Origin of the sequence: Micromonospora sp. NPDC004551 (assembly GCF_040609975.1) — a bacterium.
Classification (GTDB): Bacteria; Actinomycetota; Actinomycetes; order Mycobacteriales; family Micromonosporaceae; genus Micromonospora.
Genome location: NZ_JBEXLM010000014.1, coordinates 1 through 53,855 on the forward strand (window position 1 = coordinate 1; position 53,855 = coordinate 53,855).

Consider the following 53,855-nt stretch of genomic DNA (forward strand, 5'->3'; position numbering starts at 1 on the left):
TCGCGGTCGTCGCGGAGTTTGCCGACGAGTTCGGCGGTGAGGTGCTGGGCCTCGGCGGCGCTGCCGCCGTTGCCGGCCACCAGCAGCCGCCCGCCGGTGGCCAGCCGGTGCGCCACCTCCCCGCCCCAGCGGGCCAGCAGCTGCTCCGCGTCGCGCAGCGGCAGCAGCGCGGCGGCCAGCCGGGTCAGGTGGTCCTCCAGCACCGTCCCCCCGACGGCCGGCGTGGGCGCCGCCATCAGGCGACCACCCGGGTGGGCCGGCGCACGGTGGCCACCTCGGCGTACAGCTCGGCGAGCCGGTCGGCCGTGGTCGACCACGAGTAGCGCCTGCGGGCCCGTTCCAGGGCCGCGGTGGCGTAGGCGAACCGGCGGATCCGGTCGCCGAGCAGCCCGCGGATCGCCGCGCCGAGCGCCGCCGGGTCGCGGGCGGGCACCAGGTCGCCGGTCCGGCCGGGCACCACCGTGTCGATCAGTCCGCCGACGGCGGTGCCGATCACCGGTACGCCGCACGCCATCGCCTCCAGCGGGGTGAGCCCGAACGGCTCGTACCAGGGGGCGGCGACCAGCACGTCCGCCGACCGGTACCAGCGGCCCATCTCCTGCCGGGGCACCGCCCCGAGCAGCTTCACCCGGTCGGCGATCCCGCGGGACTCGGCGAGCGCGCGCAGCCGCAGCGCGTACGGGTCGGTCTCCAGCAGCCCGGCCGGCGGGCCGCCGACCACCACGCACTCGGCGTCCGGCACCAGCGCGGTGGCCCGGATGACGTCCTGGAAGCCCTTGCGCTCGACCAGCCGCCCGACGGTGAGGATCCGGGGCCGGGCACCGTCCCGCTCGGCGACCGGACCGAGCGGCGCGAAGGTGGACAGGTTCACCCCGGACGGCACGACGGTCATCCGGGACCGGGGCACCCCCATCCGGACCAGCTCGGCCACCTCGTCCTGGCACTGGGCGACCACCCGGTCGACGGCGCGGCCCAGCCGCCGCTCGTGCGCGACCCGGCCCGGTGGGCTGGTGTCCTGCGCGCCCTGGTGCCGCCGCTTGACCGTGCCGAGCGCGTGGTACGTCTGCACCACCGGCACCCCGGTACGCCGTGCGGCGGCCAGCCCGGCCAGGCCGCTCATCCAGAAGTGCGCGTGCACCACCTCGGGCTGCCAGTCGCCCGTGCGCCACCGCTCGGCCAGCCACTCCCCGAACGCCGGCATGTACGGCAGCAGGTCGTCCTTGGCCACCGGCTCGGCGGGCCCGGCGGGCACGTGCACCACGTCGTACCCGTCCGGGGCGCGGACCGTCACCGGCAGGTCCACCGCGTCCAGCCGGGTGTACACCCGCACGTCGTGACCGGCGGCCGCGAGCGCGGCGGAGAGCTCCGCGACATGCGTGTTCTGGCCGCCGGCGTCCTCCCCGCCGAGGACGGCGAGCGGGCTGGCGTGTTCCGAGATCATCGCGATGCGCATACTTCCTCCTCCAGCAGCCGGTCCCAGTCGGCGAGGAAACGCTCCAGGCCGTAGCGGTCGCGGGCGGCGGTCCGGGCCGCGGCGCCGGCCAGGCGCGCCGCCGCCGGGTCGTCCAGCAGGCCCCGGGCCGCCTCGACCAGCACGTCGACCCGGGTGGAGAGGGCACCGGCCGAGGGCGGCACCGCCTCCACGGCCTCGGTGGTGGCCAGCGCCACCACGGGCATGCCCATGGTCATCGCCTCGACGAGGCTCAGCCCGAGCGAGGTCCACCGGCACAGGTGCAGGTACGCCCGCCGCTTCGCCAGCTCGGCGTGCATGGCGTGCTGCGGCACGTCGTCGTGGCTGGTCAGCCGGTCCGGCGGCAGGCCCAGGTGCTCGGCGAGCCCGGCCACCCTCATGCCGTACACGTCGAGCGGGGCGAGGTCGGCGAACCGGGCCAGCAGGTCGGTGCCGGTGACCCGCCAGCGGCGGACCGGCTCGTTGATGACCACGGCGAGGCGGTCCAGCTCGCCGGTCCACTCGACGGCCGGGGCGACCACCCCGTGCTCGACCACGGCGGTGCGGGTGCCGCCGTTGTCCCAGAACAGCTCGTTGAAGTGGGTGACGTGGGTGAGCAGCAGGTCGTCGCGGTCGGCCATCGGGTGCCGGGTGTTCGGCACGTCGCCCTTCGGGGTGTTGTGCTCGACGTAGACGGCCGGCACGTCCCGGCCGACCCGCCGGCCCAGCCACTCGCAGGCCAGGTCGAACTCCTCGGGCCGCTGGAGCAGCACCACGTCCACGTCGGTGCGGCGCAGCTCCTCCGGGGTCACCTCGACGGCGCTGTCCGGCCACGGATAGGTCCGCGCGCGGCCCAGCCCGTACGCGCCCCGGTCCGGGGTGACCGGCACCAGGTAGCGGTGCTTGCCGTGCACGAACGACGTGGTCCAGGATCCGTGCACGTGCCACACGAGGACGTTCATCCGACCACCCCGCGGGGGACGGTGACCAGCGGCTCGGGCGCGTCGGCGGGCACCCCGAGCAGCCACAGCGCCTCCAGCACCCGGCCCGGCTCGACGGCGGAGAGACAGGGGTGGCCGGGGACCGGGCAGCGCACGGCCCGGGTGTCCCGGCAGGCCGCACCGGCGTCGCCGAGCCGCACGGTGGGCACCCGGTACGGGCCCCACTGCCCGAACGGGACGGTCGGGGCGAAGAGGCTGATCACCGGCACGCCGAGCGCCGCCGCCAGGTGCGCCGGCCCGGTGTTGCCGACCACCAGCGCGCCGGCCCGCGCGACCACGGCGGCCAGTTCGCCGAGGCCCGTACGCCCGCCCAGGTCGAGACCACCCGCGGCGGCGACCTGCGCGGTCAGCTCACGCTCGTCGGGCCCGCCGGTGACCACCACCCGGTAGCCGGCCGCGCTGAGCACCCGCACGATGCGGGTGGCCAGCTCGAACGGGCAGGCCCGGGTCTCCACCGAGGAGCCCGGGTGCAGCACCACGTAGCCCGGCTCACCGGCGGCCGGAGCGGGGGGCAGCCGGTCGGTGCGCAGCCGCAGCCCCGGCTCGTCCCCGGCGGGCAGGGCGAAGCCGGCCGCCGCGGCGAGCGACAGCGCCCGTTCCGGCTCGGGCACCCCGACCGGCACGCGGTGCCGCACGTCGAGCAGCGCGCCCGGGTAGTCGTCGCTGATCGCGCTGATCCGCGGCACCCCCGCCATCCGCAGCAGCAGGGCGAGGGGCAGCGCCGACTGGTGGAAGGAGGTGAAGACGACCGCCTCCTCGGCACGGACCGCGGCGAGCCGGTCGACCAGGGCACGCGTTCCGGCCGGGTCGACCGGCGGGGCCGGGGCGTCGATCCACGGCAGCGGCCACTCGATGATCTCGTCGACGCCGGGCAGCAGTTCGGCCGCCGCCCGGCCGCGTGGCCCGCAGAGCAGCACCACCCGTTCCGCCCCGGCCGCCACGGCGCGGATACCGGGGCCGGTGACCAGCACGTCGCCGGCCGCGTCGCTGCGCGCCACCAGCACGGTGCCCCGCCGGGGCGCCGGCTCGGGCGCGGCCACGAGCCGCATCCGGCCCAGGATGGTGCTCACGGCGTCCGGCAGGTCGGCGGCCACGGTGGGCGCGGCGGCCACCTCGCCGGCCCGGGTGGCCGGGGTGGGCACCATGATGCCGGCGGCGCCGGCCGCCGCGGCGGCGGCCATGTCGGCGCCGATGTCGCCGACCAGGACGCAGCGGGTCGGCGTGGTGCCGAGCGCCCGGGCGGCGGCGTGCACCAGGCCGGGGGCCGGTTTCCGGCAGGCGCAGCGGTCCGGCTCGCCGTGCGGGCAGATCTGCCAGGTGTCGAAGGGGCCGAGCAGCTCCTCCACCCGGGCGTTGACCCGGCGCAGGTCGTCGGCCGTGAAGCAGCCCCGGGCCAGGCCGGACTGGTTGCTGACCACCGCCAGGCGCAGCCCCGCCGCGCGCAGCCGGTCCAGCGCCTCCCGGGCGCCCGGCAGTGGGCGGACCTTCTCCGGGTCGCCGTTGTAGGGCACGTCCTCGACGAGCGTGCCGTCCCGGTCCAGCAGCACCGCGTCGTACAGGCCGGACGGGAACCGGTCAGCACCCGGGTCAACCCGGGCTGACCTGCACTGATCCCGCTCGTGGTCCCGTCGCACGGGCGGCGGGTTCCCGACCCCCCGAGGAGTAAACATCAACTTCGGCGGAGCCGCCTCCGCCGGTGCCGCACGGCCGGTCCGCACCGCGCTTCCCGCCGGCCCGGTCCGGCGTTACCCACCGCCCCCGAGAAGCTAACCCCACCGCCTGTTAGCGGCGGTCGGGGCGGGGGTATGGGGTTCCGGTGGCGATTGTGGAGAAAGTGATCGACGCGTCCCCGCAGCAGGTGTTCGACGTGCTCGCCGACGGGTGGACGTACAGCGACTGGGTGGTGGGCACGGCGCACGTCCGGGACGTGGACGACACCTGGCCCCGGGTGGGCAGCCGGCTGCACCACAAGGCCGGCCCGTGGCCGGTCTCGCTCCAGGACACCTCCACGGTGCTGGAGTGCGACGCTCCGCACCGGTTCGTGGTGCGGGCCGGGCTGTGGCCGGCCGGCGAGGCGGTCGTGGTGTTCCGGCTGGAACCGCTCGGCGACGGCCGGACCCGCGTCACCATCGGCGAGGACTTCGCGGCCGGACCGCTGCGCTGGGTCCGCAACAAGCTCAACGATCTGGTGCTGCACCAGCGGAACAAGGAGACGTTGCGCCGGCTCTCCGACATCGCCACCCGGCAGAAGGTGGACCGGTGACGCAGCGGGTCGTGATCACCGGGGCCAGCGCGGGCGTGGGGCGCGCGGTGGCCCGGGCGTACGCGGCGCGCGGCGCCCGGCTGGCCCTGCTGGCCCGGGGCGCGGCCGGGCTGGCCGCCGCCGAGCGGGACTGCCGCCGGCTCGGCGCCGCCGACGTGCGCACCTACCGGGTGGACGTCGCCGACGCGGGCGCGGTGCAGCAGGCCGCCGACGACGTGGTGCACCACTACGACGGGCTGGACGTCTGGGTGAACGACGCGATGGTCTCGGTCTTCGCGCCGGCCTGGGAGATCACCGCCGCCGAGTTCCGCCGGGTCACCGAGGTGAACTACCTGGGCACGGTGCACGGCACGCTCGCCGCGCTGCACCACATGCGCGCCCACGGCCGCGGCGCGATCGTGCAGGTCGGCTCGGCGCTGGCCTACCGGGGCATCCCGCTGCAGTCGGCGTACTGCGCCAGCAAGCACGCGGTGCAGGGCTTCAACGACTCGCTGCGGGCCGAGCTGCTGCACGACCGCCCCGGGGTGAAGCTGTCGATGGTGCAGCTCCCGGCGGTCAACACCCCCCAGTTCTCCTGGGTACGCACCCGGCTGCCCCGCCACCCACAGCCGGTGCCGCCGATCTTCGCGCCCGAGGTGGCCGCGCGGGCCGTCGTCTGGGCCGCCGACCACGGGCCGCGCGAGCTGAACGTGGGCGGCCCGACCTGGCGGGCCCGGCTGGGCAACGTCCTCTTCCCCGGTCTGCTGGACCGGAAGCTGGCCCGGGACGGCTACGACAGCCAGCAGACCGACACGCCGATCGACCGGGCGGCCTGGCGCGACAACCTGGACCGGCCGGGCGACGACGAGCGGGACCGGGGCGCCGAGGGCGTCTTCGCCGACCGCGCCCGCGGGCGTTCGGCGGCGCTGTGGGTGAGCACGCACAAGCGGACGGTGTCCGTGCTGGCGCTCGGCGGGCTGCTGACGGCGGCCGGCGGGCTGACCCGCAGGCTACGGTGACCACCCACGCCGGCGAACGCTCCGGAATCCTCCGGGCGGGCGTCTGTGCGGACCGCGCGGAGAGGACTGGCTACCCTCTCAGGTGAACCTGTCGGCCGACCGAGGATGTCCGTGATGATCGAACCCGTGCAGTTGCCCTCCCCGTGGCGCGACGCACGCCTGACCGTCGTCGTTCCGACCTACAACGAGGCGGGCAACCTCCCGGTGCTGGTCGAGCGCCTCCTCGCGCTGCCGCTGCCCGGGTTGAAGGTGCTCGTCGCGGACGACAACTCCCCGGACGGCACCGGGGAGGTCGCCGACAAGCTGGCCATCGAGCACCCGGACCGGGTGCTCGTGGTGCACCGCCCGGGCAAGGAGGGCCTCGGCCGGGCGTACGTGGACGGAATCGGGCGGGCGCTCGACGACGGCGCCGAGTACGTCGCGCAGATGGACGCGGACCTGTCGCACCCGCCGGAGGCGCTGCCCGGCATGCTCGGCGCGCTGCTCTCCACCCAGGCCGGTGTGGTCATCGGCTCGCGCTACGTGCCCGGCGGCGAGCTGGACGAGAACTGGCCGCTCTACCGGCGCGCGCTCAGCGGCTGGGCCAACCTCTACGTGCACACCCTGCTGCGGGTGCGGATCCGCGACCTGACCGCCGGCTTCAAGATCTGGCGGGCCGACGCGCTGCGCGACATCGGTCTGCAGCGGGTGCAGTCCAACGGCTACAGCTTCCAGGTGGAGATGCACTACCTGGCCACCAAACTGGGTCACACCATCCTGGAGGTGCCGATCCGCTTCGAGGAGCGCCGCGAGGGCGCCTCGAAGATGACGACCGCCACCAAGATCGAAAGCGCGCTGATGCCGTTCAAGCTGCGCACCCGCCACCGCAACCTGGACACCTGACCGCCGGACCCGACCGACCCCGGTGCCACGTGCGGGCCCGGGGTCGGTCGCGTCTCAGCGGTAGACGCTGCGGTGGGCCGCCCCGATGACGCCCGCGTACAGGTCGCCGGTGAGCGCCCGGTCGCGGGCCAGAGCCGCCCGGGCGGCGTTCGCGCCCGGCGCGCCGTGCACCCCGCCGCCGGGGTGCGCCGAGGCGCTGGCCAGGTAGAGCCGGTCCACCGGGGTATCCGCACGGCCCAGGCCGGGGATCGGCCGCAGGAAGAGCTGCTGGTACGCGGCCGCGGTGCCACCGCCCAGCGCGCCGCCGACCAGGCTCGGCTCCGCCGCCTCCAGGTCGGCCGGACCGGCCACGTGCCGCCCGACGATCAGCGAGCGGAAGCCCGGGGCGGCCTCCTCCAGCACCTCCTCCATCCGCTCCACGTGCCCGCCGACCTCCTCGGCCCGCCAGTGCCGGCGGAACGGCAGGTGGGTGTAGGACCAGAGCGACTCGGTGCCCGGCGGCGAGTGGCCGGGGTCGGCCACCGACATCTGTCCCACCAGCAGGAACGGGTCCCGGGGCACCTCGCCGCGGGCCAGTTCCCCCGCGTACGCGGTGAGCCCGTTCAGGTCGGCGCCGAGGTGCACCGTGCCGGAGCCGGCCACCGCCCGGTTCTTCCACGGCACCGGCGCGGAGAGCGCCCAGTCCACCTTGAGCGTGGAGCCGTCCCACCGGAAGTGCGCCAGGTCCTCGACCAGCCGGGGCGGCAGCGCCGCCGCGCCGACGAGGTCCAGGTAGAGCGCGGGGGCGGGCACGTCGGCGAGCACCGCCCGCCGGGCCCGCCAGTCGGTGCCGCCGGCGGTGCGCACCCCCATGGCCCGGCCCCGGGCGGTGAGCACCCGGTCGACCCGGGCGCCGTACTCGATCCGGCCGCCCCGCTCGACGAGCCGGGCGACCAGCGCGTCGGTGATCCGCTGCGCGCCGCCGACCGGCACCGGCCAGCCGACCTGCTGGCCGAGCATGGCGAGCAGCCAGCCGTACACCCCGGAGCCGGCCTCCTCGGGTGACAGGTCGGTGTGCAGCGCGCAGCCGGCCAGCAGCGCCGGACCGCCCTCGCCCGCGAAGAGTTCGTCGCCGAGCTTGCGCACCGGCACCACGAGCCGGCGGGCCAGCCGCAGCGCGCCGGAGATCCGGAGCCGGCACAGCAGGGTCAGCCCGCCGCGCACCGGCGGGAACGGGCTGGTGATGGTGTCGAGCATCGGCTCGGCCACCTGGCACCAGTCGGCGTACGCCTGCCGCCAGCGGTCGCCGTCGCCGGGTGCGAACGTCTCCAGCGAGGCGGCGGTGACGTCCAGGTCCCGGTTGACCACGGCCGCGCGCCCGTCCGGCAGCAGGTGGGCCAGCACGTCCGGGGCGTGGGTCCAGGACAGCCCGTGCCGCTCCAGGCCCAGGCCGCGCAGCACCGGCGAGGCGTAGCCGAGCGGATAGAAGGAGCTGTAGAGGTCGCTGAGGTAGCCGGGAGCGGTCACCTCGGCGGAACGCACCGCCCCGCCCGGGACCTGGGTGGCCTCCAGCACCAGCACGTCCCAGCCCGCGTCGGCCAGCAGGTTCGCGGCCACCAGCCCGTTGTGCCCGGCGCCGATGACGACGGCGTCCGCGGTCGAAATCATCCGATCCGCCTACCCGGCCGGTTACCGGGCGAAACGCGTTTGCCTCGCCGGGGCCGGGGCATCCACTGCCGCATGTACACGGTTGCGCAGCTCATAGGTGGAGTCTGGGGTGCCGGTGGTGAGGGGGGCGAGCTGGTCGTACACGATCCGGCCGACGGCTCCCCGGTGACCACCGTGCCGATGGCGACGGCGGACGAGGTGGCCAAGGCGGTCGAGGCGGCCCGGGGCGCGGCGGCGGAGTGGGCGGCGACGGCCCCGGCGGAGCGGGCGGCGGCGCTGCACCGCGCCGCGGACGCGGTCGAGGCTGTCGCCGACGAGCTGGCGCAGGCCACCACGGCGGAGATGGGCAAGCCGCTGGACGACGCGCGGGGTGGCGTGGCGGCGGGCATCGGCACGCTGCGACAGTACGCCGAACTCGGCCCGGTGCGGGGCGGGCGGACCCTGCACGGCGCTCATTCCGCCCTGGACTTCATGGCCCCCGAGCCGCGCGGAGTGGTCGCCGCGATCACCCCCTGGAACGACCCGGTGGCGGTCTCCTGCGGCCTGCTCGGCGCGGCGCTGGTCACCGGCAACGTGGTGCTGTACAAGCCGAGCGAGCGCACCCCGGCGACCGGCTGGCTGCTGGCCCGGGCCCTGGACTCGGCGCTGCCGGCGGGGGTGCTGTCGCTGCTGACCGGCGGTGCCGAGGTGGGCGCGGCGCTCGCCGGGCAGGACGTGGACGTGATCGCCCACGTGGGTTCGACGGCCACCGGCCGGGCGATCGCCGCCGCCGGCGCCCGCACCGGCGCCAAGGTGCTGCTGGAGAACGGCGGCAGCGACCCGCTCGTGGTGGACGCGGACGTGGACCCGGTCTGGGCCGCCGAACAGGCCGCGCTGGGCTGCTTCGCCAACGCCGGGCAGATCTGCGTCGCGGTGGAGCGGATCTACGTGCACCGGGACGTGGCCGAGGACTTCGTCGACGCGCTGGTGGAGCGGGCCGAGGCGCTGACCGTGGGTCCGGGCCGGGACCCGGGTACCCAGCTCGGGCCGCTCGTCGACCGGCGCCACCGGGACCACGTGCACGGGCAGGTCACCGCGGCGGTGGCCGAAGGCGCCCGCCTGCGCACCGGCGGCAGTGTGCCGGACGGGCCGGGCGCGTACTACCCGGCGACGGTGGTCAGTGACTGCCGGCACGAGATGGCGCTGGTCCGCGAGGAGACCTTCGGGCCGGTCGCCCCGGTCGTCGTGGTCGACTCGTTCAGCGAGGGGCTGCGCTGCGCGGCCGACTCCCCGTACGGGCTGGCCGCCACGGTGCTGACCGGCTCGATGAGCCACGCCCACCGGGCGTGGCGGGAGCTGCCGGCGGGCACCGTCAAGGTCAACGCGGTGTTCGGGGGTGCGCCGGGCGGTGCGGCGCAGCCGCGCCGCGGCAGCGGCCAGGGCTTCGGGTACGGCCCGGAACTGCTCGACGAGTTCAGCACGGTGAAGGCCGTGCACATCGAGGCGCCGGGCGGCGGACACTGGTGAGCGGCACGACGACGGGAGCCCGGGACCAGCGAGGTCCCGGGCTCCCGTGTCGTCACCGGCCGGTCAGCGACCGCCGCGCGCCTTGCGGGTGGCGTTGTCGTTCGCCTTCTCGATCGCCTTGACCAGCTCCGGCTTGGTCATCCGGGACCGGCCCGGCACGTCGAGCTTCTTCGCCACCTCCATGAGGTGCTCCTTCTTGGCGTTGGCGTCCACGCCGCCGGCCGTGGGCGCCCGCCGCGCCGGGCCGCCGCCGGCCGCCTGCCGGTCGCTCGGGCCCTTGCGCCCCTTCGGCTCCCAGTGGTCGCCGACCTTCTCGAACTCGTGCTTCACGGCGGCGAAGGCGGTGCGGTGCGCCCGCTCCCCCTCGCCGTACGTCTCGACCGCCGAGTCGTGCGTCTTCTCCCAGGTCCGCTGCGCCTTGTCCGGGGAGCGCTTCAGCGTGCTGGGCAGTACCTCGCGCCCGGGCATCTCGTCCTCCTCCGTCTCCGTGGGATCCACTACGAATTCCCGCATGGATCCACGGCAAACCGGCCGCGGTTTGTCGGCTTCCCCCGCGGGGTACCGCCCGGGCCACCTGCCGGAGGTGCCCCGGCGGCGCGGAGGAGGCGGTCATGACGGCGACGGACGCGGCGGCCGGTGGCCGGCAGCGGGCCCGGATCCCCCGGCGGGTACGCCAGTTGAGCTGGGCAACCTGGCGCGGGGTGCTGGTCCGCGCCGGACGCAACTTCGTCAAGGACAACTGCGCCGACTGGGCGGCCGCGCTCACCTACTACGGCGTGCTGGCGCTCTTCCCCTCGACGATCGTGGTGGTCGCCCTGGTCGGGCTGGTCTCCGACGGTCCGCGCACCGTGGACACCGTGATCGGCCTGGCCCGCGAGATCGGCGCCGGCTCGGTGGTCGGCAACGACGCCTTCGTCACCGTCGTGCGCAACGTGGTGGAGCAGCAGGGTTCGGCGAAGGTGCTGCTGAGCTTCGGTCTGCTCGGCGCGCTGTGGTCGGCGTCCGGCTTCATCGGCGCGTTCACCCGGGCCTCCAACGCGATCTACGGCGTCGAGGAGGGGCGGCCGTTCTACCGGCTGCGGCCCGTGCAGATCGGGCTCGCCGCGGTGTCGCTGGTGCTGCTCGCCGTGGTGGCGCTGGGGCTGATCGTGAGCGGCCCGGTCACCGACTTCGTGGGCGACCGGCTGCACGCCGGGGGGCTCACCCGCCAGGTGTGGACGGTGGCGAAGTGGCCGCTGCTCGCGCTGGTGGCCATGACCCTGCTGTCCCTGCTGTTCTGGATCGCACCCAACGTGCGGCAGCCCCGGTTCCGCTGGCTCACCCCGGGCGGCGCGCTGGCCCTGCTGGCGTGGGTGGTCGCCTCCTTCGGCTTCGGCCTCTATGTGGCCAACTTCGGCTCGTACGACGTGACCTACGGCAGCCTGGGCGCGGTCATCGCCTTCCTGGTCTGGCTCTACCTGTCGAACTGCGCGCTCATGCTCGGTGTGCAGGTCAACGCCGAACTCCAGCGGGGCCGGGTGATGCAGGCCGGGGTCGAGGCTCCGAGCGAGCCCGTGCTGCCGCCCCGCGCCCCGGCCGATTCCTGACCGGCTTGGCCCGGTTCGGGGCCGATGCCCGGATCGGCTGGGCGCCGCCGGTTTACCGGCGGCCCCCTCGGGCATGTCTGTCGGCATGGAACGAGTCAGCAGCAAGCACTCGCCCAGGGTTGACGACAACATGGCTCAGGACGTCAGCGGCCTGGTCCAAGGACCGGGTGCCGGCGGCTCGCGTGTCGAGGAGTCCCGCCAGCCGGAGCCGGCCGGCGAGGACCAGCCGGAGCCCAAGACCATGACGGCCGGCGCGAGCCGCGGCGGCAACCCGCAGGGCATGAGCATGGACGACGTCGAGGGACGCAGTCGCCTCGGCCGGTTCATCACCATGACCGCCCTGCCCGGCGATCGCGACGCGCTGGTGGCCAACGCGCGGGAGAACCAGGCGCCGGCCGACATCGTCGCCGCCCTGGAAGGACTTCCCGAGGGCACCCGTTACCAGACGGTTTCCGAGGTGTGGGCCGCGCTCGGGCACACGAATGAGACGACGCGCTGGTGAGCGGACCGGCCCGCGGTCCGCGAGCAACACCGGCGGGACAGGAGGAACACTGACATGAGTGGCGTTATGGAACACGTGGACGTGGCCGTTCCGGTCCGCACCGCATACGACCAGTGGACGCAGTTTGAAGAGTTTCCGCACTTCATGGAGGGTGTCCAGGAGGTCCGGCAGCTCTCCGACACGATGACCCACTGGACGGTGGAGATCGCCGGCGTGAAGCGCGAGTTCGACGCCGAGATCACCGAGCAGCTGCCTGACGAGCGGGTGGCGTGGCGCTCCACCGGAGGCACCCAGCAGGCCGGTGTGGTGACCTTCCACCGCCTGGACGAGGGGAACACCCGGGTCACGCTGCAGATGGAGTTCGAGCCGCAGGGTGTGGTCGAGCAGGCCGGCGACAAGCTGGGCGTGGTCGACCGCCGGGCCAAGGGCGACCTGGCGCGGTTCAAGCAGTTCATCGAGCGGCGCGGTCAGGAGACCGGCGCCTGGCGCGGCTCGGTCGACCGGCCGACGCCCTGATCGTTCCCCCGCACACGAACCTCGATGGCCGCCGGCGCTCCGGCGGCCATCGCCGTGTCCGGGATCGTTTGCGATCATCCGGCCCGGGTACCGCAGGGGAATGACCGACAACGACAGCCACGTGTGGCGCGACGAGGAACGCACTCCCCTGCACGAGCTGGACCGGGCCATCGCCCGGTCGACCCTCGACGGGCAGGCGGACGACGCCACGGGCAACGACGCCGGTGAGGAGTCCGCGTTCGGCCACGGTCCGGAGGCGGTGGACCGGGGCGCCGGCCCGGAGGCCGAGCGCCGGGAGATGACCGACGCCGACCGGGCGTACCGGCCGTCAACCACCGGCCGGACTGGCCCGGACACCATGTGAGCCCGCCCCGGGGCGCGCCCGCCGGGCGCTCCGGGATTCAGCCGGCCCGGCGGCCCTGCCGGGCGTCGGCGGCGTGCAGGGCGATGAGCGCCACGGCGAGCACCACCAGCGTCGGGCCGAGCGCGGCCACCGAGACCCGGGCCAGCAGCACCCCGACCGCGGCCGGCACCAGGGCGGCGCCGAGGCCGGCGGCGCCGATCTGGAGGCCGATGGTCCGGTCCGCGTGGTCGCGGCCCACCCGTTCCGCCGTGGTGAGCGTGAGCAGCGGGAAGACCGGCGCCGCCGCGAAACCCACCACCAGCAGGCCGGCGACGGTCACAGAGCCCGGGGCGGGCAGCGCGACCAGCACCGCTCCCCCGGCCATGCCGAGCAGGCTGCCGCGCAGCACCCGGGCGCTACCCAGCCGCTCCGCCACCACCCCCTGCACCACGCGCCCCACGAAGAGGCTCCCCCAGTAGCCGGAGACGCAGAGCCCGGCGACCGCGGCGGAGAGCCCGCGCCCCTCGGTGAGCAGCAGGAAGGCCCAGAGGCCGGTGGACACCTCGATCGCCACGTAGACGGCGAAGGCGGCCCCGCCCAGCCACACGGCCGGCAACCGCAGCGTCGCGCCGATCGAGGCCCGCCGCACGGCCCCGGCCCCGGCGGGCTCACCGGGGACCACCTGCGGCGCGACCGGGTCGGGCGGCAGGGCCGCGCCGGCTGGCGGGTCGCCGCGCCAGAGCCGCACGGTGAGCGCGAACGCGGTGGCCAGGGCCAGCTGGGCGGCGGCCACCAGGGCGTACCCCCAGCGCCAGCTCAGCCCGGCACCGAGCACCCCGGTCATGATCAGCGGACCGATGGCCACGCCGAGGCCGAAGAACGCGTGCATCCAGTTCATGTGCCGGGGGCCGAAGGCGGCGGCCGCGTACGCGTTGAGCCCCGCGTCGATCGCGCCGGAGCCGAGCCCGAGCACCAGCGCGAAGCCGACCATGACGGCGAGCGCGGGCGTGGACGCGTACCCGGTCAGGGCCACGCCGGCCAGCAGGGTGCTGCCGGCGAGCAGCCAGCCGACGCCGAGCCGGGCCAGGATGAACCCGGCCAGCACGCTGGAGGTGAGGTAGGCCACCGTGCCCGCGGTGAGCACCACGCCGACCGCCTCGGTGGGCACGTTCAGGTCGAGCCGGATGGAGGGCCAGCCGACCCCGATCAGGCCGTCGGGCAGCCCGAGGCTGACGAAGGCCAGGTAGGCCAGGAGCAGCAGGGACGGGCGCGGCGGGGCGGGTGCGCGGGACACGAGGCCCCATCCTGCCGAAGCCGGCACCGGCCCCGGACGACCGGGCGGGGCGCCGGTGAGGTGGCACTCAACCGAACCGACAAAAAGTAAGATACGGACGGGTGGGATAACGGACAGCCCATCCAGAATCGGCCGAACGGCTGACGGCGATGCCCCCGGTCCGCGTAAGACTTTCGGGATGCAACAGGGCTCCGGTTTCCTCTCCCAGCGTCAGCGCCGCCTGGCGTGGCTCGGCTTCCTGCTCGCCGCGATCCAGGCGCCCGTCGCCGCCAAGCTGGCAGACGACAGCTCCTGGCTGTTCAGCCTCGTGGTGGCGCTCATGGTGGCGACCGTGATCATCGCCGATGACGGCGTCCGCCGCACGGCGCAGGCCCGCTCCTCCGACTGATCAGCGCTCGGCGGGGCGCGCCTCGTGCCCCGGTCGCCCCGGACTCCGGCGGCGTTCCTTCATCTCCGCCTCGTAGAGGTGCCGCCGGCCGTCGACCAGCTCGTCGCGGGCCTGCCGGTCCAGCTCCCGGAAGAGCGCGTAGTACCCGTCGTCGAAGTCCTCGACGATCTGGAAGGTCCAGCGTCCCGCGATGACGTTCCGGCCGAGCAGGTCCTCCTCGATGCGCCCGGCCAGCTCCGGGTGCCCGGCGGTGCGGAAGAGCGCCACGGCGTCGTCGAGCATCAGGTCGGCGTGCCCGATCAGCTGGTGCAGTGAGTAGAGGTGCCCCCGGGCGCGCTCGACACACTCCAGCGCCTCGCTGAGCTTGCCCAGCGCCTCGACCGTGGCGTCACTCACGCCCGCCGGCCGGCGGTGCGCCCGGTCCGGTTCGTCGGCCTGCTGTCCCATTCCGTTCCTCCGCGGGGTCGGCTGCGCGGTCTGCGCCGTTTCCCTTCTGCCCCGGGACGCACGGCTCAATCCCGGCGGGCGAGGCCACGCATCACCCGGACGACCCGGGCATCGGCCGGTCGGCCGAGGCCGCCCCGGTCCCGGCGGGGCTAGCCTCGGTCACCATGCGTGTGCCGAACAACCGGGTGGCGACCCGTTCCGCGGCCGTGGCCGCGAGGTCCAGCCTCACCACGCTCACCGCCGCCGTCGGCACCGCCGGGCTCGCCGCGGCCGCCGCCAACCCCGGCCTGCTCGCCGCGGTCGACCAGCACGCCGCCGGCGTACGCGACAGCCTGCACGGCGACCACCGGCCGCTCACCGTGGCGGCGCTCGCCGGGTACGCCGAAGGTGTGCGCGACGCGGCGCGGGAGCACGGCTGGGCGCCGCCGGAGGAGCCGGTCGACTGGTCCGAGCCGGACTGGGTGCTCACCCGCCTGCTCGCCGTCTGCCTGCTGACCCGCGCGCTGGACCCCCGCGACCTGGCCTGAGACACGGCCGAGGGTGCCCGCGATCGCCCGCGGACACCCTCGTCGCCCCGTTTCTCTCAGCCGTTCGGCCGGCGGAACTGCTGGGTCTCGTCACCCACGTTGCCGGACCGGTACGTCCCCTGCGCCCCGGACATCGACGACTGCGGCATGGCCGGGCTGGGCTGAGCGCCCCGGTCGGCCATCTGCCGCTCGTAGTCGCTGCGACCGGCGCCCTGCGCCTGGCGCTGCTCCTTGATCGCCCGGGACTCCTCGGCGGCCCGGTCGAGCCAGCGGTCCCAGCGAGCCTGCATCGGCTTCACGAGACCACCACCCACGCCGACCACCAGGATTCCGGCCACGGTGCCGAGGAACGCGATGAGCACCGGCGTGGTGACCGTGGTGGCGATGCCCACCTGGTTCAGCGCGGCGATCACGCCGAGGGCCAGGATGAAGATCGCCGTCAGGTCGGCCAGGACCTTGCCGTACGAGAGCCCACCGAGCGCTCCCGAGACCAGGTCCCGCACCGCGTTGGCGATGGCGGCGGCGATGACCACGATGACGATCGCCACGAAGGCCCGCGGCAGCCACGACACCACGCCGCGGATCAGGTCACTGATCGCGTTGGGTCCCCACACCCCGAAGGCGAACTGCAGGGTGAACAGCAGGACCGCGTAGTAGGCCAACTTGGCCAGGATGTCGCTGGCGTCGTACCTGGTGCGTTCGAGCGCGCGTTTGACGCCGCCACGTTCGACGGCCCGGTCGAACCCCACCCGTTCCAGTGCCGCGTCCACGATTTTGAGTACGGCTCGGGCGATGAGCCAACCCACCACGAGGATCGCGATGAACGCGATGGCCCTCGGGATGAAGAGCAGCACCGACCTCCAGAAATCGGTCAGGGCGGCGCCGATGTCGGCCTGCCCGACCGCGAGGGTTTTCGGCATGTCGTCCCTCCTGTCGCGTGAACTGCGCCGCCCGCATACCCGGTCGGGTGGGCAGCACGCCGGGCCGACCCGGGGCAATTTCCCGACATGCCCGGTCGAACCGGTCCTGACCTGCATCAACGGCCGCAGCCGGTCAGCCCGCCCTCCGACGCGCGCGCGTGATCGAAACCTGACCGTCAGGCTCCGGTTAGGCTGCGGTCATGCCAGGCACCGTCGGGCGGGTCCCCTCGCCATCAGCGCCCACTCCGGGAGCGTCGGGCGGGACCGGGTCCGGCGCGGCCGCCGTCCTGGCCCATCCGTGGGCGGACACGCCACTCGGCCCGCCGGACAGCTGGGATCCGGCGGTCCGTGCCGTGGTCGACCTGGTGCTGGCCTCCCCGGTGCCGATGGCCCTGCTCTACGGCGAGGACCTGGTCCTGCTCTACAACGACGGGTACGCGGAGCTGATCGGCGAGCGGCACCCGGCGGCGCTCGGCCGGCCGGCGGCGGAGGTGTTCGCCGACCTCTGGCACGATCCCGACGCCGGCGAGGTGGTCGCCCGGGTCTACCGGAGGGGCGAGCCCTACCTGGCGCGGGAGGCGGTGCTGCCGGTCGACCGGCACCAGGGTGGTCCCGCCGAGCCCGCGGTGTTCACCCGCGGCTACTCCCCGGTCCGCGACTCCACCGGGCAGATCATCGGCGTGCTCACCGTGGCCGCCCAGACCACCCAGGTCACCCAGCAGCTGCAGAGCCTCAGCGACTTCGCGGCGGCGCTCTCCGGCACCCTCACCCTGGACGACGTCGCCCGGGTCACGCTCCGCTACTGCCTGCACTCCTTCGACGCCGACCGGGTCTCGTTCGTGGTCGACGAGGGCTCCGCCTGGCGCATGGTCCGCCGGGTCCGGGGCGAGCTGCTGGACGAGGCCGACGAGCGGCTGCCGCCGCTGTGGCGGCGACCGCCCGCGGACTCCGCCGTCCCGATCGTGGTCACGGCGCGCAGCGGCGTGTCGTCCTTCGTCAGCGACGGCCAGCCGCTACGGGACAGCGCGGCGGACCGGCACGACCAGAAGGTCCGGGCGCTCGCCTCGCTGCCGCTGCGGTCGACGGTGATCCGCGGCGCGCTGACCGTCGGCTACCAGGCCGCGCACCCCTGGTCGCCCGCCGAACGCGCGCTGCTCGCCGCCTCGGCGGAGCTGGTCGGCCAGGCCGCCGAGCGGGCCCGCCGCTTCGAGACCCAGCACGGCACCGCCCAACTGCTGCAGCGCAGCATGCTCCCGGAGCAACTGCCCGACCTGCCCCGGCTGCGGATCGCGGCGCGCTACGACCCCGGCGTCGACGGCAACGCCGCCGGTGGCGACTTCTACGACGCGTTCGTGCTGCCCACCGGCGCGCTCGGCGTGGTCCTCGGCGACGTGGCCGGGCACGACGTGCAGGCCGCCGCCCGGATGGGCCAGGTACGCGCCGCGCTGCGCGCGCTGGCCCTCTCCGACCCCCGGCCGGACGCGGTGCTCGGGGGCCTGGACCGGCTGGTCGCCAGCCTGGGCACCGAGGGCGGCACGTCCGAGCTCTTCGTGACCGTGGTGTTCGGCGTGATCGAGGCCGACCGGGAGCGGATCACCCTGGCCAGCGCGGGCCATCCCGCGCCGCTGATCCGGCGCTGCCCGGACGAGGGCGGCCCGGTCGCCGAGTACGTCGAGGTGCCGCCCGCACCGCCGCTGGGCCTGGGCTGCCACCCCCGGACGGTCACCGTGCCGTTCCGCCCCGGCGACACCCTGCTGCTGTTCAGCGACGGGGTGGTGGAGCGGCGCTGGCAGGACCTCGGCGCCGGGCTGACCGGGCTGTGCACCGCGGTGAGCGGCGCGAACAGCGGGGACCCGCGGGCGCTCTGCGCGGTGGCGACCGCCGCGGTGCCCGGCGCGACCGAGGACGACGTGGCCGTGCTGGCCGTCGAGCACGCGGTCCGGCCGAGCCGGTCGGCCAGCATGGAGGTGCCGGCCGAGCCGACCGCGCCGAGCCGGGTCCGGCACTGGATGACCGCCCAGCTCACCGACTGGCAGGTGCCCGAGGGGGTGGTCGGCGCGGCGGTGCTCTGCACCAGCGAGCTGACCACCAACGCCCTGCTGCACGCCGGCACCGCCGCCCGGGTGGAGATCGACCTCAGCGCGGAGCGCCTGCTGGTCTCGGTCGCCGACTCCGGCACGCGGGGGCAGGTGACCCGGGCGCAGACCGACACGCTGAGCAGCCGGGGGCGGGGACTGGGGCTGATCGAGGAGCTGAGCGACGCGTGGGGCACCGACCCCACGGTGCGCGGCTCGACGGTGTGGTTCGAGATCCTCATCCCCGCCGGCTGAGCCACGCGTCGGCGCCGACCCGGGCGGGTAGGAGGAGGGCCATGCCTGACGACAACCGCTGCGGCGTCCTCTTCGACGTGGACGGCACTCTGGTCGACACCACGTACCTGCACACGGTGAGCTGGTGGGAGGCGCTCCGCCAGGGCGGCCACCGGGTGCCGATGGCGCGGATCCACCGGGCCATCGGGATGGGTTCGGACAAGCTCCTCGACCACCTGCTCGGGGCGGAGCGGGACCGGGATGCGGACGGCAAGCTACGCGACACCCACGACGCGCTGTACGCCGAGTACTGGGAACGGCTGGTGCCCCTGCCCCAGGCCGTGGACCTGCTGCGCGCCTGCGCGGCCCGCGGGCTGCGGGTGGTGCTGGCCACCTCGGCGGCCGAGCACGAGGTGGCTGCCCTGCGGGCCGCCCTCGACGCGGACGACGTGATCGACACGGTCACCTCCTCGGCGGACGCGGAGGAGAGCAAGCCGGCGCCGGACATCCTGGAGGCCGCGCTGGCCCAGTCCGGGCTGGCCGCCGAGCGGGTGGTGTTCGTCGGCGACTCGGTCTGGGACGTCGCCGCCGCCGGCAAGCTGGACGTACCCTGCATCGGCCTGACCTGCGGCGGCACCAGCCGCGGCGAGCTGGCGGGCTCCGGCGCGGTGGCCGTCTACGACGACCCGGCCGCCCTGCTGGACGGGCTCGCGGACAGCCCGGTCGACGCCCTCACCGATCCGGGCCGGTCGGTTCGCCCCCCGCGCCGCGCCGGCGACACCGTGACCGGACCCACCGGGGAGAAGACGGACACCGAGGCATAGCCGCCACCGCTTCGGGGCACTGGTGACCACCTGCCCGCACCGTGGGCGGCGGAAGGGTGGTGCCGTGGAACCGGTCGATGTCGCGTTCGCTCTGCTGGGCGTCGGTGCGCTGCTGGCGGGAATCCTGCCCCGGGTGCTGGAACGCCGGCCGCTGTCGATGCCGATCGCGTTCCTCGGCCTCGGCATGCTGGTCTTCGTGCTGCCCACCGGGCTGCCGACCCCGGACCCGCTGCGCTGGCCCGAGGTCACCACCCACCTCACCGAGGTCGGCGTGATCGTCGCCCTGATGGGCGCCGGCCTCAAGATCGACCGGCCGTTGAGCTGGGCGCGCTGGTCGTCGACGTGGCGGCTGCTGGCCATCGCCATGCCGCTGTGCATCGCCGCGGTGGCGGTGCTCGGCTGGTGGTGGGCCGGCCTGGTACCGGCCGCGGCGCTCCTGCTGGGCGCCGCCCTCGCCCCGACCGACCCGGTGCTCGCCTCCGACGTGCAGGTGGGCGAGCCGACCGACGTGGAGGACTCGGAGGACGAGGTGCGTTTCGCGCTCACCTCGGAGGCCGGGCTGAACGACGGGCTGGCCTTCCCCTTCGTCTACGCGGCCATCGCGATCGCCACCACGAGCCTCGCCCCGGCGGACTGGCTGGCCCACTGGCTCACCGTCGACGTGCTCTACAAGCTGGCCGTCGGGGTGGGCGGCGGGCTGCTCATCGGCTGGCTGCTCGGCAAGCTCTTCTTCCGGGCTCCGAGCACGCTGCGGCTCGCCCGGCACGCGGAGGGCTTCCTCGCCCTCGCCGCGACCTTCCTGGCGTACGGGCTGGTCGAGGTTGTCGGCGGGTACGGCTTCCTGGCCGTATTCGTGGCCGCCCGGGCGATCCGGGCCGCGGAACGCACCCACGAGTTCCACTCCGTGCTGCACGACTTCGCCGAGCAGGTCGAGCGGCTGCTCACCGTGCTGTTGCTGCTGCTCTTCGGCGGCGCGGTGATCGGCGGCCTGCTCGCCCCGCTGACCTGGCCGGCGGCACTGGTCGGGCTGGCCCTCGTGTTCGTGGTACGGCCGCTGGCCGCCTGGCTGTCGCTGCGCGGTGCGCCGGGCCGCCCGGCCGAGCACTGGGTGATCTCGCTGTTCGGCATCCGCGGCGTCGGCTCGTTCTTCTACCTGGCGTACGCCACCAGCAAGACCGAGTTTCCGCAGGCCGACCTGGTCTGGGCCACGGTCGGCCTGGTCGTGGTGGTCTCGGTGGTGGTGCACGGGATCGCCGCCACCCCGGTCATGCAACTGCTCGACCGGGAGGGCGAGCGGACCCGGGACGCCTCAGAGCGGGGCCGGGCGGACGAACCCGCCCTGGACGGCGTCCGGGGCTGACCGCGGGGCCGGCACCAGCGGGGCGGCCGGCAGTTCGAGGTGCAGCCGCACGGTGGTCACCCCGTCGGCGACGTGCACGTCCACCAGGTCGCAGAGCCGGTGCACCAGCAGGAGCCCCCGGCCGCGTACGCCGGTCACCGGCGGCGGGATCCGGCCGGCCAGCGGATCGGACAGCTCACCCGGGCCACTCACCTCGCAGACGAGGTCGCCCGCGGCGACCCAGCACCGCGCGGTGGCCGGGCCGGTGCCGTGGGTGAGCGCGTTGGTGGCCAGCTCGGTGACGGCGATCCGCAGGTCGTCGACCCGTTCCGGGGCGAGCCCCGCGGCCTCGGCGACGCCGGCGACCGCCGCGCGCAGCGCCCCCAGGCCGTCCGGCCGGACGGCCTCGGTGAGCACGCCGGCGGGCGGCGGGGGCAGCGGGCGGGCCAGCCGGCGCAGCACCGCCCGGGGCGGCCGGTAGGCGGCGCTGGGCCGGGCCACTCCCCCGCTGACCAGCCACGGGTGGGTCCCGGCGACGTCGGCCAGCGCCGCGGCCGGCAGCCGGGACCGGTCGAACAGGCAGCGCACGGTGAGCGCCTGGCCGGCGAGGCCGAGGTTGATGATCGCTTCATGCTCGACGCAGTGCCGGTACGCGGCCGGGCGCCGGCCGGGCCAGAGGGACTCCCCCACGACACGGACCCGGCGGCCGGGAAACCGGTGGACGAAACCACGCAGCGTGGTGGCGATGATGGCCGCCGGATTGCGCCCGATCACCGCCATGTCGGCGAGTTCGACGCCGTCGAGCGAGTCGAGCAGCGGTCCGACCAGGCGCAGCCGGGCGGTGGGCACGGCGACCAGCACCGGCTCGCCCGCGGCCAGCCCCGCCTCGACGAACTCTCCGACGGCGGCGCGGTAGTCCCGGTCGTCGGCGTAGAGCAGCGCGTCGTGGCGCAGCCCGTCCGCCGGGAACGGCGACCGGTCGCCCCCGGGCGTGCCGTCCCCCGGCCGACCGCCGGCACTGTTCACTGCGCGTACACCTCCGCGGCGAAGGATACCCGTGGGTGACGGGGCGCCTGCGCGCAGTGGCACCGGTCAGCCACGGTCCGCGAGCAGCCGGGCGGCCAGCGCACGGCCCAGGTCGTGGCCGGAACGCCAGGCGCCCTGCACCCGCGGCCGCCCGAACGCGTCGCCGGCCAGGCCGATCCCATCGTCGTCCAGGTGGTAGGCGCCGTCGCCACCGTCGGCCGGTTTCGCGTACGTCCAGCGGTGCACGTGGGTCAGTTCGGCCGGCTCGGGCAGGCCGAACAGGTCGCGGACGGCCTGCTCGATGGCCGGTCCGGCGGCGGTGGGCTGGAGCAGGTGCCCGGCGGCGAACTCGGCGGTGGTGTGCGCGACCAGCACCGGGGCCGCGTCGCCGCGCCGGTCGCCGTCGTCGCAGACCGAACTCAGCACCGGATGCCCGTTCACGAACGCGCCCCGGAAGTCCGGCCAGCGCCTGGCCGGGAAGCGCAGGACCCCGGCCAGCGCGGGGGACCAGCGCTGGGCCCCCGCCGCCCGGGTGGCCGCCTCCAGCGCGGGGTCCAGCAGCAGCGCGGCCTGCGGGCCCGGCATGGCGAGCACGACGGCCTCGGCCGCCCGCCCGTCGACCCGGGGCCCCGGCTCGACCGTCATGACCAGCCGGTTGTGCACCACCGGCAGGTCACCGGCCAGGTGCTCGACCAGCGAGCGGAGCCCGCGCGGGGCCGCCCAGCGCACCGGGCCGGCCACCTCCTCGCGGCCCCGCGGCCCGTACGCGACCAGCGTGTCGGTCCACTCCCGGGCCAGGCCGGCGGCGCGCCACCGGCCGACCACGGCGGCGAAGTCGGGGTCGTCGACGGTGAAGTAGGCGGCGCCCAGGTCGGCGGGGCGGCCGTCGAAGCGCTTGCTGGCCATCCGCCCGCCGGTCACCCGCGCCCGCTCCCGGACCTCCACCGGAATGCCGGCCCGGGCCAGCTCGGTCGCGCAGGCCACACCGGCGATGCCCGCGCCGACCACCACCACACCCGCCCGGTCCGCAGTCACGCAGCCGATCGTAGGCGGCGGCCGGCATGAAGGGCCGGAGACGGGGGTAGTGGTACACGTGTTCGAGGAGAGGTGATCGACATGGCCGACCGCAGCAACGGCAGCAAGGACCCCGTCAACCCGGACGCCGCCGTCAAGGATCCGGACGACTGGGTCACCGGCGACGAGCCGCCGACCGCGGCGCAGGAGTCGTATCTGCACACCCTGGCCCGGGAGGCGGGCGAGGAGGTGCCGGACGGGCTGACCAAGGCCGAGGCGTCCCGCCGGATCGACGAGCTCCAGGCGGAGACCGGTCGCGGCCGGTGAGTCAGCGCGGGGGCAGGCGGTGCAGCTCGACCCGGTCGAGCCGCCCCGCCGCCACCCGCGCGGTCAGGTAGGTCGCGTGGGGCTGGGCCCGCCGGTCGGTGGGCGAGCCGGGGTTGAGCAGCCGCAGACCGCCCGGCGCCACGGTGTCCCACGGGATGTGGGAGTGTCCGAACACCAGCAGGTCGCAGTCACCGAAGGCGGCGGCGCAGCGCTCCTCCCGGCGCGTCCTCGGCCCGGTCTCGTGCACCACGGCGACCCGCAGCCCGTCCAGCTCGACCCGGGCCACCTCCGGCAGCCGGGCGCGCAGCGCCGGCCCGTCGTTGTTGCCGTACACGCCGACCAGCCGGCGGGACCGGGCCTCCAGGGCGTCCAGCAGGGACACGTCCACCCAGTCGCCCGCGTGCAGCACCACGTCGGCGGCCTCGACCGCCGCCCAGAGCGGCGCCGGCAGGTCCCGCGCCCGCTTCGGCACGTGGGTGTCGGCCATGATGACCAGTTCCATCCCCCGATCCTGCCCGCCGCCGGGTCCGCTGTCGCGCGGGCACGGCCCGGTCGGCTCAGGCGCCCTGGTCCTCCATGAGGCCGAACCGTCGGCCGGTCCGGCCGCCGAGCCGCTCGGCGGCCGTCGTGATCCGGCCCGCGGCGTTGATGAGGCCGATGTGCGAGAACGCCTGCGGGAAGTTGCCCAGCTGCTCGCCGGTGGTCTCGTCGATCTGCTCGGCAAAGAGGCCCAGGTCGTTGACCCGCGCGGCGAGCTGCCCGAACAACCGCCGGGCCCGGTCCAGCTCGCCGGCCTCGGCCAGGCCGGCGGCCAGCCAGAAGGAGCAGATGAGGAACCCCGCCGGGTCGTCGTCCCAGCGGCGCAGCAGGCCGTTGCGGGACAGGCGGCGCTCGACCACGTCCATCGTGGCGCGCATCCGCGGATCGGCGGCGGGCAGGAAGCCGACCAGCGGCATGATCAGCACCGAGGCGTCCAGCTCGTCGGAGTCGAAGGCGCCCGTGTAGGCCCCGACCCGGTCGTTCCAGCCCCGGCGGAGCACCGCCGCGCGCACCTCGTCGCGGGCGGCCGCCCAGCGTGCCAGGTCGGCGGGTTCGCCGATCCGGGGGCCGAACCGGACGGCCCGGTCCAGCGCGGTCCAGCACTGCACCTTGGAGGACAGGTAGTGGCGCTCGGGGCCACGCGCCTCCCACATCCCGGCGTCGGGCCGGCGCCACTCCCCCGCCGCCTCGTCGGCGAGGGCGTGCAGCAGGTGCCGCACGTCGGCCGACATCGGGTCGAGGTAGTGCCGCATGAGCCAGGCCGCGTCGAGGACCTCGCCCAGCACGTCGGTCTGCCGCTGCCGCCAGGCGTCGTTGCCGACCAGGACCGGCCGGCTGCCGGCGTACCCGGCGAGGTGGTCGAGGTCGTGCTCGGTGAGGTCCCGCTCGCCCTCGACGCCGTACATGATCGGCACCTGCTCGCCGTCGATCCGGCCCATCGCGCGGGCCACCCAGGTGAACTGCCGGTCCGCCTCGTCGGGGCAGGCGGCCAGCCAGAGCGCCTGGAGGGTGAGGCTGAAGTCGCGCAACCACACGAAGCGGTAGTCGTAGTTGCGGTCCCCGCCCAGCTCCTCCGGGATCGAGGTGGTGGCCGCCGCGACCACCGCCCCGCTGGGCCCGTAGGTCATCCCCTGCACGACCATCGCGCTGCGGCGGACCAGGTCGCGGTAGTCGCCGTCGTACCGGTGCAGGCCGGCCCAGGACCGCCAGCCCTCGACGGCGTCGGCCAGCACCTGGTCGGCGTCGGGCAGCGCGGGCGCGCCGCCCCGGTAGGTCGGGGCGTACCCGAGGGTGAAGTGGTGGGTGCTGCCGGCGCGGGCGGTGAACCGTCCGGACGCCGCGCCCTCGCCGCAGCTCAGCGGGACGTTGGCGCGCAACTCCAGCCGGCATCCGCCGCCCGTCGCCCCGATCACCCCGTCGGTCTCGCTGAGGTAGGCGTTGACCCGGCCGTACTCGAAGCGCGGCGCGTAGTCGACAAGCATCGGCACCTCGCCGGCGAGGCCCTCGACCACCCGGGCGAGCACCCGCGGCGACCGCAGCCCGATCACGTGCCCGCGCGCTCCGGGCTCCAGCGCCAGGGCGTCGGTGACGGCCGCCGTCCCGGTCGCGGTGGTGAAGACGGTACGCAGCACGAGCGTGTCGTCAAGGTAGGACCGGGTGCTGGTGAACTCGGCCGCGGGCCGGATGCTCCAGTGCCCGGCCGCGTCGTCCAGCAGCCGCCCGAACACCGACGGCGCGTCGAATCGGGGTGGGCACCACCAGTTGACCGAGCCGGCGGTGTCCACCAGGGCGGCGCTGTGCCCGTCGGCGAGGAAACCGTGCTCGCTGATCCGTCCGGTCCGCACTCCGGTGGCTACCCGGCGCGGCGGTCACCATGCGCCGCCATCGGTCCGGGCGGGCGCGTTACCGCCCGACGGGGCGGGGAACGCGGCGGGTTGACGAAGGAGGATGCTCATGACCAGTTCCTCGAGTCCGACCGCGGCATGGCGGCCCGGGATGCCGGGGCGCGACAACCTCCCGTCCGGTCCGAGCGGCCGTCCGTTGCCGCCGAGCGGGGACGGACACGGGCCCCAGACCGGCCCGCCGACCGTCACGATCGGGTCGTACCCGGACTATCCGTCCGCCCAGCGGGTCGTGGACTATCTGGCCGACAACCGGTTCCCGGTGGAACGGACCTCGATCGTGGGCACCAACCTCACCCTTGTCGAGACGGTGATGGGCCGGCTGACCACGGGCCGGGCCGCGCTGGTCGGCGCGGGCACGGGCGCCTGGTTCGGCCTGTTCATCGGGTTGCTCTTCGGCATCTTCACCGCGGGGAACTGGGTCGCGGTGATCCTGGTGGGCCTGGTGATCGGCGCGATCTGGGGCGCCGTGTTCGGCGCGGTGGCCCACGCCATGACCGGGGGCCAGCGGGACTTCACGTCGGCCAGCTCGCTGCGGGCCGGGCAGTACGCGGTCACCGTGGACGCGGACGTCGCCGAACAGGCCCGGCAGCTGCTCGGCCGGATGCACCTGACCCCGACCGGCACCACCGCACGCTGACCGGCCGGTTTCCGACGCCCCGGCGCACCGTCGCGCCGGGGCGTCACCCGTTCAGTGGTACGCGCGCTCGCCGGCGCGGATCGGCACGTCGACCCGGTTCTCCGGCGGCGCCAGCGGGCAGGCCCACCGGTCGTCGTAGGCGCAGCTCGGGTTGTAGAGGTAGTTGGCGTCGAGCCGGACCCGGTTGCCGGGCAGCACGGTCAGGCCGCGCCCGAAGGTGCCCTTCACCGTGTCGGTCAGGTAGCGCCCGCCGCCGTACGCCCCGGCGCCGCAGGTCGCGTCGCGCACCGGGAGGAACAGGCCGCCCCCGTACGCCTCGATCCACCAGAGGGTGAGCGGCCCCCAGGGCGTCTCGGCGACGGCCACCCGCCGGTAGCGCACCACGCCGTCGGGGCCGCCGGTGTCGATGGTCTCGGTGCCCGAGGCGGGGCGCAGCGGCGCCTCGACCACGGCCGCCGGGTCGGGCGGGAACCAGCGCAGCCCGGTGAAGCCGGGCCGGTCGGCGGCCGGCAGGGGGCTGCTGGGGTGGCTGCGGAACAACTCGTCCCGGGCCGCCCGGAAGCCGGCCAGGTCGAGGTCGGAGAGGTAGAGCCGGGCCACCCGCTCACGCCAGTCCTGCACGTCGAGATCATCCACGCTCCGACCCTAGCCCGCCCATCTGCTTCAGATTCAAAAATCACTGCCGTACGACACCACTGTTGCGCGGCTCACTACCATCGCAAAGCTCTTGTTTAAATTTTAAATAGTGCTAGTCTCGTCCCCATGACCGAGAGCCTGGACGCCGAGCGGGCGGCCTGCTGGCGCGCATACATCGAGGCGAGCCAGCGGCTGTTCACCCAGCTCGAGGACGACCTGCGCGGCGACAGCGAGCTGAGCTTCGCCGACTACCACGTGCTGGTGCTGCTGTCCGAGGCGCCCGGGCAGCGGCTGCGGATGGGCGAGCTGGCCGGTCGGCTGGTGTTCTCGCCGAGCCGGCTGACGTACCAGATCTCGTCCATGCAGAAGCGCGGCCTGGTGGCCCGGGAGTCCTGCCCGGACGACCGGCGTGGCAGCGAGGCGGTGCTCACCGCCGCCGGGCTGCTGACCCTGCGCGAGGCCGCGCCGCACCACCTGCGGTCCGTGCGCACCCACCTGATGGACGACCTCGACGATGCCGAGGTCGCCTGCCTCACCCGGGTCTTCGAGCGGCTCGGCCGGCGCCTACGCGCCGACCGCGACGCGTCGTCCACCCCGGCCGACAAGTAAGGAGCCCCGAGATGCCCGCGATCACCGTCGACGACGTCCTCGTCCTGCCCCGCCTGCCGGAGCTCGCCGAGTCCACCACCTTCCGCCCGGTGCGCCGGCTGACCACCGCGCCCAGCGGCTTCGAGGGCGAGGGCTTCCCGGTCCGCCGGGCCTTCGCCGGGGTCCCGATGAGCGAACTCGACCCGTTCATCCACCTCGACCAGATGGGTGAGGTCGACTACGCCCCGGGCGAGCCGAAGGGCACCCCGTGGCACCCGCACCGGGGCTTCGAGACGGTGACCTACATGATCGACGGCATCATGGACCACCAGGACTCGCAGGGCGGCGGCGGCACCATCACCGACGGCGACACCCAGTGGATGACGGCCGGCCGCGGCCTGCTCCACATCGAGGCGCCGCCGGAGCACCTGGTGATGAGCGGCGGCCTCTTCCACGGCCTCCAGCTCTGGGTGAACCTGCCCCGCGTGGCGAAGATGAACCCGCCCCGCTACCAGGACATCCGCGGCAAGGAGTCGGCGCTGCTGACCACGCCCGACGGCGGCGCGCTGATCCGGGTGATCGCGGGCGAGATCGCCGGGCACCGCGGCCCGGGTTCGACCCACACGCCGATCACCATCGCGCACGTGACGCTCCAGCCCGGAGCCGAGCTGAGCCTGCCCTGGCGGCCGGACTTCAACGCGCTGGTCTACGTGCTGGCCGGGCGGGGCACGGTGGGCACCGACCGGCGGCCGGTCCACCTCGGCCAGCTCGCCGTGCACGGGCCGGGCGACGCGCTGCGCGTCAGCGCGGACGCGCGGCAGGACGCCAACACCCCGGCGCTGGAGCTCTACATCATGGGCGGCCAGCCGATCCGCGAGCCGGTGGCGCACTACGGCCCGTTCGTGATGAACACCCGGGCCGAGCTGATCCAGGCGGTCGAGGACTACCAGGCCGGCCGGCTCGGGGTGATCCCGGCCGAGCGGATGCCGCACAGCGGCGGCGAGGGCGACCGCCCCTGACCGTACGGTCCGACGGGCGTCCCGGGTTCCCGGGGCGCCCGTTCGCGGTCTCAGGAGACGGCGAAGATCCCGGCCACCCCGAGGATCACCATCAACAAGACCGCCACCAGCGCGCCCCGTTCCCCCTCCACCGCCTGTTCGCGGTATTCGGTCACGGTGTTCGGCGTCTCGGCGGGCATGCTGTGGCCTCCTCGGTTTCGCGATCGGGTTCGGTGCACCCCCACGCGAGGACCCCACCGGCCGAAACGGTCGGCGTGCGGGTCCGTGCCGGGGGTCCTACCGTGAGGACGTTGTCGACCTCGGGAGGCTGGAACGTGGCGATGCGGGACTGGTTCCTCTCCGCACAGGAACGCGCCAACCCAGGGTCTGAATTACCCGTCTGGACGAGCGGAAACCTCGCCGAGCCGTTGATTCACGGCGGCGCGTACTTCGACCGGCTGGTCACCGAGGTCGAGCAGCTTCGGGCCGGCGACCATCTCTTCTTCACCGACTGGCGCGGTGACCCGGACGAGCGGATGCGGCCGGACGGCCCGACCGTGGTGCAGCTGTTCGCCCGGGCCGCCCAGCGCGGGGTGGTCGTCAAGGGCCTGATCTGGCGCTCCCACCTCGACGCGCTCTCCTACAGCGAGGAGGAGAACCGCGACCTCAGCGAGGCGATCTGCGCGGCCGGTGGGGAGGTTCTGCTCGACCAGCGGGTCCGCCGCGGCGGCTCGCACCACCAGAAGCTGGTGGTGCTGCGCCGCCCCGGCGACTCGGAGCGGGACATCGCCTTCGCCGGCGGGATCGACCTCTGCCACAGCCGGCGGGACGACGCGGCGCACGGCGGCGACCCTCAGCCCGTCACCATGTCCCCGCGGTACGGCCCCCACCCGCCCTGGCACGACGTGCAGCTCGCGCTGCGCGGCCCGGTGGTCGGCGCGCTGGACACCACCTTCCGGGAGCGGTGGACCGACCCCATGCCGCTGGACTCGGAGAACCCGATGGCCTACCTGCGGGACCGGCTGCGCGGCTCGGACCTGAGCCCGGACCCGCTGCCCGACCAGCCCGCCGATCCGCCGCCCTGCGGCCCGCACCACGTGCAGGTGCTGCGCACCTACCCGGCCGTGCGCCCGCGCTACTCGTTCGCCCCGGACGGCGAGCGGACGGTGGCCCGCGGCTACACGAAGTCGGTCCGCCGGGCCCGTCGGCTGATCTACCTGGAGGACCAGTACCTCTGGTCGACCGAGGTGGCCGACCTCTTCGCCCGGGCCCTGCGCGAGCAGCCGGAGCTGCACCTGGTCGCCGTCGTCCCCCGGCACCCGGACGTGGACGGCCGGTTGGCGCTGCCACCCAACATGGTCGGCCGCGCGCAGGCCCTCGCGCTCTGCCACCGGGCCGCCCCGGACCGGGTGCACGTCTTCGACGTGGAGAACCACGAGGGCACCCCGGTCTACGTGCATGCCAAGGTCTGCGTGGTGGACGACGTCTGGGCCAGCGTGGGCAGCGACAACTTCAACCGCCGCTCGTGGACCCACGACAGCGAGCTGTCCTGCGCCGTGCTGGACGAGACCCGGGACGAGCGCGCCCCGACCGACCCGGCGGGGCTCGGCGACGGGGCCCGGGTGTTCGCCCGGGACCTGCGGCTGCGGCTGTGGCGCGAGCACCTGGACCGGGACCCGGACGGCGGCGAGGACCACGATCTGCTCGACCCGGCCGACGCGGTCGCGGCGATCACCTCGGCCGCGGCGGAGCTGGAGCGGTGGCACGAGGCCGGGCGGGTGGGTCCCCGGCCGCCGGGGCGGCTGCGACCACACCGGCCGGAACGGTTGCCCTGGCGCACCCGGCTCTGGGCGCTGCCCGCGTACCGGCTGGTCTACGACCCGGACGGCAGGCCGCTGCGGGCCCGGCGCGCCGGGACCTGGTGAGCCGCCGCGAGCGGTTCACCGGCGGGCAGCGGCTCGTCCAGCGCGTCCGGCCGCGGCGGGTACGCGAACGACACCCGGGGTGAGTAGAAGCCCCAGCAGACCGCGAGCGGGTTCGCGGGCCGGAGCGCGTAGACCGGGTGCCCGGGGTCGAGGAACTCCACCGACTCGACCTCGAACGGCGACACCGGCTCGGCCACGTACGGGTAGTCCGCGACGATCAGCTCGCCGTCCCGGGCGGTGAGGTAGCGGTGGTGCCCGTTGTACGCCTCGGTGCCGGTGTGCCCCACCCGGGCGCTGACCTGGATGAGCGGCCGCCCCTCGGCCCACGTCTCGGTGCTGAGCCGCCCGGCCCGGACGTCGACGAGGGTCTCCCCCGGCAGGGCGGGGGCGCCCCGGGCGGTCGCGTACTGCCGGACCCGGTGGCTGGAGGCGAGGTAGTGCGTCCACCAGCCACCGGGTGTCTCGCCGTCGGGCGGATCCATGTCCGTGAGCGAGACACCGAGGAAGGTGAGTGAGTAGGCGCCGAACCCCGAGGTCTGGGTCTCGTCGTCGACCACGTACTGGCAGAGGAACACCTCGCGGTCGGGGCGCGGGCGCAGACCTGCCGGGACGAGCGCCGCGACCGCGTCGGGGTCCGCCGGGAGCCAGCTGACCAGCAGCGTCCGGGCGTTGACGACGAGTTGCGGAGCGGCGGGATCCAGCACGGTGCCTCCGTAGACGTGTACACCCTGGACGCTACGGGCGGTCCCGTTGGTGGGACAACGACGGAAAGGCGACAGTGTGAGCCGACTGTCGGGTTTCACCTTGACCGGTCGTCCCGCCAGGTCATCCGTCCGGCCAGCCTGGATCGACGGCCACCCGAGGGGCTTCCGGCCCAATTCGGGGCCTTTGTGGTGTGACACGGCTTAAGTGCATCGTACTTTCGGCTAGATTTCCTCCGGCCGATCAGGTTAAGGTGGCTTCCGAACGGCCTAACTGAAGCTAAACCGAAGCGTCACGTCTTTTTATGTTTCGCGGACGAGGTGCAGGGAGGACCACCCATGACCGCGCACACGATCAGCGAGCCGGCGACGACAACATCGACTTCCGGGAAGCTCGACCCGCGGGCGCTCACCGACAGCGCCGCCGACCTGCTCAACGCGATGGCGGCGCTGCCCACCCACCACCCCTCGCGCGCCGCGCTGCGCGACCGGGCGATCGAGGCCTGGCTGCCTCTCGCCAACCACCTCGCCCACCGCTACAGCGGCCGGGGCGAGCCCACCGACGACCTGGCGCAGACCGCCGCCGTCGGCCTCATCAAGGCGATCGACAAGTTCGACCCGTCCCGCGGCGTCGACTTCGCCGGCTACGCCATCCCGACCATCATCGGCGAACTGAAGCGCCACTTCCGCGACCGCACCTGGGACATCCGGGTGCCACGCCGCCTCCAGGAGCTGCGGCTGGCCATCTCCGACGCCAACAGCTCGCTGCTGCAGACGCTCGGCCGCTCGCCGACCGTCGCCGACATCGCCGGCCACCTCAACCTCACCGAGGAAGAGGTCCTGGAGGGTCTGGAGGGCGCCCGCGCCTACAACGCGGTGTCGCTGTCCACCCCGACCGGCGACGGTGACCGGGCCACCGAGCTGGGTGACATGCTCGGCGGCGAGGACGGCGAGTTCGAGCTGGCCGAGCTGCGTGTCGCCCTCGGGCCGGCGCTGGCCACGCTCGACGAGCGCGAGCAGAAGATCCTCACGCTGCGCTTCTACGGCAACCTGACCCAGTCGCAGATCGCCGAGCAGATCGGCGTCTCGCAGATGCACGTGTCCCGGCTGCTGGCCCGGGCACTCACGAAGCTGCGCGGGCAGCTCGACGGAACGTACTAGGGGGGTGGCGGCGGTGGCCGGGCCGGCGGGCCCGGCCACCGTTGACGTCCACTCGGGCCCGGTCGGCGATGCGCCGGCCGGGCCGTTTTCGTTCCGCACTCAGCGCAGCACCAGCAGGTCCAGCGCGTCGACCACCGGAGCGTCCGGGGTCCGCCGCGCCGCCGCCCGCAGCCGGCGCATTCCCCGGTCGTAGTCGGCGTCGTCGAGCAGCGCCAGCGGGGTGTGCGCGGCGCGCCGCAGCCCGTCGGCCGCCGCCCGCAGCGAGGGGGCGCTGACCTGCGGCACCGGCTCCAGCGCCACCGGCGCGAACCCGGCCGGCTCGAACGCCGCACAGACCTCGGCCACCGAGGGATAGGCCTCCAGCACCCGCAGCGCCTCGGGGAACCAGCGGAACAGCGTGACGCCGCCGCCCCGGCCCGCGAAGACCGACCGGATCAGCACCGGCGCGCCGGGCCGCAGCACCCGGCGCAGCTCGGCGGCGACCGCCGGCAGGTCGGGCAGGTGGTGCACCACCGTGGAGAGCCACGCGCCGTCCAGGCCGGCCGCCGCGAGGGGCAGCGCCTCCGCCCGCCCGGCCACCATCCCCGGGTACGCCGAGCGGGCCCGCATCGCCGCCGCCGGCTCGACCGCCAGCACGTCCACCCCGTACCAGGCGCGGAAGGCGGCGGCCCACAACCCGGTGCCCGCCCCCACGTCGAGCACCCGGTCACCGGGCCCGACGGGCAGGTGCCGGGCCACCGCGGCGCGCCAGCTCGCCAGGCCGCCGGCCGGCAGGTGCCGGGTCGCCGCGAAGGCCTCGGCGGAGCTCTCGTCGTACGCCATCATCGCCATGACCGTCACTCCACGCGAGGAAGCGGTCACGGTCAATGTGAGAAGTCGGACAGGACCCCGCGCCGGCCGACCGGGCCGGGGTGCGAGAGTGGGTCCGTGCTCTCCGACGTCGCCCTGGACCTGCCGGTCCGGCCGGTGCTGGCGCCGCTGGTCGAGGCGCTGGACGCGGCCGGTGCGGCGGTCCTCGTGGCGCCCCCGGGCACCGGCAAGACCACCCTCGCGCCGCTCGCCGTGGCCGACCGGGTTCCCGGACGGGTCGTGATCGCCCAGCCCCGCCGGGTGGCCGCCCGGGCCGCCGCGCACCGGATGGCCGCCCTGCTCGGCGAGCGGGTCGGCGACCGGATCGGGTACGCCGTACGCGGCGAGCGCCGGGCCGGTCCGCGGACCCGGATCGAGGTCGTCACCACCGGCCTGCTGGTCCGCCGGCTGCACCGCGACCCGGAGCTGCCCGGCGTCGGCGCGGTGCTGCTCGACGAGTGCCACGAGCGGCAGCTCGACGCCGACCTGGCGCTGGCGTTCACCGTGGAGGCCCGCGGCACGCTCCGGCCGGACCTGCGACTGCTCGCCATGTCGGCCACCCCGCGGGCGGACCGGTTCGCCGCGCTGCTCGGCGGCGGCACTCCCGCGCCGGTGGTCCGGGCCGAGGCCGCCCTGCACCCGGTGGACCGGATCTGGACGCCCCCGCCCCGCCCGGTCGCCCCGCCCGGCGCGGGCCGGGTCGCCCCGGCACTGCTGGACCACGTGGCGGCCACCGTGCGCCGGGCGCTGCGCGAGCGGGACGGGGACGTGCTGGTCTTCCTGCCCGGCGCCGGCGAGATCGCCGCCGTCGCGGGCCGCCTGGCCGACCTGCGCGACGCCGTCGCCGTACTGCCCCTGCACGGCCGGCTCCCGGGCGCCGCGCAGGACGCGGCCCTCACGCCGCTGCCCGGGAGGCGCCGGGTCGTGCTGGCCACCGCCGTGGCGGAGAGCAGCCTGACCGTGCCCGGCGTCCGCGCCGTGGTGGACGCCGGGCTGAGCCGCGTCGCCCGCACCGACCTGGCCCGCGGGCTGGGCGCGCTGGTCACCGTGCCGGTGTCCCGGGCGGCGGCCACCCAGCGGGCCGGCCGCGCGGGGCGGGAGGCGCCGGGGGCCGTCTACCGGTGCTGGTCGGAGGCGACCCACGCCCGGCTCGCTCCGCAGCCCGAGCCGGAGATCGCCACCGCCGACCTCACCGGGTTCGCGCTGGAGCTGGCCGCCTGGGGCGCCCCGGACGGGGCCGGCCTGGCGCTGCCCGATCCCCCGCCGCCGGCCGCGCTCGCCGTGGCCCGGGACACGCTGACCACGCTCGGCGCGGTCGACCCGGACGGCCGGATCACCGCCCGGGGCCGGGCCATCGCAGCCGCCGGCGCGCACCCCCGTCTGGCCCGCGCGCTGCTCGACGGCGCGGATCGGGTCGGCGCCGACCGGGCCGCCGAGGTGGTGGCGCTGCTCGCCGAGGAGACGCTGGGCGGCGCCGGGGACGACCTCACCGCCCTCTGGCGCCGCCTGCGCACCGGAGCCGACCCGGCGGCAACGGCCCGCTGGCGCGCCGAGGTACGCCGCCTGCGCACCACCCTGCCCACCACAACCCCGTCCCGCGATCGCGGGGCGGAGGGGGCGGGCCTGCCCGATGACCTCGCGGCGGGGCTTGTCGTCGGGTTGGCGTATCCCGAGCGGGTGGCTCGAGTGCGGGCGGGCGGGTCCGCGTACCTCATGGCCGGTGGGACCGCCGCGGAGCTGGCGGGCGGGTCGGGGCTGGTGGGGTCCGGCTGGCTGGCGATCGCCGTGGCGGACCGCTCCCCCGGTGCGCCGGCCGCCCGGGTCCGGCTGGCCACACCGGTGGACGAGGCCACGGCCCGGGAGGCCGGCGGTCCGCTGCTGCGCGAGACCCGCGAGGTCGGCTGGTCCGGCGGGGACGTGGTGGCGCGGGAGGTGGTCCGGCTCGGCGCGATCGAGCTGGTCGACCGGCCCCTCACCGCGCCCGATCCGGCGCTCCTGGCCGAGGCGGTGCTCGCCGGGCTGCGCCAGGAGGGCCCGGCCCTGCTCACCTGGACGCCGGAGGCCACGGCGCTGCGCCGGCGGCTGGCCTTCTGCCGGCAGGCGCTCGGCGAGGAGTGGCCGGACGTCTCCGACGCCGCGCTGCTCGCCGCCGCGCCGACCTGGCTCGGCCCGGAGCTGGCCCGCGCGCGCCGCCGGGCGGACCTGGCCCGGGTCGACGTGGCGGCGGCGCTGCGCCGGCTGCTGGACTGGCGGCAGGCGGCCCGGCTGGACGAGCTGGCGCCGGAGCGGCTCCCGGTGCCGAGCGGATCGCGGATCCGGCTGGACTACACCGACCCGGCCGCGCCGGTGCTGGCGGTAAAGCTCCAGGAGACGTTCGGCTGGCAGGAAGCGCCCCGGATCGCCGACGGCCGGGTGCCGGTGCTGCTGCACCTGCTCTCCCCCGCCGGCCGGCCGGTGGCGGTCACCGCCGACCTGGCCTCGTTCTGGCGCACCGGTTACCCGCAGGTGCGGGCGGAGCTGCGCGGGCGCTATCCCCGCCACCCGTGGCCGGAGGATCCCACCAGCGCCGAGCCCACCCGGCGCGCCAGCCCGCGCCGGCGCTGACTGACCCGGGCTACTCCTCGATCACGTCGGCGATCACCACGGTGACGTTGTCCGGACCGCCGGCCCGCAGCGCCAGGTCGATCAGCTTGGCCGCGCACGCCTCCCGGTCGGGATGACCACCGAGCACCTCGGCGAGGGTGTCCGGGCGGACCACGTTGGAGAGCCCGTCGCTGCACAGCAGCCAGCGGTCGCCGGCCCAGGGCACCATCGTGGCGTAGGTCGGGGAGACCTCGTCGCCCTGCAACGCCTGGGTCACCACGGCCCGGCGGGGGTGGCTGCTCGCCTGCTCGGCGGTGATGACCCCCTGGTCGACCAGCATCTGCACGAAGGTGTCGTCCCGGGTGACCTGCTTCAGCACGCCCTCCCGGAACAGATAGGCCCGGGAGTCGCCGACGTGCGCGAGGGCCAGGCAGCTGCCGGTGCGGGCGAACAGCAGCGCGGTGAGGGTGGTGCCCATGCCCTGACGCTCCGGGTCCTCCTCGACCGCCTGCCGGATCCGCGCGGTGGCCAGCTCGATGCCGCCCTGGAGGGCGGCGACCAGTCCGTCCTCGGGGGTCTCCACGTCCAGCGGCGCGACCGCGTCCATCGCGATGCGGCTGGCCAGATCGCCGGCGGCCATGCCGCCCATGCCGTCGGCGACGGCGACGAGCCAGTTGCCGGCGTGCTGGGCGTCCTGGTTGCCACTGCGGATCAGCCCACGGTCGCTCGCCCCGACGGAACGAAGCTTCAGGGTCATGGGAGGCAGCCTGCCAGTTGGAGGGCTCGGTTGTCTCTAGGAGATCAGGACCATGCTACGTGGCGCGGCGAATCTCACTGTCGGTGGCGCCCGGAAGCCATCGGACCGGATCGATTGACAGCGGCGGAACACGCTGGAAGCATCGAGCTGATCCTGGGAGCGCTCCCAGCATCCGACCCGTCCCCCTCGCACGGAAGGAACCTCCGTGACCCCATCCCGACGTCGGCTCGCCGCCCTCGCCGTGGCCACCACCCTGGCGCTCGCCGGCGGCCCCGCCGGCCCGGCCCGCGCCGAGGTGCCCCCGGACGCCCCCGAACAGCTGCGCAACGGGGACTTCAGCGCCGGCACGTCCCCCTGGTTCTCCTACGGCACGGGGGACCTCGGGGTCACCGACGGCCGGCTCTGCACCACCGTTCCCGGCGGCCTCGCCAACCCGTGGGACGCCGGCATCGGCCAGGACGCCGTGCCGCTGACCGCCGGCGCCGAGTACGCGCTCTCCTTCGACGTCTCCGCCACCCCCGGCGCGGCCGTCCGGGCGGTGCTCCAGCTCGGCAGCGCCCCCTACACGACGTACGCGAGCGTCGACGCGACCGCGACCGGCGCCGCCCGGCACGTCACCACGACGTTCACCGCCCCGGCCGACAACGCCGGCGCCCAACTGATCTTCCAGGTCGGCGGCAGCGCCGATGCGCAGACGTTCTGCCTGGACAACGTCTCGCTGCGCGGCGGCGAGGCGGCCCCGCCCTACGAGCCGGACACCGGGCCGCGGGTGCGGGTCAACCAGGTCGGCTACCTGCCCGGCGGGCCGAAGAACGCGACCGTGGTCACCGACGCCGCCGAGCCGCTGCCCTGGCAGCTGCGGTCGGCCGCGGGGACCGTGGTGGCCGGCGGGACCACCACACCGCGCGGCGTCGACCCGGCGTCCGGGCAGCCGGTGCAGACCGTCGACTTCTCCGCCTACCGCACCCCGGGCACCGGCTACACCCTGGTCGTCGACGGGGAGACCAGCCACCCCTTCGACATCTCCGGCACCCTCTACGAACGGCTGCGCGCCGACTCGCTCCAGTTCTTCTACGCCCAGCGCAGCGGCATCCCGATCGACGGCGACCTGATCGGCGCGGGCTACGCCCGCCCCGCCGGCCACCTCGGCGTGGCGCCCAACCAGGGCGACACCGACGTGCCCTGCCAGCCCGGCGTCTGCGACCACCGCCTCGACGTCCGCGGCGGCTGGTACGACGCCGGCGACCACGGCAAGTACGTGGTCAACGGCGGCATCGCCACCTATCAGCTGCTGAACGCGTTCGAGCGGACCAGGACGGCCGAGACGGCGGCCGGCGGCGCGGCGCTGGGCGACGGCACCCTGCGCGTGCCCGAGCGGGGCAACCAGGTCCCGGACGTCCTCGACGAGGCCCGCTGGGAGCTGGAGTTCCTCCTCCGCATGCAGGTGCCCGCCGGTCAGCCACTCGCCGGGATGGTGCACCACAAGGTCCACGACCGGAACTGGACCGGCCTGCCGCTCGCCCCGCAGGACGATCCGCAGCCCCGGGAACTGCACCCGCCGTCCACGGCCGCCACGCTCAACCTGGCCGCCGTGGCCGCCCAGTGCGCCCGCCTCTTCGCCCCGTACGACGCCGCGTTCGCGGCCCGCTGCGGCGCCGCCGCGAAGACCGCGTACGCGGCGGCCAAGGCCCACCCGGCCGTCTACGCCTCGGCGGCCGACGGCACCGGCGGCGGCGCGTACGACGACACGAACGTGACCGACGAGTTCTACTGGGCGGCCGTCGAGCTGTGGCTGACCACCGGCGGGCCGGCGTACCTGACCGATCTCACCGCCTCGCCGCTGCACACCGCCGACGTCTTCGCCTCCGGCGGGGCGTTCGGCTGGCAGAGCGTGGCCGCGCTGGGCCGGCTCGACCTGGCCACCGTGCCCAACGGCCTGCCGGCCGCCGAACGGACCAGGATCCGCGCCTCGGTGACCGCCGCCGCCGACCGCTACCTGGCCACGCTGCGGGACCAGGCCTACGGGCTGCCGCTGCCCGGCGCCGCCGACGCCTACGTCTGGGGCAACAACAGCAACGTCGTCAACAACGCGATCGTGCTGGCCACCGCGTTCGACCTGAGCCGGGACGCGAAGTACCGGGACGGGGCCGTGCAGAGCGCCGACTACCTGCTCGGCCGCAACGCGCTGAACATGTCCTACGTGACCGGCTGGGGCGAGCAGCACGCGCGCAACCAGCACAGCCGGATCTTCGCCCACCAGTTGAACCCGGACCTGCCGAACCCGCCGGCCGGTTCGCTGGCCGGCGGCCCGAACGCCGCGCTCCAGGACCCGTACGCGGCCAACCTGCTGGCCGGCTGTGCGCCGATGTTCTGCTACGTCGACGACATCAACTCGTACGCGACCAACGAGGTGGCGATCAACTGGAACTCGGCGCTGGCGTGGCTGGCGTCGTTCCTCGCCGACCAGGGCGACGCGTCGGCCGTGCCGGCGCCGACCTGCGCGGTCACGTACACCACCCACGGCAGCTGGCCGGACGGCTTCACCACCCAGGTGACGGTGCGCAACACCGGCCCGGCGGCCGTGAACGGGTGGAGCCTGCGGTGGGCGTTCACCGGGGACCAGCGGGTGGCGAGCTACTGGTCGGCGAAGGTCAGCCAGTCGGGAGCCACGGTCACCGCGCGGAACGAGTCATGGAACGCACGGATCGCGCCCGGCGGCACGGTCACCTTCGGCCTCAACGGGTCGACGGCCGGCGGCCCCAACCCGAACCCCGACCTGGTCACCCTGAACGGCACCGCCTGCACGGTCTCCTGACGTGGTTGTGGCGCCGGCCCTCCGGCCGGCGCCACACTTCCATGATCTCCCCCGCCCGGTACCGTCCCGGGATGGCGTACGTGTTCCTGCTGGCCGCGATCACCGCCGAGGTGATCGGCACCAGCCTGCTCAAGGCGACCGACGGCTTCACGCGGCTCTGGCCGACGCTCGGCCTCGCGGTGGCGTACCTGTCGGCGTTCGGGCTGCTCTCCCTCGCGGTGAAGGACATCCCGGTCGGGGTGGCCTACGCGATCTGGTCGGGGCTCGGCACGGCGGCCATCATGGCCATCGGCGCGGCGTTCCTGGGCGAGCCGCTGAGCGCGGCGAAGGTGGTCGGGGCCGGGCTGGTGATCGCGGGCGTGGTCGTGCTCAACCTCGGCGGGGCGCACTGATTCACAGTGGGCGTGTCGGATCGGGGCGGCGGCGTTCGTAGCAGGGGTGAACGGCGGCCCGAGGGGGCGGCCAGGCGACAGGAGACGATCCCGATGGCGCAGTACCTGATGTCCGTCCTCAACGACACGGCCAGCCTCGCCACCGAGGAGGAGATGGCCGCGATCGACGTCTTCAACGAGAAGCTCCAGGCCGATGGTCACTGGGTCTTCGCCGGCGGCCTCACGGCACCGGAGACGGCCACCGTCGTCGACGGCCGGGACGGGGACCCGGTGTTCACCGACGGGCCCTACGTGGAGTCGAAGGAACACGTCGTCGGCTTCTGGATCATCGAGGCGCCCCACCTCGACGTGGCGCTCCGGCTGGCCGCCCTCGGGTCGAAGCACTGCAACCGGAGGGTCGAGCTCCGGCCGTTCGCGGGCTGATGACCGACGTCGACGAGGTGATCACCCGGGTCCACCGCGAGGAGTGGGCCCGGCTGGTCGCGACCCTGGCCCGGCGCCTCGGGGACCTCGACGTCGCCGAGGAGATGGCCGCCGAGGCGTTCGCGACCGCCGTCGAGCGCTGGCCGGTCGACGGCGTCCCGCCGAGTCCCGGCGCGTGGCTCACCACGACCGCCCAGCGCAGGGCCATCGACCGCCTCCGGCGGGAGGTCCGGCGCGAGGAATGGCATCGGGAGGCGCTGATGCTGGCCGACACCCCGGAGCCGCTCGGCGCGGTCGACGACGACCGGCTCCGCCTCATCTTCACCTGCTGCCACCCGGCACTCGCCATGGAGGCGCGCATCGCGCTGACCCTGCGGATGGTCGGCGGCCTCACCGTGCCCGAGATCGCCCGCGCCTTCCTCGTCCAGGAGGCCGCCATGGGCCGGCGGATCACCCGCGCGAAGGTGAAGATCAAGGACGCGAGGATCCCCTACGGCGTGCCGTTACGGGAGGACATCCCGGCCCGGGTCACCGGAGTGCTCGCAGTCCTCTACCTGATCTTCAACGAGGGCTACCTGGCCTCCGACCCCGCGAAGGAGGCCATCCGCGGCGACCTGACCGCCGAGGCGATCCGGCTGACCCGGCTGGTCCGTACCCTGCTGCCGGCCGACGGCGAGGTCGCCGGGCTCCTGGCGCTGATGCTCCTGACCGAGGCGCGCCGGGCCGCGCGGGTGTCGGCGAGCGGCGAGCTCGTCGCCCTCGGCGAGCAGGACCGCGGCGCCTGGGACCGCGAGCTGATCACCGAGGGCCACGCGCTGGTCCGCGCCCGCCTCGCCACCGGCGAGGCACCGGGGCGCTACCAGATCCTCGCCGCGATCAACGCCGTCCACACCGACGCCCGCGACGTCCGGGACACCGACTGGTCGCAGATCGTCGCGCTCTACGACCACCTGGCCCGCCTCGACCCCTCGCCGATCGTGCGGCTCAACCGGGCGATCGCGGTGGCCGAGCTCGACGGGCCGGAGGTCGCGCTGGCACAGGTGGACGGCCTGCCGCTGGAGGGCTACCACGCCTACCACGCCAGCCGCGCCGACCTGCTGCGCCGGCTGGGCCGCAGCGCGGAGTCGCGGGCGGCGTACGACCGGGCGATCGAGCTGGCCGGCAACACCGCCGAGACGGCGTACCTCATCCGTCGCCGCGACCAACTGGCCGGCCGGTGAACCGCACACCGATGCGCCGACGCGGGGCCGCGGCGGTCGGCCGGATCGGCTGCCTCAGCACCAGCAAGGACCACATCGCCATGCTCACCGTCACCGGGTTCGAGGACGACACCTTCCTGGTCACCGGGCGCGTCACGGTGTGGGCCTCACCCGACGAGACGGTGTCCTGACCGGGCCGAGTAAGACGCGGACCCTTCGGGCCGACGGGCGAGCGTCGCGCGGCGAGGTGCCGTCCGGTCAGTCGACCGGCCGGCGCATGGCGATCCGGTCGGCCGGGTCCAGCCCGAGCGCCGCCTCGGCGGCCAGCAGCCCGGCCAGGCCCGGGGTCACCTCCGCTCCGGTCAGCTCGCGGAACCCGCAGCGCACGTAGTACGGCCCGTTCCACGGCACGCTGCGGAACGTGGTCAGGGTCAGCCCCGGCAGTCCCCGGCCGGCGGCCCACCCGGCCGCCTCGTCGAGCAGCCCTCGCCCGATCCCCCGCCGGGCGTACGCCGGATCGACGCTGAGCTGCTGGACGTGCGCGCAGCCGTCGACCAGGTCGAGCACCGCGAAGCCGACCGGCCGGTCCGCGCCGTCGAGCGCCACCCGGAGGCGCCCGTCGCGCTGGGCGACGGCCAGCACGTCCAGCGGCAGCGGTGGCATGTCGGCGACGTCGGACATGCCGATCTCCCGGAACGGGGCGCCGGAGGCCACCTCGATCCGCTGCACCTCGGTCAACTCCTCGGCCCGGGCGGTCCTGCTGCGCATCACGGCCCCGACCCTGGCAGAACCGGTCCGCCCGGGCGAGCGGATTACCGTCCGCCGGTGTGATCGCGGTCGCCGTGTCGGTCACCCTGCTGCTGGTGGCGACCGTGATCTACACCTTCGGCGATCTCTGGCACGGGACCGCCGGGGCGGGCCTGGCGTACGACCTGGCCCCGCCGGACGCCATCGGCGCGTACCAGGGGGTGGACGGCATGGTGGCGCTGGCGAACCGGCGGCCGGCCCGGCCGGTGGCCGGCGAGCGTCCGGCCGGGACCGTGTAGGAGCATGATCGGCATGACGGACCAGCAGACCATCGCCATCCGCCCCGGCGGGCCGGACGACGCCGCCACCGTGCTGCGGCTGCTCGACCGCGCCACGGCCTGGCTGGTGGCGCGCGGCCGGACCGGCCAGTGGGGCACCGAGCCCGCGTCGACCGACCCGCGCCGGATCGCCCAGGCGGACGCGTGGGCCGGTGGCGGCGGGCTGTATCTGGCGATGCTCGGCGACACCGCGGTGGGTGCCCTCGTGGTCGGGTCGGCCACCGACTACGTGCCGCCGCCCACCGAACCGGAGCTGTACGTGAACCTGCTGGTCACCGACCGGGCGTACGCGGGTCACGGGATCGGGGCGCGGCTGCTGGCGTACGCGGCGGAGCTGGCCCGGGAGCGCGGCCTGGGGCTGCTCCGGGTGGACTGCTACGGAGGGGACGACCGGGCGCTGGTCCGGTTCTACGAGGGCTGCGGCTTCACCGCCACCGACCGGTTCACGGTCGAGCGCCCGGGCCGGGAGCCGTGGCCCGGGCAGGTGCTGGAACGCCGCCTGGACTGACCGGTCAGCCGATCTCCTCGTCGACGAAGCACCAGCGCCAGGTCTCGCCGGGCTGGATCGACCGCATCACCGGGTGCCCGGTGGCCTCGAAGTGCTTCGTGGCGTGCTGGTACGGCGAGGAGTCGCAGCAGCCCACGTGCCCGCAGGTCAGGCAGGCCCGCAGGTGCACCCAGTCGTCGTTGCCGATGGCCACGCAGTCCGGGCACTCGGTCGTGGTCTTCGGGTCGGCGTCGCCCGCCTCGGTCAGGTGTGCGCAGCTCACTCGTCGGCCTCCTGTCGCAGCAACGACTCCTCCAGGTCCAGGTCGCGGTAGGCGCGGACCAGCACCTCCTCCGGGATCCTCCCGGAGTCGCGGGCGGCCCGGAACACCTCCCGCTCCGCGTCGATCATCTCCTGCCGCAACCGACCGTACGCCCGGGAGGGGGTCTCCCGCTCCTCGCCGCCCAGCCGTTCCCACGCCAGGTTGGTGCGGCTCTGCACCAGACCGCGCAGCCGTTCCACGACGGCGTCGGGCGCCCCGCCGGCCAGTTCCTCCAGCCGTTCCCGGGCGGCCCGGCTGGCCTGCTGCTGCACGGCGGCGGCGGAGAGCGCGTCCTGCACCGGGTCGTCCGGTGGCAGTTTCGCCGCGCGGGCCACGGCCGGCAGGGTGGCGCCCTGCGCCACCAGGGTCACCACGATCACCGCGAACGCCAGCCAGATGAACAGCTGCCGCGGGTACGCCCGGTCGTCGGCCAGGGTGAGCGGCAGCGCGAGCGCGGCGGCGAGGGTGACCACGCCGCGCATCCCGGCCCAGCCGATGACGAAGGGGACCTGCACCGGTGTCGTCGTCTCCCGGCGGCGTGCCCGGGGCACCAGCCGGCCCAGGTAGGTGGCCGGGAGGAGCCAGACGAACCGGCTCAGCACGACGGCGGCCAGCACCGCGGCGGTGATCCCCACCAGCCGGCCGGTCGGCTCGTCCAGATCCCGGAGCACCTCGGGCAGTTGCAGGCCGACCAGCAGGAACACCAGCCCCTCCAGCAGGAACTGGATCAGCCGCCAGAACGCGCCCACCTGGAGCCGCGAGGCGGCCGACATGAGCAGCGGCTGCTTGTGCCCGATGCCCAGCCCGGTCACCACCACGGCGACCACCCCGGAGGCGTGGATCTCCTCGGCGGCGAAGACCACCGCGAACGGCACGATCAGCGACAGCGCGTTGTCCAGCACCGGGTCGGTGATCCTCTTGTGCAGGGCGCCGAAGACCACCACGCCGAGCAGGCCGATGAGGATGCCGCCGCCGGCCGAGACCAGCACCTCGCGGGCGACCGCGCCGACCCCGACGTGACCGCCGGCCGCGGTGGCCGCGGCGACCGCCACCCGCAGCAGCACCAGCGCCGTGGCGTCGTTGACCAGGCTCTCGCCCTCCAGGATCGTCACGACCCGCCGGGGCAGGCCCACCCGCCGGGCCACCGCGGTGGCGGCGATCGCGTCCGGCGGCGCCACCACCGCGCCGAGGGCCAGGCAGATCGCGTACGGCAGGTCGGGCAGGATCAGGTGCACGACGGTGCCCACCACGAACGCGGTGAAGAGCACCAGCCCGACGGCGAGCAGCAGGATCGGCCGGAGGTTGAGCCGGAACGCCGGCACCGACGTCTTCAGCGCGGCCACGTAGAGCAGCGGCGGCAGGATGCCCACCAGCACCAGCTCCGGGTCGAGGCGCACCTGTGGGAAACCCGGCACGAAGGACAGGCCGAGGCCGAGCACGACCAGCAGGATCGGCGCCAGCAGGCCGAGGCGCCGGGCCAGCGCCGCGCCGAAGGTCGCGATCGCGAGAAAGACCACGACCTCGATCAGAGCTTCCATGGGGTACGAGCCTAGGCGGCCCGCCCCGGCGTGATCACGAGGCGGTACGGAGTTTCGGCAGCACCTCGGTGCCGAACGTGTCGATGAAGGCGCGCTGCTCCTGCCCGACGTGGTGCAGGGCGATCTGGTCGAAGCCCAGCGCCACGTACTCCTCCAGCCAGCCGACGTGCCGGCCGAGATCGGCGGAGACGTTGACCACCGAGGTGACCTTCTCCATCGGCACGTCCTCGCTGATCCCGTCGAAGTGGTCGGCCAGCTCCAGGTCCCAGCAGACCGGCGGCGCGAAGACGTTGCTGCGCCACTGGTCGTACGCGACGGCCTCGGCCTCGGCCTGGTCGGGCGCCCAGCTCACGTGCACCTGGAGGTGCAACGGCCCGCGCCCGCCGGCGTCCCGGTAGGCGTCGATCATCCGCCGCAGGTGCGCCACCGGCGCGTTGACCGTGATGAGGCCGTCGGCCCACTCGGCGCACCACCGGGCGGTCTCGACGCTGACCGCCGCGCCGATCAGCGCGGGCGGCTGCTCGGGCCGGGTCCACAGCTTCGCCCGGTCCACGGTGACCAGGCCCTCGTGGCTGACCTCCTCGCCGGCGAGCAGCGCCCGGATGACGTCCACGCACTCGCGCAGCCGGGCGGCGCGGACGTCCTTGCGCGGCCAGCCGGTGCCGGTGATGTGCTCGTTGCTCGCCTCGCCGGTGCCGAGCGCGGCCCAGAACCGGCCCGGGTACATGGCGGCGAGGGTGCCGATGGCCTGCGCGATGATCGCCGGGTGGTAGCGCTGGCCGGGCGCGTTGACCACACCGAACGGCAGGTTGGTGGCCTGGAGCGCGGCGCCGAGCCAGGACCAGGCGAAGCCGGAGTGGCCCTGCCGGGCGCTCCACGGCGAGAAGTGGTCCGACGACATGGCGGCGTCGAAGCCGGCCCGTTCGGCGTGGGTCACCGCCGCCAGCAGCCGGCTCGGGTGGATCTGCTCATGGGACGCGTGGAAGCCGAACACCGTCATGGGCGCTTGTCCTACCCATGACGGAGTCCGGCCAATCGCGACTACTCGGAGTGCGCCCCCGCCCCGGCGCCGGCCTCCCCCTCGCCGACCCAGACGGTCTTGGTGTTGCAGAACTCGCGCATGCCCACGGCGGACAGCTCCCGCCCGTACCCGGAGTTCTTCACCCCGCCGAACGGCAGCTCCGGATAGGACGTGGTCATGCCGTTGATGAAGACGTTGCCGGCGTCGAGGTCGACGGCGAAGCGCTCCTGCTCGGCCGGGTCGTTGGTCCACGCGTTGGAGCCCAGGCCGAAGTTCGTGCCGTTGGCCACCTCGATGGCCTCCTCGTAGGAGCCGACCCGGTAGAGGCCGGCGACCGGCCCGAACACCTCCTCGGCCCACATCCGCATGCCCGGGCGCAGGTCGGTGACGACGGTCGGCGGGTAGTACCAGCCGTCGCCGGCCGGCTTCTCGCCACCGCACAGCACGGTGGCGCCGTTGTCGACCGCGTCCTGCACCTGGGCGTGGATCTCGTCCCGGCCGCTCTCGCTCGCCAGGGGGCCGACGTCGGTGCCCCCGTCCATCGGGTCGCCGACCCGCAGGGCCGACATCCGGGCGGCGAACTTCTCGGCGAAGGCGTCGAACACGTCGGTGTGCACGATGAACCGCTTGGCGGCGATGCAGGACTGGCCGTTGTTCTGGCAGCGGGCCGTCGTGGCCACCTCGGCCGCCTTGTCGAGGTCGGCCGAGGGCATCACCACGAACGGGTCGCTGCCGCCCAGCTCCAGCACGGTCTTCTTGAGTTCCCGGCCGGCGGTCTGGGCGATCGAGCGGCCGGCCCGCTCACTGCCGGTGAGCGTGGCGGCCCGGACCCGGGGGTCGCTGAGGATCCGGTCGACCGCGTCGGAGCCGACCAGCAGGGTGGTGAAGGCGCCCTCGGGGAAGCCGGCGCGGCGGAACAGCTCCTCCAGGTAGAGGGCGGTCTGCGGAACGTTGGAGGCGTGCTTGAGCAGCCCGGTGTTGCCGGCCATGAGGGCCGGCGCGGCGAACCGCATCACCTGCCAGAGCGGGAAGTTCCACGGCATCACCGCGAGCACCGGGCCGATCGGCTGGTGGCGGACGTACGCTCGCTTCGCCTTGACCGCGGCGGCGTCGGCGGGCTCGTCGGCGAGCATCTTCGGGGCGTTCGCGGCGTAGAAGCGGCAGGCCGTGGCGCACTTGGTGACCTCAGCCTTGGCCGCCGCGTACGTCTTGCCCATCTCCGTGGTCATCAGCCGGGCGGTCTCGTCCCGCTCGGCCTCCAGCAGGTCGGCCGCGGCGATCATCCACCGGCCGCGCTCGGCGATCGTGGTCTCCCGCAACTGCCGGAAGGCCAGGTCGGCGCGGTCGATCGCGGCGTCGATCTGCTCGTCCGACATCGGGTCGTACGTCTTGAGCACCTGTCCGGTGGCGGGATTGGTGGTGGCGATGGGCATGTCGTACTCCTGTCACTCGAACAGCGAGTGCCGCACGCCCGGCTCCTCGCGGCGGCGCGCGGCGCGGCGGCGCTGGATGACGAACAGGTCGACCACGGCCACCACGGCGAGAATCGCGCAGACGACGCCCAGCCAGGTCACGCCGGCGGCGAACGCGAGCACCGCGAGGACGGTCATGATGACCAGGCCGAACAGGGCCAGGGTGAGCCGCAGGTTCAGCGCGCTGTACGCGTGGCCGACCGTGCCGCGGGCACGGCGGGGCTGTGATCGCGTCATTCCTCCGGGCTACCCCGGCACGGGCCGGGCTAACCGGCTCCCCGCACGCGGGCGGTGATCCCGCACACGAACCGGGCCCGCGCCGGATGTGCCCGGCCCGGCCGTGCGTTACACCGGTCTGCCCGGACCGGCGGAGATCCCGGCGGCGGCGGAGAGGATGGGCATGACCACGACGCATGCGGCACCGGTGACCGTCGCCGTCTCGCGGCGCGCCGACCCGGCGCGGACCGACGAGATGGTGGCGTGGATGCGGGCCGGTACGGCGCTGGCCGAGAGCTTCCCGGGTTTCCTGGGTGCCGGGTTCGTCCGCAGTGCGCCCGGGTCGCCGGAGTGGCACGTCATGTACCGCTTCGCGAACCAGGACACGCTGCGCGGCTGGGAGGACTCCCCGCAGCGGCACTGGTGGCTGACCTCGGCGCAGGGCATCGTCGAGCACACCCGGGTGGAGCGCCGCACCGGCATCGAGGGCTGGTTCGACCCGCCGGTGGACCACGTGGTCGAGACGTTCCCTGCCGGCGACGCCGAGCCGGCCACGCCGGCCGCCCCGCCGCGCTGGAAGCAGGCCGTCACCATCTGGCTGGCGTTCTTCCCGCTCAGCCTCACCGCCACCCTGCTGACCGCCCGGTTCCTCGCCGACGTGCCGCTGGCGGCGCGGACGCTGCTCATGACGCTGTGCCTGACGCCGCTCATGACCTACCTGGTGCTGCCCCGGATCACCCGGGCGCTGCACTGGTGGCTGCACCGCGAGCCGGCGCCCTGGCGGCGCTGACGCCGGTCCGCGGACCCGGCGCCGGTCGGTGCCGGGCGCCCGCGCGGCCGGCCTCGCGGACCAGGCGCGGGCGGCGGTACGCGACAGGGCCGACCTGGTCACCGTGCTGATCGGGGCGAACGACGTCTGCCGCGACGACGTCGACGACATGGCCGACGCCACGTCGACCGGCTCGCCGGCGTCGCCTGGGACGCGGCCCGCTGGGCCGACTGATCGTCCTTTTCGGGTCGGTCAGGGCCGGCGCGGGCCGGGCAGTTGGCGCGGGCCACCACGGTAGAGCGCGCGGGCCCGGTCGGCGAGATCCCTGGTGGCCGAGGAGTTGGCCCAGGTGCCCAGGATGATCGCGGCGCCGGGGATCACCTTGGCGAACATCCGCTTGGCGGCGCGCACCCCGGCCATCCGGGCCAGCCGGACGCCGAGCTGGAGCATCACCCGGCCCAGCGGCTGCTGCCCGCCCATGCCGAACAGCGCGCCGGCCCGCTCCCGGCCGGCGGCGACCCCGAGGGCCAGCCGGGCGCTCTCGGCGACCTTGTGCACCCGCTGGAGCACGAGCAGGTCGGTGGCCCGGTCGGGGTGGACCGGATCGACGCCGTACGCGGCGGCCACGTGCAGCACGAGCCGGGCCTGGGTCCAGGCCAGCACGCCCACGTCGATGACCGCGCCGGGCAACCCGGCCGCCCCGGAGACCGCGCCGGAGAGCCGGGCGTGGTTGACGAACTTGCGCACCGCCTGGTCGGCCAGCTCGTCGGCGGGGACGTCCGGCCGCTGCGCCCGCTCCCGCTCGGCCCACTGCGCCGCCTCCGGCCCGAGCCGGCGCACCGCCTCCAGGGCCAGGTGCTCAGGCGCGTACTGCGGGTCGTCCCGCATCCGGTCCCAGAGCCGGGCCGGCGGCGCCTCGGGCGCGTCGACCGGCGCGGCCGGCTTCGGGGGGACGGTGGGCTCGCCGTCGACGGGGGCGGGGTCGGTCACGAGGGGGCTCCCGGGGGTGGTTGCTGCGGGGGCGGAGCGGTCAGCGCCGGCGGGACGACAGCCGGGTGGCGAGCTGCTTGAGCTTCGCCTGGTTCTCCGGCTTGGCCAGCTCGCGCCGGCCACGGTCGACCAGCTGCTGGCCGCGAGGCGACCGCAGGAAGGTGGTGAGCCGTTGCACCAGTGACATGACGTCCTCCTGTCCGCGGTCCCCCCTCATGTGTACCCGGGACCGGCAAGTCCCTGGTACCCGGGCCCGCCCCGCGGCAACCCGGCCGCCGGTCAGCCCAGGATCTCCTTGACCACCTCGTTGGCGCTCCACTCGTGCTGGGCGTACGCGTCGGGGAACGCGGAGACCTGGACGGACTGCGCGGCGACGGTGAGCGGCAGGTCCTGCCAGCCGGGGATCTCCTCCAGCGCGGAGAGGAACGCCTTGGTGGCGTACTCCGGGTCCATCAGCTCCTCGACGGTGCCCCAGCCGCTGCTCGGGCGCTGCTGGAACAGCCCGACCGAGTCGTGGTCCCAGCCGATGGCCTGGTGCGGGTAGTTCTGCGACTCGGGCAGCACCGCGCTGGCGTAGTTGAGCAGGGTGCTCTCCTGCATGGCGGTGGCCACCGCGATGACCAGGCCGCGACGGGGCACGCCCATCTCCCGGCCGGCCTGCACGATCTTCTTGGCGTTGTTCATCTGGGTCTGGTCCAGGCCGGCGACCGGGACGATCCGGCGCGGCGTGGGCTTGGGCTTCGGCTTCGCCGTGGCGGAGGGGGTGGCCGAGGGGCTGGCGCTCGGGGTGGCCGGCGCGGTGCTCTCGCGGGCCAGGCCGCGGGAGGCGGCGTCGACGGCCGCGCGCTGGGCGATCTCGGCCGAGGCGGCCGGGCTCGGGGCGTCGCCGGCCGGGCGGGCGCCGACCTGGGTGAAGCCGCCCACCAGGCCGAGGCAGCAGACCGCGCCGGTGGCCATGGCCATCTTCGTCCGGCCGGGCCGGGCCGCGAAGGGGTTAAGGAGGGCGTCGAAGCGGGTACGCAGGGAACCACGGGCAGTGGGCTCCTCGCTGCAAGCGGTTGCCTGAACGGTCGAGGGGGTATCGTCCGAACGGTCAGCCGAGCCGTCGAGGCCGTACTGGTCGTCGAGGGTGCCGTCGTCACGCATTCGACGAGGCTAGGCAGGGCAAACCGGGATCACCCAGGCGCATCGGGTGACCCTCGTCACACTTGATGCCCGCAAACCCGGACAACCGTGGCCGCCGCGGGTCGGCCGGTGACGGACCTCGCGACCCGGGAATACCTCCGGGGCGGCCAGCCTCGCGCCGCCCCGGGCAGGAACCTCGCAGCCTCCCCACGGCCGCTCAATGATCGACTAACTCGTCCTTTCGGTGGATCCCCACCCGGACCGGGAGGGGGAGCCGATCCGGCGCCGTCGCCGAATTGTGATCATCAGTCGGCCCGTAACGGAATGGACCACGACGGCCGGTACGTTGGCCGAACGGGAAGCCGTGCACGCACGGCCCGCCCGTACGCGTCGACAGGAAGGTCCGAACCGGTGCTCGACCCACACGAGCTCTACGAACTCACCGACGATCTGCCCGATCTCGGCCAACCGGTGCTGATCCAGGCGCTCACCGGCTTCGTCGACGCCGGCAGCGCCACCCGGCTGGCCCGGGAGCAGCTGCTCACCTCCCTGGAGGCGCGGCCCATCGCCCGCTTCGACGTCGACCAGCTCTTCGACTACCGCTCCCGCCGGCCCGTGATGACCTTCGTCGAGGACCACTGGGCCGAGTACGACGCCCCGGCGCTGGAGCTGCACCTGCTGCGCGACGACGACGAGACCCCGTTCCTGCTGCTCACCGGCCCGGAGCCGGATCTCCAGTGGGAACGCTTCGTGGCCGCGGTCGCCGCGCTCTGCGCCCGGCTCGACGTCCGGCTCACCGTCGGGCTCAACTCGATCCCGATGGCCGTCCCGCACACCCGGCCCAGCGGCGTCACCGCCCACGCCACCCGACGCGATCTGATCTCCGGGTACGAGCCGTGGCTCCAGAAGGTCCAGGTGCCCGGCAGCGTCGGTCACCTGCTGGAGTACCGCCTCGGCGAGCAGGGCCGCGACGCGCTCGGCTTCGCCGCGCACGTGCCGCACTACGTCGCCCAGACCGAGTACCCGGCCGCCGCCGAGGCGCTGCTCGCCGCCGTTTCCCGCAGCACCGGCCTGCTGCTGCCCCGCGACGGCCTGGGCGCCGCCGCCGAGGTCGTTCGTGTGGAGATCGACCGCCAGGTGGCCCAGACCGAGGAGGCGGCCACCCTGGTCCAGGCCCTGGAGGAGCAGTACGACGCGTTCGCCCGCGGGCGCGGGGAGAAGAGCCTGCTGGCCCCGGAGACCGGACCGCTGCCCACCGCCGACGAGCTCGGCGCCGAGCTGGAACGCTTCCTCGCCGAGCAGACCAGGCCCGGCGACACTCCGGAACGCTGACGCGACACCCCGCCGGACTGAGCGGGCGGGGTGACCGGCGATGGGGCAGGCTGGAGTCATGCGCCTGGCGACCTGGAACGTCAACTCGGTGAAGGCCCGCCTCCCCCGCCTGCTCGACTGGCTGGCCACCACGAAGCCCGACGTCGTCTGCCTGCAGGAGACCAAGTGCCCCGACGGGGCCTTCCCGGTCGCCGAGGTGGGCGAGCTGGGCTACGAGGCGGCCAGCCACAGCGACGGCCGGTGGAACGGCGTGGCCATCCTGTCCCGCGTGGGCCTGGCCGACGTCGCGGTGGGCTTCCCCGGCGAGCCGGGCTTCCCCCTGCCGGAGGCCCGGGCCATCTCGGCCACCTGCGCCGGCCTGCGGGTCTGGTCGGTGTACGTGCCGAACGGCCGCTCCCCCGACGACCCGCACTACCTCTACAAGCTGGCCTGGTTCGCGGCCCTGCGCGACGCCCTGGAGCCGGAGGTGGCCGGCGGGCTGCCGCTCGCGGTCTGCGGTGACTTCAACGTCGCACCGACCGACGCCGACGTCTGGGACCCGAAGCTCTTCGTCACCTCCACCCACGTCACCCCGCCCGAGCGCGCCGCCCTGGCCGCGCTGCGCGACCTCGGCCTCAGTGACGTGATGCCGACCCCCATGAAGGGCCCGCACCCCTACACCTACTGGGACTACCGGGCCGGCATGTTCCACCAGAACAAGGGCATGCGCATCGACCTGGTCTACGCCTCCGCGCCGTTCGCCCGCGCGGTCACCTCGGCGTACGTGGACCGTGAGGCGCGCAAGGGCAAGGGCCCGTCCGACCACGCCCCGATCGTGGTCGACGCCGAGCTCGTGCCGTCCGTCGAGACGTTCTGACCCGGCTCGTTAGGGTGGAACCATGGCAGTCGTGAAGATCAACGCGATCGACGTCCCGCCCGGCGCCGGCGAGGAACTGGAGAAGCGGTTCGCGGCCAGGGCCGGCGCGGTGGAGAACTCCCCCGGCTTCCTCGGCTTCGAGCTGCTCCGCCCGGTCGCCGGGGAGAACCGCTACTTCGTCTACACCCGCTGGGAGACGGAGGAGGCGTACCAGGCATGGGCGCAGGGGCCGTCCCGGGCCGCGCACGCCGGCGGCGAGGGCGGCGAGCCCCGCAAGCCGGTCGCCACCGGCGCCACGCTGCTGGAGTTCGAGGTCGTGCAGCACGTCCCCGGCAAGGGCTGACCACACCTCCTTCCGAGCGGCGGTGAGTCGTTGCCGGGCGTCAACTCCACAGGCGCGCTGGGGTACACGCCCGCTCGGCCGCCTCCCCGCCAGCGCCTACGAACTTGATGACGTAGATGCATCGCCCGCCGCCGGACCGGCCTGAGTCATCCACGTCATCAAGTTCCCAGCGGCTCGTGGAGCATTCCGGGCCCGCCAGCGACGGTGCGAATCTCGGGCCGCGCGCGGACCGTCAGGATCCACGGCGTCAGGGGCTTCGGGTGTCGAGCAGGGAGGCGAAGGCGATCACGTTGTCCTGGTAGCCGGTGCGGCCGCCCACCCAGTCGCCGCCGCAGGTGATCAGCCGCAGCTCGGCCGGGCCGGACTCGCCGTAGACGCGGTCGGCGGGGAGGTTGGCCTTGTCGAAGTACTCGACGGTGTCGACCTTGAAGGCGGCCACGCTGCGGTCCGACCGGGTCACCTCGATCCGGTCCCCCGGCTTCAGGTCGTGCAGCCGGTAGAAGACGGCCGGCCCGCTCTTGGTGTCCACGTGCCCCACGATGATCGCCCGGCCGGGGTCACCGGGCACCGCCCCGCGGTTGTACCAGCCGGTCTGGTTGTGCTCGGTCAGCGGCGGGACGGCGATCGAGCCGTCCCGCGCCTGGCCGACCGGGGTCACCGGGGCGGTGACCTTGATGGCCGGCACGGCGAGGCGAACCGGGAGGCTGGCCGGCTCCCGTACCCGGGCCGGCTCGGTGGTGCGCCGGCTGGGCCCGGTCGCCGCGTCGGCCCAGTCGAACGGCCCGGCGGTCCGGCCCAGCCCGGCCCCGGTGGCGAAGACGCCGACCAGCACCAGCAGCACGGCGAGCGGCGCCGACCACGGGCTGCGGCCGGTGGCCCGGGCCGGCCGGGTGGCGGGCTGAGGGGTGGGGTTCGCGGCCATGGCGGGGCTCAGCGCCGGGCGGCGCCACGGAGGATGCGGGGCTGCCGGCGGGACGCGACCACGCCGACCACCGCGCCGGCCACGGTCAGCGCGAGCCCGACCGGCACCAGCAGCCCGCCGAACCCGCGCCCGGCGGTGCCGCCGAAGCCGGTCGCCGGCC

Annotated in this window: 59 protein-coding genes and 2 pseudogenes (1 of these 61 running past the window's edge); 32 read left to right on the forward strand and 29 right to left on the reverse strand. The window is 74.8% G+C overall.

Annotation, left to right across the window (positions count from 1 at the left end; all coding sequences use genetic code 11):
- From ABZW14_RS17925 to ABZW14_RS17940, 4 genes and pseudogenes are all read right to left on the reverse strand, one after another.
- Positions 1–236, reverse strand: a pseudogene (locus tag ABZW14_RS17925) (phosphoheptose isomerase); the annotation flags it as partial.
- Complete coding sequence (locus ABZW14_RS17930; protein WP_355347271.1) at positions 236–1,453, reverse strand: glycosyltransferase; 1,218 nt, start codon at positions 1,451–1,453, stop codon at positions 236–238. The pseudogene ABZW14_RS17925 and the gene ABZW14_RS17930, both read right to left, overlap by 1 nt.
- A complete protein-coding gene (locus ABZW14_RS17935; protein WP_355347274.1) occupies positions 1,438–2,412 on the reverse strand; it encodes a glycosyltransferase in 975 nt (324 codons plus the stop codon). The genes ABZW14_RS17930 and ABZW14_RS17935 overlap by 16 nt, the downstream gene beginning before the upstream one ends.
- Positions 2,409–4,085, reverse strand: coding sequence for an HAD-IIIA family hydrolase (locus ABZW14_RS17940; protein WP_355347277.1), 1,677 nt, complete (start codon positions 4,083–4,085; stop codon positions 2,409–2,411). Before ABZW14_RS17940 ends, ABZW14_RS17935 begins: the two co-directional genes overlap by 4 nt.
- 182 nt (positions 4,086–4,267) lie before the next feature.
- Here ABZW14_RS17940 and ABZW14_RS17945 point away from each other — a divergent pair, with 182 nt between their 5' ends.
- The 3 genes from ABZW14_RS17945 (at position 4,268) to ABZW14_RS17955 (ending at position 6,594) form a co-directional block, all read left to right on the forward strand.
- Positions 4,268–4,714, forward strand: a complete 447-nt coding sequence (locus ABZW14_RS17945; RefSeq protein WP_355347280.1) for an SRPBCC family protein — start codon at positions 4,268–4,270, stop codon at positions 4,712–4,714.
- Positions 4,711–5,712, forward strand: a complete 1,002-nt coding sequence (locus ABZW14_RS17950; protein WP_355347283.1) for an SDR family oxidoreductase — start codon at positions 4,711–4,713, stop codon at positions 5,710–5,712. Before ABZW14_RS17945 ends, ABZW14_RS17950 begins: the two co-directional genes overlap by 4 nt.
- Positions 5,713–5,826: 114 nt before the next feature.
- A complete protein-coding gene (locus ABZW14_RS17955) occupies positions 5,827–6,594 on the forward strand; it encodes a polyprenol monophosphomannose synthase (protein WP_355347286.1) in 768 nt (255 codons plus the stop codon).
- A 54-nt stretch (positions 6,595–6,648) separates the two neighbouring features.
- On the opposite strand, the gene ABZW14_RS17960 is transcribed toward ABZW14_RS17955, so the two are convergent.
- Positions 6,649–8,241, reverse strand: coding sequence for an NAD(P)/FAD-dependent oxidoreductase (locus ABZW14_RS17960; RefSeq protein WP_355347289.1), 1,593 nt, complete (start codon positions 8,239–8,241; stop codon positions 6,649–6,651).
- Positions 8,242–8,313: 72 nt separating this feature from the next.
- On the opposite strand from ABZW14_RS17960, the gene ABZW14_RS17965 reads away from it, so the two are divergent.
- Positions 8,314–9,747 carry an aldehyde dehydrogenase family protein gene (locus ABZW14_RS17965; RefSeq protein ID WP_355347292.1) on the forward strand — a complete coding sequence of 478 codons (1,434 nt, stop codon included), beginning with the start codon at positions 8,314–8,316 and terminating at the stop codon, positions 9,745–9,747.
- A gap of 63 nt (positions 9,748–9,810) precedes the next feature.
- Here the strand turns inward: ABZW14_RS17965 and ABZW14_RS17970 are convergent, their stop codons facing one another.
- Complete coding sequence (locus ABZW14_RS17970; RefSeq protein WP_355347698.1) at positions 9,811–10,215, reverse strand: ChaB family protein; 405 nt, start codon at positions 10,213–10,215, stop codon at positions 9,811–9,813.
- Positions 10,216–10,358: 143 nt separating this feature from the next.
- Between ABZW14_RS17970 and ABZW14_RS17975 the strand changes: the two genes are divergently transcribed.
- The 4 genes from ABZW14_RS17975 to ABZW14_RS17990 all read left to right on the forward strand — a co-directional run bounded on the left by ABZW14_RS17975 (position 10,359) and on the right by ABZW14_RS17990 (position 12,715).
- Entirely contained in the window at positions 10,359–11,333 is a 975-nt protein-coding gene (locus ABZW14_RS17975; protein WP_355347294.1) for a YihY/virulence factor BrkB family protein, read from the forward strand.
- Positions 11,334–11,418: 85 nt separating this feature from the next.
- A complete protein-coding gene (locus tag ABZW14_RS17980) occupies positions 11,419–11,835 on the forward strand; it encodes a DUF2795 domain-containing protein (protein WP_355347297.1) in 417 nt (138 codons plus the stop codon).
- Between the two features lie 54 nt (positions 11,836–11,889).
- Entirely contained in the window at positions 11,890–12,351 is a 462-nt protein-coding gene (locus ABZW14_RS17985) for an SRPBCC family protein (RefSeq protein WP_355347300.1), read from the forward strand.
- A 100-nt stretch (positions 12,352–12,451) separates the two neighbouring features.
- A complete protein-coding gene (locus ABZW14_RS17990; RefSeq protein ID WP_355347303.1) occupies positions 12,452–12,715 on the forward strand; it encodes a hypothetical protein in 264 nt (87 codons plus the stop codon).
- Positions 12,716–12,752: 37 nt separating this feature from the next.
- Here the strand turns inward: ABZW14_RS17990 and ABZW14_RS17995 are convergent, their stop codons facing one another.
- Complete coding sequence (locus ABZW14_RS17995; protein WP_355347306.1) at positions 12,753–13,988, reverse strand: MFS transporter; 1,236 nt, start codon at positions 13,986–13,988, stop codon at positions 12,753–12,755.
- 178 nt (positions 13,989–14,166) lie between these two features.
- Between ABZW14_RS17995 and ABZW14_RS18000 the strand changes: the two genes are divergently transcribed.
- Complete coding sequence (locus ABZW14_RS18000; RefSeq protein ID WP_355347309.1) at positions 14,167–14,376, forward strand: hypothetical protein; 210 nt, start codon at positions 14,167–14,169, stop codon at positions 14,374–14,376.
- Here ABZW14_RS18000 and ABZW14_RS18005 read toward each other — a convergent pair whose 3' ends face one another.
- Positions 14,377–14,823 (reverse strand): hypothetical protein, encoded by a 447-nt coding sequence (locus tag ABZW14_RS18005; protein WP_355347312.1) that lies wholly within the window; start codon positions 14,821–14,823, stop codon positions 14,377–14,379.
- A gap of 164 nt (positions 14,824–14,987) precedes the next feature.
- On the opposite strand from ABZW14_RS18005, the gene ABZW14_RS18010 reads away from it, so the two are divergent.
- Positions 14,988–15,350, forward strand: coding sequence for a DUF6401 family natural product biosynthesis protein (locus ABZW14_RS18010; RefSeq protein WP_355347315.1), 363 nt, complete (start codon positions 14,988–14,990; stop codon positions 15,348–15,350).
- A gap of 56 nt (positions 15,351–15,406) precedes the next feature.
- On the opposite strand, the gene ABZW14_RS18015 is transcribed toward ABZW14_RS18010, so the two are convergent.
- Entirely contained in the window at positions 15,407–16,270 is an 864-nt protein-coding gene (locus ABZW14_RS18015; protein WP_355347318.1) for a hypothetical protein, read from the reverse strand.
- A 200-nt stretch (positions 16,271–16,470) separates the two neighbouring features.
- Between ABZW14_RS18015 and ABZW14_RS18020 the strand changes: the two genes are divergently transcribed.
- The 3 genes from ABZW14_RS18020 (at position 16,471) to ABZW14_RS18030 (ending at position 20,763) form a co-directional block, all read left to right on the forward strand.
- Positions 16,471–18,600, forward strand: coding sequence for a SpoIIE family protein phosphatase (locus ABZW14_RS18020; RefSeq protein ID WP_355347321.1), 2,130 nt, complete (start codon positions 16,471–16,473; stop codon positions 18,598–18,600).
- A 41-nt stretch (positions 18,601–18,641) separates the two neighbouring features.
- Positions 18,642–19,403 (forward strand): HAD family hydrolase, encoded by a 762-nt coding sequence (locus tag ABZW14_RS18025; protein ID WP_355347324.1) that lies wholly within the window; start codon positions 18,642–18,644, stop codon positions 19,401–19,403.
- Between the two features lie 64 nt (positions 19,404–19,467).
- Positions 19,468–20,763 (forward strand): cation:proton antiporter, encoded by a 1,296-nt coding sequence (locus ABZW14_RS18030; RefSeq protein ID WP_355347327.1) that lies wholly within the window; start codon positions 19,468–19,470, stop codon positions 20,761–20,763.
- Here the strand turns inward: ABZW14_RS18030 and ABZW14_RS18035 are convergent.
- Positions 20,713–21,768, reverse strand: coding sequence for a sensor histidine kinase (locus ABZW14_RS18035; RefSeq protein WP_355347330.1), 1,056 nt, complete (start codon positions 21,766–21,768; stop codon positions 20,713–20,715). The genes ABZW14_RS18030 and ABZW14_RS18035 overlap by 51 nt on opposite strands.
- 66 nt (positions 21,769–21,834) lie before the next feature.
- Complete coding sequence (locus ABZW14_RS18040; protein WP_355347701.1) at positions 21,835–22,782, reverse strand: FAD-dependent oxidoreductase; 948 nt, start codon at positions 22,780–22,782, stop codon at positions 21,835–21,837.
- 102 nt (positions 22,783–22,884) lie between these two features.
- Here ABZW14_RS18040 and ABZW14_RS18045 point away from each other — a divergent pair, with 102 nt between their 5' ends.
- Complete coding sequence (locus tag ABZW14_RS18045; protein WP_355347333.1) at positions 22,885–23,109, forward strand: DUF3072 domain-containing protein; 225 nt, start codon at positions 22,885–22,887, stop codon at positions 23,107–23,109.
- 1 nt (position 23,110) lies between these two features.
- Here the strand turns inward: ABZW14_RS18045 and ABZW14_RS18050 are convergent, their stop codons facing one another.
- Positions 23,111–23,611: a metallophosphoesterase gene (locus ABZW14_RS18050; protein WP_355347336.1), complete on the reverse strand. Its 501-nt coding sequence runs from the start codon at positions 23,609–23,611 to the stop codon at positions 23,111–23,113.
- A gap of 55 nt (positions 23,612–23,666) precedes the next feature.
- Complete coding sequence (locus tag ABZW14_RS18055) at positions 23,667–25,493, reverse strand: glycoside hydrolase family 15 protein (protein WP_355347339.1); 1,827 nt, start codon at positions 25,491–25,493, stop codon at positions 23,667–23,669.
- Positions 25,494–25,602: 109 nt separating this feature from the next.
- Between ABZW14_RS18055 and ABZW14_RS18060 the strand changes: the two genes are divergently transcribed.
- Positions 25,603–26,190 carry a general stress protein gene (locus ABZW14_RS18060; protein WP_355347342.1) on the forward strand — a complete coding sequence of 196 codons (588 nt, stop codon included), beginning with the start codon at positions 25,603–25,605 and terminating at the stop codon, positions 26,188–26,190.
- Between the two features lie 51 nt (positions 26,191–26,241).
- Here the strand turns inward: ABZW14_RS18060 and ABZW14_RS18065 are convergent, their stop codons facing one another.
- Positions 26,242–26,826 (reverse strand): DUF1684 domain-containing protein, encoded by a 585-nt coding sequence (locus ABZW14_RS18065; RefSeq protein WP_355347345.1) that lies wholly within the window; start codon positions 26,824–26,826, stop codon positions 26,242–26,244.
- Positions 26,827–26,952: 126 nt separating this feature from the next.
- On the opposite strand from ABZW14_RS18065, the gene ABZW14_RS18070 reads away from it, so the two are divergent.
- On the forward strand, positions 26,953–27,435 hold the full coding sequence (locus tag ABZW14_RS18070) for a MarR family transcriptional regulator (RefSeq protein WP_355347348.1): 483 nt from the start codon (positions 26,953–26,955) through the stop codon (positions 27,433–27,435).
- Positions 27,436–27,446: 11 nt separating this feature from the next.
- Positions 27,447–28,433, forward strand: coding sequence for a pirin family protein (locus ABZW14_RS18075; protein ID WP_355347351.1), 987 nt, complete (start codon positions 27,447–27,449; stop codon positions 28,431–28,433).
- Positions 28,434–28,483: 50 nt separating this feature from the next.
- Here ABZW14_RS18075 and ABZW14_RS18080 read toward each other — a convergent pair whose 3' ends face one another.
- Complete coding sequence (locus tag ABZW14_RS18080; protein WP_255474581.1) at positions 28,484–28,612, reverse strand: hypothetical protein; 129 nt, start codon at positions 28,610–28,612, stop codon at positions 28,484–28,486.
- Positions 28,613–28,747: 135 nt separating this feature from the next.
- Here ABZW14_RS18080 and ABZW14_RS18085 point away from each other — a divergent pair, with 135 nt between their 5' ends.
- A complete protein-coding gene (locus ABZW14_RS18085) occupies positions 28,748–30,337 on the forward strand; it encodes a phospholipase D-like domain-containing protein (protein WP_355347704.1) in 1,590 nt (529 codons plus the stop codon).
- Here the strand turns inward: ABZW14_RS18085 and ABZW14_RS18090 are convergent.
- Positions 30,286–31,041, reverse strand: a complete 756-nt coding sequence (locus ABZW14_RS18090) for a hypothetical protein (RefSeq protein ID WP_355347354.1) — start codon at positions 31,039–31,041, stop codon at positions 30,286–30,288. The genes ABZW14_RS18085 and ABZW14_RS18090 overlap by 52 nt on opposite strands.
- A gap of 336 nt (positions 31,042–31,377) precedes the next feature.
- On the opposite strand from ABZW14_RS18090, the gene ABZW14_RS18095 reads away from it, so the two are divergent.
- Entirely contained in the window at positions 31,378–32,199 is an 822-nt protein-coding gene (locus tag ABZW14_RS18095) for a SigB/SigF/SigG family RNA polymerase sigma factor (protein WP_355347357.1), read from the forward strand.
- Positions 32,200–32,298: 99 nt separating this feature from the next.
- Here ABZW14_RS18095 and ABZW14_RS18100 read toward each other — a convergent pair whose 3' ends face one another.
- Positions 32,299–33,030, reverse strand: coding sequence for a methyltransferase domain-containing protein (locus ABZW14_RS18100; RefSeq protein ID WP_355347360.1), 732 nt, complete (start codon positions 33,028–33,030; stop codon positions 32,299–32,301).
- 96 nt (positions 33,031–33,126) lie between these two features.
- Between ABZW14_RS18100 and hrpB the strand changes: the two genes are divergently transcribed.
- Positions 33,127–35,652 carry an ATP-dependent helicase HrpB gene (gene hrpB / locus ABZW14_RS18105; RefSeq protein WP_355347363.1) on the forward strand — a complete coding sequence of 842 codons (2,526 nt, stop codon included), beginning with the start codon at positions 33,127–33,129 and terminating at the stop codon, positions 35,650–35,652.
- 10 nt (positions 35,653–35,662) lie between these two features.
- Here hrpB and ABZW14_RS18110 read toward each other — a convergent pair whose 3' ends face one another.
- Positions 35,663–36,388 (reverse strand): protein phosphatase 2C domain-containing protein, encoded by a 726-nt coding sequence (locus ABZW14_RS18110; protein ID WP_355347366.1) that lies wholly within the window; start codon positions 36,386–36,388, stop codon positions 35,663–35,665.
- A 205-nt stretch (positions 36,389–36,593) separates the two neighbouring features.
- On the opposite strand from ABZW14_RS18110, the gene ABZW14_RS18115 reads away from it, so the two are divergent.
- From ABZW14_RS18115 to ABZW14_RS18135, 5 genes are all read left to right on the forward strand, one after another.
- Entirely contained in the window at positions 36,594–39,203 is a 2,610-nt protein-coding gene (locus tag ABZW14_RS18115) for a glycoside hydrolase family 9 protein (protein WP_355347369.1), read from the forward strand.
- A gap of 71 nt (positions 39,204–39,274) precedes the next feature.
- Entirely contained in the window at positions 39,275–39,595 is a 321-nt protein-coding gene (locus ABZW14_RS18120; RefSeq protein WP_355347372.1) for a multidrug efflux SMR transporter, read from the forward strand.
- 93 nt (positions 39,596–39,688) lie between these two features.
- The gene (locus ABZW14_RS18125; RefSeq protein ID WP_355347375.1) at positions 39,689–40,018 is read left to right on the forward strand and encodes a YciI family protein; all 330 of its coding nucleotides are present in this window, start codon (positions 39,689–39,691) and stop codon (positions 40,016–40,018) included.
- Positions 40,018–41,238 carry a DUF6596 domain-containing protein gene (locus ABZW14_RS18130; protein ID WP_355347378.1) on the forward strand — a complete coding sequence of 407 codons (1,221 nt, stop codon included), beginning with the start codon at positions 40,018–40,020 and terminating at the stop codon, positions 41,236–41,238. Before ABZW14_RS18125 ends, ABZW14_RS18130 begins: the two co-directional genes overlap by 1 nt.
- An 11-nt stretch (positions 41,239–41,249) precedes the next feature.
- Positions 41,250–41,408, forward strand: a complete 159-nt coding sequence (locus ABZW14_RS18135; protein ID WP_355347381.1) for a hypothetical protein — start codon at positions 41,250–41,252, stop codon at positions 41,406–41,408.
- A 67-nt stretch (positions 41,409–41,475) separates the two neighbouring features.
- Here the strand turns inward: ABZW14_RS18135 and ABZW14_RS18140 are convergent, their stop codons facing one another.
- Entirely contained in the window at positions 41,476–41,985 is a 510-nt protein-coding gene (locus ABZW14_RS18140) for a GNAT family N-acetyltransferase (protein ID WP_355347707.1), read from the reverse strand.
- 59 nt (positions 41,986–42,044) lie between these two features.
- Between ABZW14_RS18140 and ABZW14_RS18145 the strand changes: the two genes are divergently transcribed.
- Both ABZW14_RS18145 and ABZW14_RS18150 read left to right on the forward strand, forming a co-directional pair.
- On the forward strand, positions 42,045–42,263 hold the full coding sequence (locus tag ABZW14_RS18145) for a hypothetical protein (RefSeq protein ID WP_355347384.1): 219 nt from the start codon (positions 42,045–42,047) through the stop codon (positions 42,261–42,263).
- Positions 42,264–42,276: 13 nt separating this feature from the next.
- Positions 42,277–42,810 carry a GNAT family N-acetyltransferase gene (locus tag ABZW14_RS18150; RefSeq protein WP_355347387.1) on the forward strand — a complete coding sequence of 178 codons (534 nt, stop codon included), beginning with the start codon at positions 42,277–42,279 and terminating at the stop codon, positions 42,808–42,810.
- Positions 42,811–42,814: 4 nt separating this feature from the next.
- Here ABZW14_RS18150 and ABZW14_RS18155 read toward each other — a convergent pair whose 3' ends face one another.
- Genes ABZW14_RS18155 through ABZW14_RS18175 form a run of 5 tightly spaced genes read right to left on the reverse strand, consistent with a single transcriptional unit; the run spans position 42,815 to position 47,379 of the window.
- Positions 42,815–43,072 (reverse strand): UBP-type zinc finger domain-containing protein, encoded by a 258-nt coding sequence (locus ABZW14_RS18155; RefSeq protein WP_355347390.1) that lies wholly within the window; start codon positions 43,070–43,072, stop codon positions 42,815–42,817.
- Entirely contained in the window at positions 43,069–44,649 is a 1,581-nt protein-coding gene (locus ABZW14_RS18160) for a Na+/H+ antiporter (RefSeq protein ID WP_355347393.1), read from the reverse strand. The genes ABZW14_RS18155 and ABZW14_RS18160 overlap by 4 nt, the downstream gene beginning before the upstream one ends.
- Before the next feature lie 34 nt (positions 44,650–44,683).
- Positions 44,684–45,649, reverse strand: coding sequence for a TIGR03885 family FMN-dependent LLM class oxidoreductase (locus ABZW14_RS18165; protein WP_355347396.1), 966 nt, complete (start codon positions 45,647–45,649; stop codon positions 44,684–44,686).
- Between the two features lie 41 nt (positions 45,650–45,690).
- The gene (locus ABZW14_RS18170; RefSeq protein WP_355347399.1) at positions 45,691–47,103 is read right to left on the reverse strand and encodes an NADP-dependent succinic semialdehyde dehydrogenase; all 1,413 of its coding nucleotides are present in this window, start codon (positions 47,101–47,103) and stop codon (positions 45,691–45,693) included.
- A 12-nt stretch (positions 47,104–47,115) separates the two neighbouring features.
- Positions 47,116–47,379: a DUF6343 family protein gene (locus tag ABZW14_RS18175; RefSeq protein ID WP_355347402.1), complete on the reverse strand. Its 264-nt coding sequence runs from the start codon at positions 47,377–47,379 to the stop codon at positions 47,116–47,118.
- Positions 47,380–47,542: 163 nt separating this feature from the next.
- Here ABZW14_RS18175 and ABZW14_RS18180 point away from each other — a divergent pair, with 163 nt between their 5' ends.
- A complete protein-coding gene (locus ABZW14_RS18180) occupies positions 47,543–48,148 on the forward strand; it encodes an antibiotic biosynthesis monooxygenase (RefSeq protein WP_355347405.1) in 606 nt (201 codons plus the stop codon).
- Positions 48,149–48,182: 34 nt separating this feature from the next.
- Positions 48,183–48,290: pseudogene (locus tag ABZW14_RS18185) on the forward strand (SGNH/GDSL hydrolase family protein); the annotation flags it as partial.
- An 89-nt stretch (positions 48,291–48,379) separates the two neighbouring features.
- On the opposite strand, the gene ABZW14_RS18190 reads toward ABZW14_RS18185, so the two are convergent.
- The 3 genes from ABZW14_RS18190 to ABZW14_RS18200 form a co-directional block, all read right to left on the reverse strand.
- Entirely contained in the window at positions 48,380–49,117 is a 738-nt protein-coding gene (locus tag ABZW14_RS18190) for an EcsC family protein (protein WP_355347408.1), read from the reverse strand.
- Between the two features lie 40 nt (positions 49,118–49,157).
- Positions 49,158–49,304, reverse strand: coding sequence for a hypothetical protein (locus ABZW14_RS18195; protein WP_355347411.1), 147 nt, complete (start codon positions 49,302–49,304; stop codon positions 49,158–49,160).
- Between the two features lie 92 nt (positions 49,305–49,396).
- The gene (locus tag ABZW14_RS18200; RefSeq protein WP_355347414.1) at positions 49,397–50,263 is read right to left on the reverse strand and encodes a peptidase M23; all 867 of its coding nucleotides are present in this window, start codon (positions 50,261–50,263) and stop codon (positions 49,397–49,399) included.
- 390 nt (positions 50,264–50,653) lie between these two features.
- On the opposite strand from ABZW14_RS18200, the gene ABZW14_RS18205 reads away from it, so the two are divergent.
- Genes ABZW14_RS18205 through ABZW14_RS18215 form a run of 3 tightly spaced genes read left to right on the forward strand, consistent with a single transcriptional unit; the run spans position 50,654 to position 52,773 of the window.
- A complete protein-coding gene (locus tag ABZW14_RS18205) occupies positions 50,654–51,574 on the forward strand; it encodes a PAC2 family protein (RefSeq protein ID WP_355347417.1) in 921 nt (306 codons plus the stop codon).
- A 58-nt stretch (positions 51,575–51,632) separates the two neighbouring features.
- Positions 51,633–52,430 carry an exodeoxyribonuclease III gene (locus tag ABZW14_RS18210; protein WP_355347420.1) on the forward strand — a complete coding sequence of 266 codons (798 nt, stop codon included), beginning with the start codon at positions 51,633–51,635 and terminating at the stop codon, positions 52,428–52,430.
- 22 nt (positions 52,431–52,452) lie between these two features.
- Positions 52,453–52,773, forward strand: a complete 321-nt coding sequence (locus ABZW14_RS18215) for an antibiotic biosynthesis monooxygenase (protein ID WP_091263467.1) — start codon at positions 52,453–52,455, stop codon at positions 52,771–52,773.
- Positions 52,774–53,020: 247 nt separating this feature from the next.
- Here ABZW14_RS18215 and ABZW14_RS18220 read toward each other — a convergent pair whose 3' ends face one another.
- Together ABZW14_RS18220 and ABZW14_RS18225 are read right to left on the reverse strand one after the other, a co-directional pair.
- Positions 53,021–53,695 (reverse strand): class F sortase, encoded by a 675-nt coding sequence (locus tag ABZW14_RS18220; protein WP_355347424.1) that lies wholly within the window; start codon positions 53,693–53,695, stop codon positions 53,021–53,023.
- A gap of 8 nt (positions 53,696–53,703) precedes the next feature.
- Positions 53,704–53,855 carry the final stretch of a hypothetical protein gene (locus ABZW14_RS18225; protein ID WP_355347427.1) on the reverse strand. Its footprint extends 448 nt past the window's final position, so the window shows 152 of its 600 coding nt (coding positions 449–600); its start codon lies beyond the right edge, outside the window; its stop codon occupies positions 53,704–53,706.

Coding starts and splice junctions, on each gene's coding strand:
- ABZW14_RS18075 (WP_355347351.1), top strand. CDS start 27,447: ATGCCCGCGATCACCGTCGACGACGTCCTCGTCCTGCCCCGCCTGCCG.
- ABZW14_RS18140 (WP_355347707.1), bottom strand. CDS start 41,985: ATGCGCAGCAGGACCGCCCGGGCCGAGGAGTTGACCGAGGTGCAGCGG.
- ABZW14_RS18175 (WP_355347402.1), bottom strand. CDS start 47,379: ATGACGCGATCACAGCCCCGCCGTGCCCGCGGCACGGTCGGCCACGCG.
- ABZW14_RS18015 (WP_355347318.1), bottom strand. CDS start 16,270: ATGCCGAAAACCCTCGCGGTCGGGCAGGCCGACATCGGCGCCGCCCTG.
- ABZW14_RS18095 (WP_355347357.1), top strand. CDS start 31,378: ATGACCGCGCACACGATCAGCGAGCCGGCGACGACAACATCGACTTCC.
- ABZW14_RS18200 (WP_355347414.1), bottom strand. CDS start 50,263: ATGCGTGACGACGGCACCCTCGACGACCAGTACGGCCTCGACGGCTCG.
- ABZW14_RS17990 (WP_355347303.1), top strand. CDS start 12,452: ATGACCGACAACGACAGCCACGTGTGGCGCGACGAGGAACGCACTCCC.
- ABZW14_RS18125 (WP_355347375.1), top strand. CDS start 39,689: ATGGCGCAGTACCTGATGTCCGTCCTCAACGACACGGCCAGCCTCGCC.
- ABZW14_RS18025 (WP_355347324.1), top strand. CDS start 18,642: ATGCCTGACGACAACCGCTGCGGCGTCCTCTTCGACGTGGACGGCACT.
- ABZW14_RS18080 (WP_255474581.1), bottom strand. CDS start 28,612: ATGCCCGCCGAGACGCCGAACACCGTGACCGAATACCGCGAACAGGCG.
- ABZW14_RS18045 (WP_355347333.1), top strand. CDS start 22,885: ATGGCCGACCGCAGCAACGGCAGCAAGGACCCCGTCAACCCGGACGCC.
- ABZW14_RS18195 (WP_355347411.1), bottom strand. CDS start 49,304: ATGTCACTGGTGCAACGGCTCACCACCTTCCTGCGGTCGCCTCGCGGC.
- ABZW14_RS18135 (WP_355347381.1), top strand. CDS start 41,250: ATGCGCCGACGCGGGGCCGCGGCGGTCGGCCGGATCGGCTGCCTCAGC.
- ABZW14_RS17965 (WP_355347292.1), top strand. CDS start 8,314: ATGTACACGGTTGCGCAGCTCATAGGTGGAGTCTGGGGTGCCGGTGGT.
- ABZW14_RS18160 (WP_355347393.1), bottom strand. CDS start 44,649: ATGGAAGCTCTGATCGAGGTCGTGGTCTTTCTCGCGATCGCGACCTTC.
- ABZW14_RS17980 (WP_355347297.1), top strand. CDS start 11,419: ATGGAACGAGTCAGCAGCAAGCACTCGCCCAGGGTTGACGACAACATG.
- ABZW14_RS18100 (WP_355347360.1), bottom strand. CDS start 33,030: ATGGCGATGATGGCGTACGACGAGAGCTCCGCCGAGGCCTTCGCGGCG.
- ABZW14_RS18110 (WP_355347366.1), bottom strand. CDS start 36,388: ATGACCCTGAAGCTTCGTTCCGTCGGGGCGAGCGACCGTGGGCTGATC.
- ABZW14_RS17935 (WP_355347274.1), bottom strand. CDS start 2,412: ATGAACGTCCTCGTGTGGCACGTGCACGGATCCTGGACCACGTCGTTC.
- ABZW14_RS18130 (WP_355347378.1), top strand. CDS start 40,018: ATGACCGACGTCGACGAGGTGATCACCCGGGTCCACCGCGAGGAGTGG.
- ABZW14_RS17960 (WP_355347289.1), bottom strand. CDS start 8,241: ATGATTTCGACCGCGGACGCCGTCGTCATCGGCGCCGGGCACAACGGG.
- ABZW14_RS18215 (WP_091263467.1), top strand. CDS start 52,453: ATGGCAGTCGTGAAGATCAACGCGATCGACGTCCCGCCCGGCGCCGGC.
- ABZW14_RS18020 (WP_355347321.1), top strand. CDS start 16,471: ATGCCAGGCACCGTCGGGCGGGTCCCCTCGCCATCAGCGCCCACTCCG.
- ABZW14_RS18165 (WP_355347396.1), bottom strand. CDS start 45,649: ATGACGGTGTTCGGCTTCCACGCGTCCCATGAGCAGATCCACCCGAGC.
- ABZW14_RS17975 (WP_355347294.1), top strand. CDS start 10,359: ATGACGGCGACGGACGCGGCGGCCGGTGGCCGGCAGCGGGCCCGGATC.
- ABZW14_RS17955 (WP_355347286.1), top strand. CDS start 5,827: ATGATCGAACCCGTGCAGTTGCCCTCCCCGTGGCGCGACGCACGCCTG.
- ABZW14_RS17985 (WP_355347300.1), top strand. CDS start 11,890: ATGAGTGGCGTTATGGAACACGTGGACGTGGCCGTTCCGGTCCGCACC.
- ABZW14_RS17930 (WP_355347271.1), bottom strand. CDS start 1,453: ATGCGCATCGCGATGATCTCGGAACACGCCAGCCCGCTCGCCGTCCTC.
- ABZW14_RS18005 (WP_355347312.1), bottom strand. CDS start 14,823: ATGGGACAGCAGGCCGACGAACCGGACCGGGCGCACCGCCGGCCGGCG.
- ABZW14_RS18050 (WP_355347336.1), bottom strand. CDS start 23,611: ATGGAACTGGTCATCATGGCCGACACCCACGTGCCGAAGCGGGCGCGG.
- ABZW14_RS18060 (WP_355347342.1), top strand. CDS start 25,603: ATGACCAGTTCCTCGAGTCCGACCGCGGCATGGCGGCCCGGGATGCCG.
- ABZW14_RS18220 (WP_355347424.1), bottom strand. CDS start 53,695: ATGGCCGCGAACCCCACCCCTCAGCCCGCCACCCGGCCGGCCCGGGCC.
- ABZW14_RS18120 (WP_355347372.1), top strand. CDS start 39,275: ATGGCGTACGTGTTCCTGCTGGCCGCGATCACCGCCGAGGTGATCGGC.
- ABZW14_RS18010 (WP_355347315.1), top strand. CDS start 14,988: ATGCGTGTGCCGAACAACCGGGTGGCGACCCGTTCCGCGGCCGTGGCC.
- ABZW14_RS18180 (WP_355347405.1), top strand. CDS start 47,543: ATGACCACGACGCATGCGGCACCGGTGACCGTCGCCGTCTCGCGGCGC.
- ABZW14_RS17970 (WP_355347698.1), bottom strand. CDS start 10,215: ATGCCCGGGCGCGAGGTACTGCCCAGCACGCTGAAGCGCTCCCCGGAC.
- ABZW14_RS18210 (WP_355347420.1), top strand. CDS start 51,633: ATGCGCCTGGCGACCTGGAACGTCAACTCGGTGAAGGCCCGCCTCCCC.
- ABZW14_RS18000 (WP_355347309.1), top strand. CDS start 14,167: ATGCAACAGGGCTCCGGTTTCCTCTCCCAGCGTCAGCGCCGCCTGGCG.
- ABZW14_RS18170 (WP_355347399.1), bottom strand. CDS start 47,103: ATGCCCATCGCCACCACCAATCCCGCCACCGGACAGGTGCTCAAGACG.
- ABZW14_RS18150 (WP_355347387.1), top strand. CDS start 42,277: ATGACGGACCAGCAGACCATCGCCATCCGCCCCGGCGGGCCGGACGAC.
- ABZW14_RS18070 (WP_355347348.1), top strand. CDS start 26,953: ATGACCGAGAGCCTGGACGCCGAGCGGGCGGCCTGCTGGCGCGCATAC.